The 55737-nt window shown below is 71.8% G+C and carries 48 protein-coding genes, 1 tRNA gene and 4 pseudogenes; 31 read left to right on the top strand and 22 right to left on the bottom strand.

Translation table 11 applies throughout. From position 1 onward, the window contains the following. The first annotated feature begins 2 nt into the window (after positions 1-2). The 4 genes from ACZ4YL_RS10015 to ACZ4YL_RS10000 all read left to right on the top strand — a co-directional run bounded on the left by ACZ4YL_RS10015 (position 3) and on the right by ACZ4YL_RS10000 (position 5505). A complete protein-coding gene (locus ACZ4YL_RS10015) occupies positions 3-971 on the top strand; it encodes a LysR substrate-binding domain-containing protein (RefSeq protein WP_468115186.1) in 969 nt (322 codons plus the stop codon). A 73-nt stretch (positions 972-1044) separates the two neighbouring features. After that, positions 1045-2130, top strand: a complete 1086-nt coding sequence (locus ACZ4YL_RS10010; protein WP_301364022.1) for an S-(hydroxymethyl)mycothiol dehydrogenase — start codon at positions 1045-1047, stop codon at positions 2128-2130. Positions 2131-2289: 159 nt separating this feature from the next. Next, positions 2290-3594, top strand: a complete 1305-nt coding sequence (locus tag ACZ4YL_RS10005; RefSeq protein ID WP_468115626.1) for an alpha/beta fold hydrolase — start codon at positions 2290-2292, stop codon at positions 3592-3594. Between the two features lie 120 nt (positions 3595-3714). After that, positions 3715-5505, top strand: coding sequence for a DNRLRE domain-containing protein (locus tag ACZ4YL_RS10000; protein ID WP_468115184.1), 1791 nt, complete (start codon positions 3715-3717; stop codon positions 5503-5505). Positions 5506-5590: 85 nt separating this feature from the next. Here the strand turns inward: ACZ4YL_RS10000 and ACZ4YL_RS09995 are convergent, their stop codons facing one another. After that, a complete protein-coding gene (locus ACZ4YL_RS09995; protein WP_468115183.1) occupies positions 5591-6355 on the bottom strand; it encodes an MBL fold metallo-hydrolase in 765 nt (254 codons plus the stop codon). Positions 6356-6373: 18 nt separating this feature from the next. On the opposite strand from ACZ4YL_RS09995, the gene ACZ4YL_RS09990 reads away from it, so the two are divergent. Then, positions 6374-7135, top strand: a complete 762-nt coding sequence (locus tag ACZ4YL_RS09990) for a PIG-L deacetylase family protein (RefSeq protein WP_468115181.1) — start codon at positions 6374-6376, stop codon at positions 7133-7135. A 72-nt stretch (positions 7136-7207) separates the two neighbouring features. Then, on the top strand, positions 7208-8041 hold the full coding sequence (locus ACZ4YL_RS09985; protein WP_468115179.1) for an enoyl-CoA hydratase/isomerase family protein: 834 nt from the start codon (positions 7208-7210) through the stop codon (positions 8039-8041). Here ACZ4YL_RS09985 and ACZ4YL_RS09980 read toward each other — a convergent pair. From ACZ4YL_RS09980 to ACZ4YL_RS09970, 3 genes are all read right to left on the bottom strand, one after another. Next, positions 8028-8828, bottom strand: coding sequence for a hypothetical protein (locus tag ACZ4YL_RS09980; protein ID WP_468115177.1), 801 nt, complete (start codon positions 8826-8828; stop codon positions 8028-8030). The two genes, ACZ4YL_RS09985 and ACZ4YL_RS09980, sit on opposite strands and share 14 nt — an antisense overlap. Positions 8829-8864: 36 nt before the next feature. Then, positions 8865-9770 carry an SDR family oxidoreductase gene (locus ACZ4YL_RS09975; protein ID WP_468115176.1) on the bottom strand — a complete coding sequence of 302 codons (906 nt, stop codon included), beginning with the start codon at positions 9768-9770 and terminating at the stop codon, positions 8865-8867. Positions 9771-9855: 85 nt separating this feature from the next. Then, the gene (locus tag ACZ4YL_RS09970; RefSeq protein ID WP_468115174.1) at positions 9856-11007 is read right to left on the bottom strand and encodes a hypothetical protein; all 1152 of its coding nucleotides are present in this window, start codon (positions 11005-11007) and stop codon (positions 9856-9858) included. Positions 11008-11219: 212 nt separating this feature from the next. Between ACZ4YL_RS09970 and ACZ4YL_RS09965 the strand changes: the two genes are divergently transcribed. From ACZ4YL_RS09965 to ACZ4YL_RS09940, 6 genes are all read left to right on the top strand, one after another. Next, complete coding sequence (locus ACZ4YL_RS09965; RefSeq protein WP_468115172.1) at positions 11220-12197, top strand: NADPH:quinone oxidoreductase family protein; 978 nt, start codon at positions 11220-11222, stop codon at positions 12195-12197. Continuing rightward, positions 12194-13381: an acyl-CoA dehydrogenase family protein gene (locus ACZ4YL_RS09960; RefSeq protein ID WP_468115170.1), complete on the top strand. Its 1188-nt coding sequence runs from the start codon at positions 12194-12196 to the stop codon at positions 13379-13381. Before ACZ4YL_RS09965 ends, ACZ4YL_RS09960 begins: the two co-directional genes overlap by 4 nt. Further along, a complete protein-coding gene (locus tag ACZ4YL_RS09955) occupies positions 13378-14493 on the top strand; it encodes an acyl-CoA dehydrogenase family protein (RefSeq protein WP_468115168.1) in 1116 nt (371 codons plus the stop codon). Before ACZ4YL_RS09960 ends, ACZ4YL_RS09955 begins: the two co-directional genes overlap by 4 nt. Positions 14494-14644: 151 nt before the next feature. Beyond that, positions 14645-15184, top strand: a complete 540-nt coding sequence (locus ACZ4YL_RS09950; RefSeq protein WP_468115167.1) for a GNAT family N-acetyltransferase — start codon at positions 14645-14647, stop codon at positions 15182-15184. Positions 15185-15243: 59 nt separating this feature from the next. Further along, a complete protein-coding gene (locus ACZ4YL_RS09945) occupies positions 15244-15612 on the top strand; it encodes a tyrosinase family oxidase copper chaperone (RefSeq protein ID WP_328786936.1) in 369 nt (122 codons plus the stop codon). A gap of 30 nt (positions 15613-15642) precedes the next feature. Beyond that, positions 15643-16506: a tyrosinase family protein gene (locus tag ACZ4YL_RS09940; RefSeq protein ID WP_468115166.1), complete on the top strand. Its 864-nt coding sequence runs from the start codon at positions 15643-15645 to the stop codon at positions 16504-16506. A gap of 121 nt (positions 16507-16627) precedes the next feature. Here the strand turns inward: ACZ4YL_RS09940 and ACZ4YL_RS09935 are convergent, their stop codons facing one another. Continuing rightward, positions 16628-16912 (bottom strand): chaplin, encoded by a 285-nt coding sequence (locus ACZ4YL_RS09935; RefSeq protein ID WP_266480100.1) that lies wholly within the window; start codon positions 16910-16912, stop codon positions 16628-16630. A 97-nt stretch (positions 16913-17009) separates the two neighbouring features. Continuing rightward, the gene (locus tag ACZ4YL_RS09930) at positions 17010-17333 is read right to left on the bottom strand and encodes a hypothetical protein (protein WP_468115164.1); all 324 of its coding nucleotides are present in this window, start codon (positions 17331-17333) and stop codon (positions 17010-17012) included. A gap of 107 nt (positions 17334-17440) precedes the next feature. On the opposite strand from ACZ4YL_RS09930, the gene ACZ4YL_RS09925 reads away from it, so the two are divergent. After that, positions 17441-18913 carry a carboxylesterase/lipase family protein gene (locus ACZ4YL_RS09925; protein WP_468115163.1) on the top strand — a complete coding sequence of 491 codons (1473 nt, stop codon included), beginning with the start codon at positions 17441-17443 and terminating at the stop codon, positions 18911-18913. On the opposite strand, the gene ACZ4YL_RS09920 is transcribed toward ACZ4YL_RS09925, so the two are convergent. Next, positions 18891-20189 carry an alpha/beta hydrolase gene (locus ACZ4YL_RS09920; RefSeq protein ID WP_468115161.1) on the bottom strand — a complete coding sequence of 433 codons (1299 nt, stop codon included), beginning with the start codon at positions 20187-20189 and terminating at the stop codon, positions 18891-18893. The genes ACZ4YL_RS09925 and ACZ4YL_RS09920 overlap by 23 nt on opposite strands. A gap of 267 nt (positions 20190-20456) precedes the next feature. Between ACZ4YL_RS09920 and ACZ4YL_RS09915 the strand changes: the two genes are divergently transcribed. Continuing rightward, a complete protein-coding gene (locus ACZ4YL_RS09915) occupies positions 20457-21485 on the top strand; it encodes a TolB family protein (protein ID WP_468115160.1) in 1029 nt (342 codons plus the stop codon). A gap of 72 nt (positions 21486-21557) precedes the next feature. Here ACZ4YL_RS09915 and ACZ4YL_RS09910 read toward each other — a convergent pair whose 3' ends face one another. Beyond that, entirely contained in the window at positions 21558-22244 is a 687-nt protein-coding gene (locus ACZ4YL_RS09910; protein ID WP_161292060.1) for a GNAT family N-acetyltransferase, read from the bottom strand. Positions 22245-22384: 140 nt separating this feature from the next. Between ACZ4YL_RS09910 and ACZ4YL_RS09905 the strand changes: the two genes are divergently transcribed. The 4 genes from ACZ4YL_RS09905 (at position 22385) to ACZ4YL_RS09890 (ending at position 26027) form a co-directional block, all read left to right on the top strand. Next, positions 22385-23185, top strand: a complete 801-nt coding sequence (locus tag ACZ4YL_RS09905; protein ID WP_468115158.1) for an alpha/beta fold hydrolase — start codon at positions 22385-22387, stop codon at positions 23183-23185. Between the two features lie 68 nt (positions 23186-23253). Further along, the gene (locus ACZ4YL_RS09900; protein WP_468115156.1) at positions 23254-23664 is read left to right on the top strand and encodes a VOC family protein; all 411 of its coding nucleotides are present in this window, start codon (positions 23254-23256) and stop codon (positions 23662-23664) included. Between the two features lie 33 nt (positions 23665-23697). After that, positions 23698-24381, top strand: a complete 684-nt coding sequence (locus ACZ4YL_RS09895; protein WP_468115155.1) for a (2Fe-2S)-binding protein — start codon at positions 23698-23700, stop codon at positions 24379-24381. 251 nt (positions 24382-24632) lie between these two features. Then, positions 24633-26027 carry an alpha/beta hydrolase family protein gene (locus ACZ4YL_RS09890; RefSeq protein WP_468115154.1) on the top strand — a complete coding sequence of 465 codons (1395 nt, stop codon included), beginning with the start codon at positions 24633-24635 and terminating at the stop codon, positions 26025-26027. A gap of 20 nt (positions 26028-26047) precedes the next feature. Here ACZ4YL_RS09890 and ACZ4YL_RS09885 read toward each other — a convergent pair whose 3' ends face one another. Further along, on the bottom strand, positions 26048-27820 hold the full coding sequence (locus ACZ4YL_RS09885; RefSeq protein WP_468115153.1) for a S8 family peptidase: 1773 nt from the start codon (positions 27818-27820) through the stop codon (positions 26048-26050). 265 nt (positions 27821-28085) lie between these two features. Beyond that, a complete protein-coding gene (locus tag ACZ4YL_RS09880; RefSeq protein WP_468115152.1) occupies positions 28086-29522 on the bottom strand; it encodes a cation:dicarboxylate symporter family transporter in 1437 nt (478 codons plus the stop codon). Between the two features lie 105 nt (positions 29523-29627). Between ACZ4YL_RS09880 and ACZ4YL_RS09875 the strand changes: the two genes are divergently transcribed. After that, positions 29628-31244: a sensor histidine kinase gene (locus ACZ4YL_RS09875; protein WP_468115151.1), complete on the top strand. Its 1617-nt coding sequence runs from the start codon at positions 29628-29630 to the stop codon at positions 31242-31244. Continuing rightward, positions 31241-31948, top strand: coding sequence for a response regulator (locus tag ACZ4YL_RS09870; RefSeq protein WP_468115149.1), 708 nt, complete (start codon positions 31241-31243; stop codon positions 31946-31948). The genes ACZ4YL_RS09875 and ACZ4YL_RS09870 overlap by 4 nt, the downstream gene beginning before the upstream one ends. Here the strand turns inward: ACZ4YL_RS09870 and melC2 are convergent. The 3 genes from melC2 to ACZ4YL_RS09855 form a co-directional block, all read right to left on the bottom strand. Continuing rightward, entirely contained in the window at positions 31900-32751 is an 852-nt protein-coding gene (gene melC2 / locus ACZ4YL_RS09865; protein WP_468115147.1) for a tyrosinase MelC2, read from the bottom strand. The two genes, ACZ4YL_RS09870 and melC2, sit on opposite strands and share 49 nt — an antisense overlap. Next, a complete protein-coding gene (gene melC1, locus ACZ4YL_RS09860) occupies positions 32748-33134 on the bottom strand; it encodes an apotyrosinase chaperone MelC1 (RefSeq protein WP_468115145.1) in 387 nt (128 codons plus the stop codon). The genes melC2 and melC1 overlap by 4 nt, the downstream gene beginning before the upstream one ends. Before the next feature lie 321 nt (positions 33135-33455). Beyond that, positions 33456-34049: a ferredoxin gene (locus ACZ4YL_RS09855; RefSeq protein ID WP_468115143.1), complete on the bottom strand. Its 594-nt coding sequence runs from the start codon at positions 34047-34049 to the stop codon at positions 33456-33458. A gap of 6 nt (positions 34050-34055) precedes the next feature. Here ACZ4YL_RS09855 and ACZ4YL_RS09850 point away from each other — a divergent pair, with 6 nt between their 5' ends. From ACZ4YL_RS09850 to ACZ4YL_RS09840, 3 genes are all read left to right on the top strand, one after another. Beyond that, positions 34056-34319: a hypothetical protein gene (locus tag ACZ4YL_RS09850; RefSeq protein WP_468115141.1), complete on the top strand. Its 264-nt coding sequence runs from the start codon at positions 34056-34058 to the stop codon at positions 34317-34319. Between the two features lie 82 nt (positions 34320-34401). After that, entirely contained in the window at positions 34402-35793 is a 1392-nt protein-coding gene (locus ACZ4YL_RS09845) for a glutamate decarboxylase (RefSeq protein ID WP_468115139.1), read from the top strand. Positions 35794-35873: 80 nt separating this feature from the next. Then, positions 35874-36728: an RNA polymerase sigma-70 factor gene (locus ACZ4YL_RS09840; RefSeq protein WP_468115137.1), complete on the top strand. Its 855-nt coding sequence runs from the start codon at positions 35874-35876 to the stop codon at positions 36726-36728. Positions 36729-36766: 38 nt separating this feature from the next. Here the strand turns inward: ACZ4YL_RS09840 and ACZ4YL_RS09835 are convergent, their stop codons facing one another. Both ACZ4YL_RS09835 and ACZ4YL_RS09830 read right to left on the bottom strand, forming a co-directional pair. Continuing rightward, positions 36767-38392 (bottom strand): sigma-70 family RNA polymerase sigma factor, encoded by a 1626-nt coding sequence (locus ACZ4YL_RS09835; RefSeq protein ID WP_468115135.1) that lies wholly within the window; start codon positions 38390-38392, stop codon positions 36767-36769. Between the two features lie 126 nt (positions 38393-38518). Then, positions 38519-39298, bottom strand: coding sequence for an IclR family transcriptional regulator (locus tag ACZ4YL_RS09830; RefSeq protein ID WP_468115133.1), 780 nt, complete (start codon positions 39296-39298; stop codon positions 38519-38521). 107 nt (positions 39299-39405) lie between these two features. Here ACZ4YL_RS09830 and ACZ4YL_RS09825 point away from each other — a divergent pair, with 107 nt between their 5' ends. Together ACZ4YL_RS09825 and ACZ4YL_RS09820 are read left to right on the top strand one after the other, a co-directional pair. Beyond that, positions 39406-40095: a bifunctional 4-hydroxy-2-oxoglutarate aldolase/2-dehydro-3-deoxy-phosphogluconate aldolase gene (locus ACZ4YL_RS09825; RefSeq protein WP_468115132.1), complete on the top strand. Its 690-nt coding sequence runs from the start codon at positions 39406-39408 to the stop codon at positions 40093-40095. A 2-nt stretch (positions 40096-40097) separates the two neighbouring features. Then, the gene (locus ACZ4YL_RS09820) at positions 40098-41102 is read left to right on the top strand and encodes a PfkB family carbohydrate kinase (RefSeq protein ID WP_468115130.1); all 1005 of its coding nucleotides are present in this window, start codon (positions 40098-40100) and stop codon (positions 41100-41102) included. Here ACZ4YL_RS09820 and ACZ4YL_RS09815 read toward each other — a convergent pair. The 3 genes and pseudogenes from ACZ4YL_RS09815 to ACZ4YL_RS09805 form a co-directional block, all read right to left on the bottom strand. Then, the gene (locus tag ACZ4YL_RS09815; protein WP_468115128.1) at positions 41029-42261 is read right to left on the bottom strand and encodes a serpin family protein; all 1233 of its coding nucleotides are present in this window, start codon (positions 42259-42261) and stop codon (positions 41029-41031) included. The genes ACZ4YL_RS09820 and ACZ4YL_RS09815 overlap by 74 nt on opposite strands. A gap of 81 nt (positions 42262-42342) precedes the next feature. Then, positions 42343-43035 (bottom strand): annotated as a pseudogene (locus tag ACZ4YL_RS09810) (glycoside hydrolase family 18 protein); the annotation flags it as partial. Positions 43036-43132: 97 nt separating this feature from the next. Then, a complete protein-coding gene (locus ACZ4YL_RS09805; RefSeq protein WP_468115126.1) occupies positions 43133-43639 on the bottom strand; it encodes a DUF4352 domain-containing protein in 507 nt (168 codons plus the stop codon). A gap of 153 nt (positions 43640-43792) precedes the next feature. Here ACZ4YL_RS09805 and ACZ4YL_RS09800 point away from each other — a divergent pair, with 153 nt between their 5' ends. Together ACZ4YL_RS09800 and ACZ4YL_RS09795 are read left to right on the top strand one after the other, a co-directional pair. Then, on the top strand, positions 43793-44530 hold the full coding sequence (locus ACZ4YL_RS09800; protein WP_468115125.1) for a VOC family protein: 738 nt from the start codon (positions 43793-43795) through the stop codon (positions 44528-44530). 347 nt (positions 44531-44877) lie between these two features. Continuing rightward, a tRNA-Trp gene (locus ACZ4YL_RS09795) sits at positions 44878-44951 on the top strand. An 85-nt stretch (positions 44952-45036) separates the two neighbouring features. On the opposite strand, the gene ACZ4YL_RS09790 is transcribed toward ACZ4YL_RS09795, so the two are convergent. Then, on the bottom strand, positions 45037-45288 hold the full coding sequence (locus tag ACZ4YL_RS09790; RefSeq protein WP_468115123.1) for a hypothetical protein: 252 nt from the start codon (positions 45286-45288) through the stop codon (positions 45037-45039). 141 nt (positions 45289-45429) lie between these two features. Between ACZ4YL_RS09790 and ACZ4YL_RS09785 the strand changes: the two genes are divergently transcribed. Next, positions 45430-48471 carry a Tn3 family transposase gene (locus ACZ4YL_RS09785; RefSeq protein ID WP_468115121.1) on the top strand — a complete coding sequence of 1014 codons (3042 nt, stop codon included), beginning with the start codon at positions 45430-45432 and terminating at the stop codon, positions 48469-48471. 89 nt (positions 48472-48560) lie between these two features. Here the strand turns inward: ACZ4YL_RS09785 and ACZ4YL_RS09780 are convergent. Continuing rightward, positions 48561-48816, bottom strand: a pseudogene (locus ACZ4YL_RS09780) (cation transporter dimerization domain-containing protein); the annotation flags it as partial. 439 nt (positions 48817-49255) lie between these two features. Beyond that, on the bottom strand, positions 49256-51844 hold the full coding sequence (locus ACZ4YL_RS09775) for a right-handed parallel beta-helix repeat-containing protein (RefSeq protein ID WP_468115119.1): 2589 nt from the start codon (positions 51842-51844) through the stop codon (positions 49256-49258). Between the two features lie 711 nt (positions 51845-52555). Between ACZ4YL_RS09775 and ACZ4YL_RS09770 the strand changes: the two are divergent. The 3 genes and pseudogenes from ACZ4YL_RS09770 to ACZ4YL_RS09760 form a co-directional block, all read left to right on the top strand. After that, positions 52556-52808: pseudogene (locus ACZ4YL_RS09770) on the top strand (ADP-ribosylglycohydrolase family protein); the annotation flags it as partial. A gap of 30 nt (positions 52809-52838) precedes the next feature. Continuing rightward, positions 52839-53688 (top strand): annotated as a pseudogene (locus tag ACZ4YL_RS09765) (recombinase family protein). 37 nt (positions 53689-53725) lie between these two features. Next, positions 53726-55240 carry a PE-PGRS family protein gene (locus ACZ4YL_RS09760; protein WP_468115117.1) on the top strand — a complete coding sequence of 505 codons (1515 nt, stop codon included), beginning with the start codon at positions 53726-53728 and terminating at the stop codon, positions 55238-55240. On the opposite strand, the gene ACZ4YL_RS09755 is transcribed toward ACZ4YL_RS09760, so the two are convergent. After that, the gene (locus tag ACZ4YL_RS09755; RefSeq protein WP_468115115.1) at positions 55227-55562 is read right to left on the bottom strand and encodes a hypothetical protein; all 336 of its coding nucleotides are present in this window, start codon (positions 55560-55562) and stop codon (positions 55227-55229) included. The genes ACZ4YL_RS09760 and ACZ4YL_RS09755 overlap by 14 nt on opposite strands. Positions 55563-55737 lie beyond the last annotated feature (175 nt).

Here is a 55737-nt window from a genome sequence, read left to right as displayed (position 1 = left end):
CGATGCTCGACGTACGACGCCTGCGCCTGCTGCGCGAACTCGCCCGGCGCGGCACCATCGCCGCCGTCGCCGAGGCCCTCAGCTTCAGCCCTTCGGCGGTCTCCCAGCAGCTGAGCGTCCTCGAACGGGAGGCCGGCCTGCCCCTGCTGGAGCGCACCGGCCGCGGGGTCCGCCTCACCCCGGCCGGCCAGACCCTGGTCGGACACGCCGAGGCGGTCCTCGAACGGCTGGAACAGGCCGACGCCGACCTCGCCGGAGCGCGCGGGGGTCTGGCCGGGGCCCTGCGGATCGGCGCCTTCCCCACCGCCACCCGGGCCATCGTCCCGGCCGCGCTGATCGCCCTCGCCCGGCGCCATCCGGGGCTGGAGCCGATGGTCTCGGAGACGGACCCGGCCGCGGTGGCACACGCCCTGCGGGCCGGGGACCTGGACGTGGCGCTGGTGCACGAGTACGACTTCGTACCCGCCGAGCCCGAGCCGGGACTGGCCACCGAGCCGCTCTACGGCGAGGCGATGTATCTGGCCGCGCCCGCCGCCGGGGCTCCCGCCCCCTCCGGAGGCCCGGCCCCCTCCGGAGGCCCGGCCCCCTCCGGTGAATCCGACCAGGGCGCGGTCCTGCGCACGCACGCCCGGGCGCCCTGGATCACCGCCACCCCCGGCACCCTCTGCCATGCCATGACGGTCCGGGCCTGCCAGGCCGCCGGTTTCACCCCGCGGGTCCGCCACCAGGTCGACGAGTTCGCCACCGTGCTCGCCCTCGTCGCGGCGGGCCAGGGGGTGGCCGTCGTACCGCAGCTCGGGGTCACGGGACCGGCCGATCCGGCCGTACGCCTCACCCGCCTGCTCATGGAGCGCCGTACCAACCTCGCCTTCCGCAGCGGAGCCGGCGCGCACCCGGCCGTGGCGGTCTTCGGCGCGGCACTTCGGGCCGCCGTACCACCGGATCTGGCCGGGTCGCGCGCCGGAACGTGACACAACTCCCTTACCGCGTGCCGTCCGTGTACGTTCGTTGATCCAGACGGATTCGATCAGAGCGGGGTACGACGTGACACATCGCGTACGAGGGGTCATCGCCCGGAGCAAGGGCGCACCGGTGGAGACGACGACGATCCTCGTGCCCGACCCGGGACCCGGCGAGGCCCTCGTCCGGGTGCAGGCCTGCGGGGTCTGCCACACCGACCTGCACTACCGTGAGGGCGGCATCAACGACGAATTCCCCTTCCTGCTCGGCCACGAGGCCGCCGGAGTCGTCGAATCGGTCGGCCCTGACGTCACCTCCGTGGCTCCCGGGGACTTCGTGATCCTGAACTGGCGTGCGGTGTGCGGCACCTGTCGCGCCTGCAGGCGCGGACGCCCCTGGTACTGCTTCGCCACGCACAACGCCACCCAGCCCATGACCCTGGAGGACGGCACCCCGCTCTCCCCGGCCCTCGGTATCGGCGCCTTCGCCGAGAAGACCCTGGTCGCGGCGGGCCAGTGCACCAAGGTGGACCCGGCGGCCGCCCCGGCCGCCGCCGGACTCCTCGGCTGCGGCGTGATGGCCGGTCTCGGCGCCGCCCTGAACACCGGCAACGTCGGGCGGGGCGACTCCGTCGCCGTCATCGGCTGCGGTGGAGTGGGCAACGCGGCCGTGGCCGGGGCCCGCCTCGCCGGCGCCTCGCGGATCATCGCGGTGGACCTGGACGACCGGAAGCTGGAGTGGGCCCGGGGCCTGGGCGCGACCCACACCGTTAACGGGCGTACGGAGGACGTGGTCAAGGCCGTCCAGGCCCTGACCGGAGGCAACGGCGCGGACGTGGTCATCGACGCCGTGGGCCGCCCCGAGACCTACCAGCAGGCCTTCTACGCGCGCGACCTGGCCGGGACGGTGGTCCTGGTGGGCGTACCGACCCCGGAGATGAAGCTCGAACTCCCGCTCCTCGACGTCTTCGGCCGCGGCGGCGCCCTGAAGTCCTCCTGGTACGGGGACTGCCTGCCCGAGCGCGACTTCCCGCTGCTCATCGATCTCTACCTGCAAGGCCGGCTCGACCTGGACGCCTTCGTCTCCGAGACCATCCCGCTCGACGGCGTCGAGGACGCCTTCGCCCGGATGGAACGCGGCGAGGTCCTCCGCTCGGTCGTCGAGTTCTGACACCCCGTCCGGCCCGGCCTGCCCGTCACGCCAGGCCGGTCCGGCCGGTCCGGTCAGGCCCTGCCTAGACTCGGACCGCCACAACCCCCGCGCCCCCGCCGCCACCCGGCCGGGGCGCGGTCCTTCATCTCCTCGTACCCCTGGGGGCCGTCCGTGACCATCGCACACAGCTACCGCCAGCCCGGCACGGTCCTCACCGACCACCGGTTCTCCGTCCCCCTGGACCACGCGCGCCCGGACGGGGAGCGGATCGAGCTGTACGCCCGGGAGGTCGTGGCCGCCGGCAAGGACCCCGAGGCGCTGCCGTGGCTGCTCTACCTGGAGGGCGGTCCCGGCTTCGGCGCCCGCCGCTTCATCGGCCGCCAGGCCTGGCTGGAGCGCGCGCTGACCGAGTACCGGGTGCTGCTCCTCGACCAGCGCGGAACCGGCCGCTCCACCCCGGTGAACCGGCAGACCCTGCCCCTGCGCGGCACCCCCGCGCAGCAGGCGGAGTACCTCGCCCACTTCCGCGCCGACTCCATCGTGCGCGACGCCGAGGCCATCCGCCCCGGCCTGACCGGCGGCGCGCCCTGGACCGTGCTCGGCCAGAGCTTCGGCGGCTTCTGCGCCACCCACTACCTCTCCACCGCGCCCGAAGGCCTCACCGCCGCCCTTATCACCGGCGGCCTCCCGTCGCTGACCGCCACCGCCGACGAGGTGTACGAGGCCGCGTACCCCCGCATCGAGCGCAAGAACCTGGCCCACTACGCCCGGTACCCGATGGACGTCGAGCGCGCCCGCCGGATCGCCGCCCACCTCGCGGAGCACCCGGCCGAACTCCCCGGCGGCCACAGCCTCACCGTCGAGGGCTTCCAGTCGCTCGGCATCCTCCTCGGCGGGGGCGACGGCAGCCACCAGCTCCACTACCTGCTGGAGGACGCCTTCGTGCCGACCCCCGCGGGACCCGCCCTCTCCGACGCCTTCCTGGAGGGCGTCCGGGCCCAGCTCTCCTTCGCGGGGCACCCCCTCTATGCGCTGGTCCACGAGGCGATCTACGCCCAGGACCCCGCCACGCCCACCGGCTGGGCCGCCGAACGGGTGCGCGCCGGCCACCCCCGATTCGACGCCGGCAAGACGCTCGCGGGCGACGAGCCGCTGCTCTTCACCGGCGAGACCATCCACCCCTGGCACTTCACCACCGACCCGTCCCTCGCGCCGCTGCGCGAGACCGCCGAACTCCTGGCCGCCCGTACCGGCTGGCAGCCGCTCTACGACCCCGCACGCCTGGCCGCCAACGAGGTGCCGGTGGCCGCCGCCGTCTACCACGACGACATGTACGTGGACACCGCGCACTCGCTGGAGACGGCCCGGTCCGTCCGGAGCCTGCGGACCTGGGTGACGGACGAGTTCGAGCACGACGGCGTCCGCGCCGGCGGCACCCGCGTCCTGGACCGGCTGCTGGCCCTGGTCCGCGACGCGGCGTAACCGGTGTCCGCGCAGGTCAGGGATGTGATGGGGGCATCGATAAATCGTTCCGGCAGAAGTTGATCACACGGTTAGGGTGGGGCCTCGTACCCGGGGAACCGACCGATGTGTGGAGCGTGCATGCTGAGAAAGATGTCGAGCGCCGTCTCGCTGGCCCTGGCCGGCGGACTGGCCGTGACCGGTGTGGTGTCGGGAACGGCGACGACCGCCGTCGCTGCGCCCGCCGTCAGCGCCGCGGGGGCGGGGGAGACCCCCGCCGGCGCGCAGGCCTGGACGCGCGTGTCCAAGAAGAACCCCAACCGTTCCTACTGGAACACCGCCGACGACCTGCGCGTCGGCAACGAGGGCGGTGCCGAGGGCCTGTCCCGCGCCTACCTCCGCCTGGACACCACCGCGCTGGGGGGCGCCACGGTCTCCAAGGCGACCTTCCGGATCACCAACACGGGGGCCGCGTCCTGCACGGGCCGTCCGGTGGAGCTGTGGAGCGTCGGCGCCGTCTCGGCGAAGACCACGTGGAAGGACCAGCCCGTCAAGGGCGTCCGGCTGGCGACGGTGACGGACGCCAGGGGCCGTGAGGGCTGCGCGGCGGGCGACCTCGAATTCGACGCCACCGCCTTGGTGAAGGAGGCGGCGGCCAGGTCCCAGGCCTCCGTCACCGTCGGTCTGTTCGCCGCGGACGAGTCCGACGCCTCGGCCTGGAAGCGCTTCGCCCCGGCGAGCGCGAAGCTGGAGACCACCGTCGGCCGCCCCGTGCCGCCGGTGATCAGCTCCCCCGAGTTCCCCGACGCCTCGAACGGCGCCCCCGCCGGAACCGGCAAGGCCCGCACCCCGGGCACCTTCACCTTCGGCACCGGCGGCGCCGCCAACCTGGAGAAGACCGTCTACTGGTCGGACTTCGAGCCGCGGGAGGTCACCGTGGCGCCGGGCGCCAGCGCCGTGATCACGCCCACCGGATCCGGTCCCCACATGATCTACGCGTACAGCGTCGACAAGGCCGGTCGGCGTTCGGACCAGGCCGTCTACCACTTCTGGGCCCTCGGGAACGACGGGGTAGCCGACGCAGCCGGCGACCTGAACGGCGACGGTCTGCGCGACCTGTGGACCCTGGACCCCGCCGGCAGGCTCCGCTTCTCGGCCGGCCGGGCCGACGGCACCTTCGCGCCGGCCGTCGACGCCGGGGCGTCCTTCGCCCCCGGAACCAGGATCGTCACCAGCGGGGACTGGAGCGACGACGGCTACAACGACCTGCTGGTCCTCGAGCCCCACGCCGGGCTCCACAGGAACCTGCTCCGGCGTGTGCCGGGCAACGGCCTCGGGGGCATTCGTCCGAGCGGCAACATCGTTCTGGACGTCTCCTGCCCGGTCGCGGACCCGGACGCGGGGTGTGTCAACGACGACCCGGCGTGGACCGGAGACGACCACTGGTCCCATGCCGAGGACATCGCCGGCGCGGGTGACTTCAACGGCGACGGCGAGCCCGACCTGCTGGTGAAGCAGGGTACGAAGCTCTGGGCGTACGCGGGCAGCTTCATGGGCCACCTGGACATGAACGGCGGCCCGGTCCTCGTCGGCAACGGCGGCTGGGACACCGTCTCGGTCATCGTCCCGGGTGACACCGACGGAGACGGCGCGGCGGACCTGTGGGTGCGCGACGACGCCTCGGGCGACCTGTTCGCCGTGAAGGGGGCCAAGAACGCCGCCGGGCACCTCGACCCCGCGAGCTGGGGCACGGCGCAGCGCGTCAAGATCGGCTCGGGCCTCGGCCGGACTGCGTACCCGACCCTGGTCTCGGCGGGCGACTTCGACCGTGACGGTCGGGCCGACCTGGCCGCCGTCGGCGCCGACGGCAAGGCCGTCTGGTTCCGGGCGACGGCGACCGGGATCGACGCGACTCCGCGGCCGGTCGGCTGATCCCACCTCGACCCGCCGGGCCGGCGCCCCGTTCAGGGGCGCCGGCCCGCTGTCGTCTCCGGCGGCGGCTCCACGAACGCGCGGGTCAGGTGCGCGGTGGCCAGCAGGGCGCCGCGCCGCCGGGCCCGCGCCAGCAGGTCCTCCCGGGAGGCCCGGGCCGTCTCCCGGTCGCGCTCGTGGGAGTACGGCACCGCCGGGTCGCCCAGCTGCACCGCGTGCACCAGTACGTCCCCGGTGACCACCACGTCCCGGGCCCCGGCGCCCTGGTCCACCAGCACCGACTGGTGCCCCGCGGTGTGCCCGGGCGTCGGCAGCAGAGTGATGCCGGGGCCATCCGATGGGTCCCGTCCACCTCGTGCAGCTGCCCGCTCGCCCGCAGCGGAGCCACCGTCCAGTCCCACACCGGGTCCGCCCGGTCCAGCCCGGCCACCTCCGCGCGCTGCACCACGTACCGGGCCGCCGGGAAGAACGGCTCCCCGTCGGACCCCGACGACCAGCCCGCGTGGTCCTCGTGAAGGTGGGTCAGGACCACCGCCTCCACGTCGGCCGGAGCGATGCCGGCCGACGCGAGGGCGTCCGGCAGCCGCCCCGGCACCGGCGCCCAGGCGGCGGCGGGGGACCCCGCCGGCCCGACCCCGGCGTCCACCAGCACCCAGCTGCCGCCGGGCCGGGCGATCGCGAAGCACCGGAAGTCGAGGGCCCAGGTCCCGTCCGGCCCGATCGCGCCCGGATCCAGCCGGCCGGCCCGCTCCCATGCGGCCTCGCTCGCCCCCGGGAAGGCGGTACGGGCCGGCTCGAAGAAGATCCCCGTGGCGTCGAGCAGCGCCACCACCTGCCCGTGTCGGTCCATTCGCCTATTGTGCGAGACATGACCGAACAGCCTGATAAGCAGCCCGCCTTGCAGCCCATGCCCACCGACTGGACGCGCGCCCTCGCGGTGGTCGCGCACCCCGACGACCTCGAGTACGGGTGCGCCGCGGCCATCGCGCACTGGACGGACGCGGGCCGGGAGTTCGTCTACCTGCTCGCCACGCGCGGCGAGGCGGGCATCGACAGCATCGCCCCCGCCGACTGCGGTCCCCTGCGCGAGGCGGAGCAGCGGGCGAGCGCCGCGGTCGTCGGCGTGTCCGAGGTGGAGTTCCTGGACTACCGCGACGGCGTCGTCGAGTACGGCCTCGGCCTGCGCCGGGACATCGCCGCCGCCATCAGGCGGCACCGGCCCGAGCTGATCGTCACCCTCAACCACCGTGACACGTGGGGCGGTGCGCAGGGCGGCGGCTACTGGAACACCCCCGACCACAAGGCCGTCGGCCGGGCCGTGCTGGACGCGGCCGGTGACGCCGGGAACCGCTGGATCTTCCCCGAGCTGATCGAGCAGGGCCTGGAGCCGTGGAACGGCGTGCGCTGGGTCGCGGTGGCCGGATCCGCCACCCCGACGCACGCGGTCGACGCCGGCCCCGGGCTGGAGCGTTCGATCGCATCCCTCCTGGAGCACAAGGCGTACATCGAGGTGCTCACGGACCAGGACCCCGAGGAGTACGTCCGCACCTTCCTCACCGGGAACGCCCAGCAGGCCGCGGCCCGGTTCGGCGGGCGTCCGGCCGTGGCGTTCGAGGTCTTCCCCCGCTGACCCGCCGCCTCTAGTCTGACGATCCGTCAGTTCGGCGGGTCGTCAGCCATCGGGCCGGGGGTGCGGGACACGGTGATCGACACCATCTCCACGGAGATCGCGGAGGGTGAGGAGCGGATCAGGCTGGAGGTCGCGGACGGCCTCGCCGTCCTCACCCTGTGCCGCCCGGACAAGCTCAACGGCTGGAGCTGGGAGTCCACCCGACAGCTCGGCCTGCTCGCGGACCGGATCCGCTTCGATGCGTCCGTACGGGCAGTGCTGCTGCGGGCCGAGGGCCGGGCCTTCTGCGCGGGCATCGACGTGACCGCCCCGGGCGGCGCCGTCACGGGCGACACCCCGGCCGAGCGGACCCGCAACTACTACGAGGGCATCCGCTGGGTGCACGAGCGGTTCGCGGTCCTCGCCCGCCTCCCCCAGCCGGTGGTGGCCGCCGTCCAGGGCTACTGCCTCGGCTTCGGCTTCGAGCTGGCGCTGATGGCCGATGTCCGGGTGGCGGCCGAGGACGCCGTCTTCGCGCTCCCGGAAGCCGGGCTGGGTGTGGCGGTGGACGCGGGCGGCGACCTGCGCATCGCCCGCGAGGCGGGTGCGGGCTGGGCCAAATACCTGGCCCTGACGGGCCGGCGCGTCGACGCCGCGACGGCGCAGCGGCTCAACCTCGTCCAGCTGGTCGTCCCGGGCGAGGACCTGGAGGCCGCCGCCCGCGCCGTGGCGCAGGAGATCGCCGCCAACGCGCCGCTCGCCGTCCAGGGCATCAAGCGCGCGATCGACGGCTACGCCGATGCCGCCCTCCCCGCAGCCCTCGACCGGGTGGCGATGACCGCCGCCCTCACCCTCACCTCGGAGGACTGCCGGGAGGGTTACACCGCCAAGGCGGCCCGCAGGCCCCCGCGCTTCAGCGGAGGCTGAGCACCGGCCGGGTCGAGAACTCCTCGTACATGCCCTCGCCGTCCGGGCCGTACGTGAACTCGGCCGCGTACGGGTTGCGGTTGGCGGTGGCCAGCGGCAGCCAGCCGAGCAGATCCCCGTACCCGCCGCAGACGGCCTCCCCGCCGTCACCGCCGTGCACCGCGGCCGGGTCGTCGCTCAGCTCCGTGCCGTAGCTGTCGTAGGCGATGTGCAGCCCGAAGGCGTTCGGCTCGTGGCGCAGGCGGCCGCTCCCGTACGACGGCTCGTCCAGGGGGCATTCGTTCCCCCACCGGAACAGGGTGCCCGCCCCGGCGCCGCACGCGTGCTCCCACTCGTCGGCGCCGGGTATCCGCAGCCCGCGCGCCGCGAGCGCGGCCGGCATGTCGGCCGCCGGCTCGGTCAGGGCCTCGTCCTCCACGGCCATAAACACGGTGGCCAGCGTCGCGGTGCGCGGCGGGCTGAGCACGTCGGCGAGATAGGCCTTGAGGTCCTCGTGCCCGTAGCCGTACCCCTCGTCCACGCCGGCCGCGAAGTCGGCGGCCTGTGCGGGCGTCGGCTCCCAGGCGTCCAGGTCGAACCCCAGCCGCACCGTGCCGCCCGGTACGAGAGCGAACTCCCGCCCCTCGCGCTCGATGCGCACGCGGTGCAGCGGTCCGCCCAGGTGCCCGACGACATCGAGCAGCACCACCCGGCCGCCCACCTGGGCGGCGGCCTCGTGGGCGAGGCGTCCGGCGGCGGCCGGGTCGAGCGAGCGCCAGCGGTCAAGGGTCAGATCGGCGAGAGACATGCTCCGATCCTCGCACCACCCACCGACAACCGGCGTTCAGGGGGAGGGGGTGAAGGGGCCGCGGCCCAGCTGGGTGCGGACCGGGACCACCTCGGGGCTGACCACCGACCGGCGCTGCCAGTTCGCGCCGTCCACCACCAGGGTGTGCCCCGTGATGAACCGGGCGTAGGGCGAGGCCAGGAAGGTGGCGGCCCAGCCCAGTTCGCGCGGCGCGCCGACCCGCAGGGCGGGCTGCCGGGCGTCCTTCGCGCCGGGTGCGGCGCGCTCCAGGCCGCCCCGGATGTCCTCGGTCATGTCGGCGTGCGGGAACAGCCCGGGGACGAGCCCGTTGATCTGGATGCCGTACGGGCCCCACTCGACGGCGAGCGTCTCCACCAGGCTCTTCACCCCGGCCTTGGCCGCGGCGCTGTGGGCGAAGCCCGGACCGCCCGTCCAGGCGTACGAGGCACCGATGTTCACGATCGAGCCGCCGGTCCCCGCGCCGAGGTGGCGGCGGCCGAACTCGCGGGTCATCAGCCAGGTGCCCGTCAGCGTGATGTCGACGACCGCCCGCCAGGCGTTCGGGGAGAGGTCCTCCGCGGGGGAGGGGAAGTTCGCGGCCGCGTTGTTGACCAGCACGTCCGGCAGACCGAAGGCCGCCTGGGCGGCGTCGAAGACCTCGGCGACCCGCTCGGGATCCCTGATGTCGCAGACGGCGGCCGTCACCCGGCCCGCGCCGGGGACGGCCGCCAACTCCTCCCGCGCCGCCTTGAGCTGCTCGGCGCGCCGGCTCGCGATCACCAGATCGGCGCCGAGCCGGGCGAACTCGGCGGCGATGGCCTTGCCCAGCCCGGTGCCGCCGCCGGTCACGAGGACCACCTGCCCCGCGTAGGTCCCGGGAGGCAGGGCGGCGGCGCCGAGCGCCGGTGGCGCGGGCAGCCCGCGCCGGATCTCGTCCGTCATGGGGCATCGATAGCGCGCGGGCGCCGAGATCACCATCCCCCGGACAGGATCGGCTCGGGAGCGGGCCCCGGGTCCGGCCCTTCGGTCAGCCCTTCGGGGCGTACGCCTGCTTGCTCGCGCAGGTCCAGATCACGGCCCTGCTCTCCCGCGTCTCCCGGTCGATGACCATGCCGCCGACGCGGTCGTCGTCGGTGGCCGCGAAGGCCCGGCTCAGCGGCACGCCCGGCGTCCCGGCGGGGAAGGGCAGCACCAGCGGCTCCCCCTTGCCGGGCCAGTAGACGGCCTGGAAGAAGCTGGGCCAGCTCTCCTCGAAGTTGGTGGCCGTGCCGACGGCCACGTTCGTGGTCGGGCTGCTGCCGTTGAACTCCAGGTCGTGGTAGCCCTTGGCCCGGCCCGGGTCGGTGGGCAGGGCGTCGTACGGCTTCTTCCAGACGGCCGGGGTCAGCTTCGGGTCGTTGCGGTAGTAGTAGTCCTCCAGGCCCACCACCCGGCCGCGGTCGTCGATGTCCCGGCCGACCGTCGCGTACGAGTAGTGGTAGCCGTTCCACACCTGGAGGCTGTAGGGCGGGTAGCCGCCCCCGGCCGGCCAGACCACCGGGAAGGTCTTGGTGACCATGATGTCGTTCTCGGCGTCGAAGTAGGAGCCGGAGACCGTGCCGACGATGTCCCCGCGCTTGTTGATGCCGTTCAGCGAGACGACCTTGCTGCCGGCGATCGCGTCGGCCGGGACCGGCAGTTCGCGCACGACCTTCCCGTTCACCCGCTCCTTGGCGACGCCCCCGTCGGCGTAGACGACCCGCCCCGACTCGTTGACGTCGACGTCGACCGCGCCCCCCTCCGCGACGGGCGCGGTGAGCGGCTCGGAGGCCGGGGAGCCCAGCTGGTGGGTGAAGGCGACCCGGGCACGGTCCGAGTCACGGGTGGCCGTGCCCACCATCAGGCCCTTGGCGCTGACCGCCTTGACGCTGCCCCGGTCGAAGCCGGCGGGGAGCGGGACGGCGTGGACCGTGTGCTCGGCGCCGGTCCAGTAGACGGGCAGGCCGGCACTGTCGCCGACCACGAGCCCGCCGGTGCCGAAGCCCACCGCCGTGGAGCCCGTCGACCCCGCCGGCGCGGGGAGGATCTCGATCCCCGGGGTGCAGGAGGCCGCCGTGCCCGCCGCCGCGGCCGGGCCGGCCGCGGTGATCAGGCCGGCCAGAACGATCGCGGCTCCGGCCGCGGACATGCTTCTTCTCATGTGGTTGTCCCCCCTGGACAGGTGCTGTTCCCCGTTGAGTCATGACACGTGCACGCCACATGTTGCCTGATCTTGGTGCGGATGTGGCCTGAATGACGCGTGTTGATCCGTGCCGGAGGGTTCTCCACCCTGACCGGTGGTTCCCAGAGAGGCAAGCGACTGCTTAGTATGCCCGCGGAGCGTGGTTCCTCGACGGCGGCTGGAGGCCCCGGATGCAGGCATGGCGAGTACATACCCCCGGCGAACCCCGAGAGGCCCTTCGCCTCGAAGAGATTCCCGAACCGGTACCCGGCGAGGGCGAGGTGCGGCTGCGGGTCCTCGCGGCCAACCTCAACTTCCCCGACGCGCTGCTCGTCCGCGGCCAGTACCAGATCCGCCCGCCGCTGCCCTTCACCCCCGGTGTCGAGATCTGCGGCCTCACCGACGACGGCCGCCGCGTCATCGCCACCCCGAGCCTGCCCCACGGCGGCTTCGCCGAGTACGTGGTCGCGTCCGGGCGGGCCCTGCTCCCGGCCCCCGAGAGCCTCGACGACGCCGAGGCCGCGGCCCTGCACATCGGCTACCAGACCGGCTGGTTCGGCCTGCACCGTCGAGCGCGCCTCCAGCCGGGCGAGACCCTGCTCGTGCACGCCGCCGCCGGCGGGGTCGGCAGCGCCGCCGTCCAGCTCGGCAAGGCCGCCGGGGCCACCGTCATCGGGGTCGTCGGAGGCAAGGCCAAGGCGCGCACCGCCGAGGAACTCGGCTGCGACCTGGTGATCGACCGGACGACCGAGGACGTCGTCACCCGGGTGAAGGAGTTCACCGGCGGGCGCGGGGCCGACGTGGTCTACGACCCCGTCGGCGGTGACTCGTACACCGCCTCCGCCAAGTGCGTGGCCTTCGAGGGCAGGATCGTCGTCGTCGGCTTCGCGAGCGGCACCATCCCCGCGCCCGCCCTCAACCACGCCCTCGTCAAGAACTACGCCGTACTCGGTCTGCACTGGGGCCTGTACGCCACCAAGGACCCCGCCGCCATCGCCGCCTGCCACACCGAACTCACCCGGCTCGCCGCCGAAGGCGCCATCAGACCACTGATCAGCGAGCGCATCCCGCTGGCCGCCGTCGCCGACGCCGTACAGCGCCTCGCCGACGGCACCACCACCGGCCGGCTGGTCGTCGTACCGGCCCTGGACGGAGGAGACCCGCGATGACCACCACTGAGGAACTGGTGGCGCGCGTACGGGACCTGCTCCGCGCCCACCCGCCCGCCGGCACCGACCGCGCCGCATTCCTGCGCGCCCGCTTCGACGCCGGACTCGCCTGGGTCCACTACCCCGAGGGCCTCGGCGGCCTCGGCGCGGCCCGCTCCCTCCAGGCCGTCGTCGACGCCGAACTGGAAGCCGCCGGCGCACCCGACAACGACCCGCGCCGGATCGGCATCGGCCTCGGCATGGCCGCGCCCACGATCCTCGCGTACGGCACCGAGGAGCAGAAGCAGCGCTTCCTGCGACCCCTGTGGGCCGGCGAGGAGGTCTGGTGCCAGCTCTTCAGCGAGCCCGGCGCCGGATCGGACCTCGCCGCGCTCGGCACCCGCGCGGTCCGCGAGACGGGCTCCGGCGACTGGATCGTGGACGGCCAGAAGGTGTGGACCTCCAGTGCCCACACCGCCCGGTGGGCCATCCTGATCGCCCGCACCGACCCCGGGCTCCCCAAGCACCAGGGCATCACCTACTTCCTCTGCGACATGCACGCCCCGGGCGTCGAGGTCCGGCCGCTGCGCCAGATCACCGGCGAGGCCGAGTTCAACGAGGTCTTCCTCACCGGCGTCCGCATCCCCGACTCCCACCGCCTCGGCGCCGTCGGCGAGGGCTGGGCGGTCGCCCGCACCACCCTGATGAACGAGCGGGTCTCCATCGGCGGCATGCGCATCCCGCGCGAGGGCGGCATGATCGCCCCCGTCGCCGCCGCCTGGCGCGAACGCCCCGAGCTGCGCACCCACGCCCTCCACCAGCGGCTCCTGGAACTGTGGGTCGAGGCCGAGGTCGCCCGCCTCACCGGGGAACGGCTGCGCCAGCAGCTCGTCGCCGGACAGCCCGGCCCCGAAGGATCGGGCATGAAGCTCACCTTCGCCCGGCTCAACCAGGAGATCAGTGCGCTGGAGGTCGAACTCCTCGCGGAGGAGGGCCTGCTGTACGACGACTGGACCATGCGCCGGCCCGAAGGCGTCGACTTCACCGGCCGCGAGGCCGGCTACCGCTATCTGCGCGCCAAGGGCAACAGCATCGAGGGCGGCACCAGCGAAATCCTCCTCAACATCGTCGCCGAACGCGTCCTCGGCCTGCCCCCCGAGCCGCGCGACGACAAGGACCTCGCCTGGAAGGACCTCAACCGATGACCACCACGGCGGCACCGGCCGACCTGCTCTACTCCGGGACCGAGGAGGAGCTCCGCTCCGCCGTACGCGCGCTCCTCACCGACCGCTGCGACGCGAAGAGCGTCCTCGACCGGGCCGAGACGGGCCGGCCGCACGACCCGGCGCTCTGGCACACCCTCGCCGTCGAGATCGGCGCGGCCGGTCTCCTCGTGCCCGAGAAGCTCGGCGGACAGGGCGCGAGCCACCGCGAGGCGGCCGTGGTCCTGGAGGAGCTGGGCCGGGCCGTGGCGCCCGTCCCGTACCTGACGAGCGCCGTGCTCGCCACGGAGATCCTGCTCGCCTGCGACACCGCGGAAGCCGCCCCGCTGCTGCGGGAGCTGGCCTCGGGCGGGACGGTGTGCGTCGCGGCCGTGCCGCTGACCCTCGCCCCGGGCGCGCCCCTGCCGGCCCCCGTCCGGGATCTCGGCGACGGGAGCCTGACCGGCACGGTCACCTCCGTGGCGGACGCGGTGGCCGCCGACGTCCTGCTGGTCCTGGCCGACACCGGGCTCTACGCCGTCCCGGCCGCCTCGGCCCGGCTGACCCCGCAGGTCCCGCTGGACCTGACCCGCCCGCTCGCCACCGTCACCCTGGAGGCCGCGGCCGGCACCCGTCTCGCCGATGCCGGAACGGCCCGGGCGGCCGTCGCCGGAGCCCTGCTCTCCGGCGCCGGACTGCTCGCCTCCGAGCAGCTCGGTCTCGCCGAGTGGTGCCTGACGGAGACGGTCGGCCACGTCCGGGGCCGGCACCAGTTCAACCGGCCCGTCGGCTCCTTCCAGGCCCTCAAGCACCGCCTCGCCCGGCTCTGGCTCGACGTGGCGTCCGCGCGCGCGGCGGCGAGGGCCGCGGCCGATGCCCTGGCCACCGCGGCCCCCGACGCCCCGCTGACGGTCGCCGTGGCCCAGGCCTACTGCTCGGGCGTGGCCGTCCGTGCCGCCGAGGAGTGCGTACAGCTGCACGGCGGCATCGGCATGACCTGGGAACACCCGGCCCACCTCTACCTCAAGCGGGCCAAGGCCGACTCCCTGGCCCTCGGCACGGCGGGTCACCACCGCGGCCTGGTCGCGGACTTCGCGGAACTCCCCGCGCCGTAGCCCCGGTCCCGGCCGGCCCCGCCCCCACCCCGGGCCGGCCGGGGACATGGCCGAACGGCCCCGGTCTTCGCGCTCCGGCCGGCCGCGGTCTTCGCCGGCCGGCACCTGCCCCGCCTCCGGCGGGCCGCGCGGTGATCCTTATCCTCGCCCCATGACGGCCACCATCACCGCGCTCTCCGCCACCGGACTCCGCGCCCACCGCGAAGAACTCGCCGCCCTGCTGCTCGCCGTGGTCGACGGTGGATCGTCCCTCGGCTTCCTCGCCGGCCTCGACCACCAGGGCGCCGCCGCCTGGTGGGACTCCCTGCTGCCCGCCGTCGACGACGGCTCCCTCGCGCTGTGGGTCTCCCGCACCGGCGGCAACGGCCGGATCGACGGCACCATCAGCTGGTTCCGGGAGACCAAGGCGAACGGCCGCCACCGCGCCGAGCTGCGCAAACTCATGGTCCACCCGGCCGCCCGGGGCCGGGGCACCGCCCGCGCCCTGCTCGCAGAGGCCGAGTCGGCCGCCGCCCGGGCCGGGGTGGTGCTGCTGTTCCTGGACACCGAGACCGGCAGCGGAGCCGAGCGCGTCTACCGCTCCGCGGGCTGGACGGAGGCGGGCACCATCCCCGACTACGCCACCGACCCGGCGGGCCGGCTCCACCCCACGACGCTCTTCTACAAGCAGCTCCGCGGCGCCCACGGGTGACCTCGCCCGCCGCGCGGCGTTAGACCCGTAGCCGCCGGCCACCGAGCGAGGGAGACCGTATGTCCGCAGCATCGCCCGCCGCACCACTGACCCGCCGCGCGGTCCTGCGTACGGCCTTCACCGCGGCCGTGCTCGCCGGCACGGCCGCGGCCCTGGCCCCCGTACTGCGCGCCCGCCGTCCCCGGCAGACCCTCACCCCGGCGCCGCTCGCGGAGGAGGAGACCTACCGCGGCCGGCACATCGCCGTCGACGTCGCCGGGGTCCGGATCGACGGCCGCCCGCTGCACGTCATGCGCCGGGCCGACGGCAGCTACCTGAGCGGGATCAACCACTTCCAGTCCTATTCCACGCCACTGGAACTGGCCCGGGCCGCCGTCGACGAACTGGGCACCGCCCAGCTCGCCTTCGCGGCCCCGCACCACGGCTGACTGACGCACGGGAACGGGAGGAGCCCCGCATTGCACACCCGGCAGAACCAGAAGAACCTCACCAGCGCCCAGAAGAAGCGGTTCACCGCGGCGGTGCTGGAGCTCAAGCGCGACGGCGCCTACGACGCCCTCGTGCGCACCCATGACAAGTACTTCGTGCCCGACCGCGACCGCAAGCTGCGCGTCGGGCACATGTCCCCGTCGTTCTTCCCGTGGCACCGGCGCTATCTGCTGGAGTTCGAGCGGCAGTTGCAGGAGATCGACCCGGGCGTGAGCGTCCCGTACTGGGACTGGACCACCGACACCAGCCCGGTCTCCTCCCTCTGGGCCGGCGACTTCCTCGGCGGCACCGGCCGGGCGAGCGACCGCAAGGTGATGACCGGGCCGTTCGCCTACGACACGGGCAACTGGACCGTGACCGTGGGCATCACCGAATCCGCCTTCCTGACCCGCAACCTCGGCCGGCCGCAGAATCCGATCACCCTGCCCACCGCGGCCGAACTCCAGTGGGCGGTCGACGACCCGACGTACGACGTCTCCCCCTGGGACTCCACGGCCACCGCGGGCGGCTTCCGCAACAAGCTGGAGGGCTGGTCGGCCCCCAAGAGCGAGCGCTGGCGCAACCACAACAAGGTCCACCAGTGGATCGGTGGCCACATGACCGGCGGTACGGCGCCCAACGACCCGGCGTTCTGGCTGCACCACGCCTTCGTCGACCTGATCTGGGACCGCTGGCAGCAGCAGCACCCCGGTTCCGGCTATCTGCCCGCCGCCCCGCTCGCCGTCGGCGACCTCCAGCGCGGCCGGGTGATCGCCCTCGACGAGCCGATGCCGCCGTGGAACGTCACCCCGCGCGAGATGTCCGGCCACCAGGGCCTGTACCGCTACGAATGACGCGCGCGGTCCGTGCGTACCCGCCGTGGGCGCGGATCCGGGACGCGGGGAAACAGGAGGAAGGGCCCCCGCCGGGTGGCGGGGGCCCTTCCGTCGATCAGCCGATCACGCGATCAGGCGATCAGTGGCCGTAGTCGCCACCCTCGGTGTGGTGGTCGCCGTGGCCGGAGGCGTTGACGCAGGTGTTGCCGAAGGCCGGGTTCAGCAGGGCGATCACGTTCACGGTGTTGCCGCAGACGTTGACCGGGACGTGCACCGGAACCTGGAGCAGGTTGCCCGACAGGACACCGGGGGAGCCGACCGCCGCACCGTGCGCTCCGGCATCGGCGACAGCCAGACCCGCACCGGCGACCACGGCGCTACCGGTGACAGCGGTGATGGCCAGTGCCTTCGCGATACGCGACATCAAGATCTCCTCTTGAGATATGTGGGGCGCCACAGAACCTGTGGCATTTGACATGGCATACAACGCGGGGGAGGCCAAGGGGTCACGGCCTGTGCGCCTACCTGGTGACGGAAAACCGGACGGAGGCGAAATACGGCCGCACCTGGCCGACCTCTCCGGGCCGCAGGACCCGCAGGGCCCGGCCGGAGCACCCGGGGCCCTCGTAGAGGGTCGCCGAGCTCCGGGTCCCGTTGGTGACCGCCCGGGCGCCGCCGCCCTCCGCCTCGACGCACCCCCTCGGCGCGGCGAGGCCGTGGACCCGGTCGTCCTGGCCGACGTACTGGAAGTCCGGGCCGGCGGCCAGGGCCGGGCCGGACACGAGCGTGGCCCCCGCGAGCAGCAGGGCGACGGGCACGGCATGGTGGATACGCAGGAATCGCATGCCCGTCCAACCGGGCTGGGCCCGGACCCGGTCACGCCTTGTCACCCGTTGGACGGCTGTGCGACGGTGCGACGATGCGACCGGCACCGTCATCGCAGGAGGACGAGATGAGTGCAGAAGACGCAGCCGACGGCCGCCGCCCGCGGGTCAGGACGGCGGCCGGCGTCGTCGAGGGCCGGTCCGGGCCCGGGGGGACCGCCGTCTTCCTGGGCATCCCGTACGCGGCCCCGCCCGTCGGAGCCCTGCGCTTCGCGGCGCCCGCGCCGCCGGCCGCCTGGGACGGCCTACGCGAAGCCGCCGCCCACGGACCGACCGCGCCCAAGGTGCCCTACGCGGACCCCTTCGCCGCCCTGCTCCCCGACCCGGTGATCCCCGGGGACGACTGCCTGAACGTGAACGTGTGGACCCCCGACCCGGCGCCCGGAGCCCGGCTGCCCGTCATGGTCTGGATCCACGGCGGGGCCCATACCCGCGGCTCCTCGGCCGTACCCGTGTACGACGGCTCCGCCTTCGCCCGCGACGGGGTCGTGCTCGTCTCCTTCAACTTCCGCCTCGGCGTCCTCGGTTACGGACTCTTCCCCGACGCCCCCGCCAACCGCGGCCTGCTGGACCAGATCGCCGCCCTGGAATGGGTCCGCGACAACATCGGGGCCTTCGGAGGGGACCCCGACCGGGTCACTGTCTTCGGCGAATCCGCCGGGGCCATCAGCATCGGCGCCCTCCTGGCCGTCCCGCACGCCGCCGGGCTCTTCACCCGGGCCGTCCTGCAGAGCGGAGCCCCCGAGGTCCTGGCGCGTCCCAGGGTCCGCGCCATGGTCCGGCGGATGGCCTCGCTGCTCAAGGTGGACGCCACCGCCTCCGCCTTCACGGCCACCGCGCTGCCCGACCTGCTCGCGGCCCAGACGGCCGTCCTGCGCCGATCGGGCCCGCTCGTCGGCGGACCCGCCTTCGGCCTGGTCACCGACCCGGACACGGTCCCGGCCGACCCCCTCGACACCCTCTGCGCCCAGGCCGCCTCCGCCGAGGTGCCGCTGCTCCTCGGCTGGACCCGTGACGAGTACCGGCTGTGGCTCGCCCCCACCGGCGGGATGCGGCTGCTGGACCGGCTCGGCCCGCTCGCCGTGGCGCTGGCCCGCGCCCGCTCCGGCAAGGACCGGGCGGCCGTACGGTCGCTGCGCGCCGCGCTGCCCGCTGCGGGCCCTGCCGAACTCGCCGGACAGCTGCTCACCGACCGGTTGCTGCGCGACCCGCTGCGCAGGCTCGCCGGGGCGCGGCGGGCGGCGCCGAGCTTCCTGTACGAGTTCGCCTGGCCTTCCGGCGTTCCGGGCCTCGGCTCCTGCCACGCCCTGGAGCTGGGCTTCGTGTTCGACACGCTCGCGGTGCCGGAGGCCGCCTGGCTGGCCGGGCCGCACACCCCGCAGGCGCTGGCGGACGAGATGCACGCGGCCTGGGTGCGGTTCGCGGTGACGGGCGATCCGGGCTGGTCGGCCTGGAACGGCGACGGCCCGCCGAAGGTGTTCGGCGGGCCGGAGCTCGATGGTGCGGGGGAGCCGGTGGTTACTCGACGGGCCCTTCCATGACCTTGCTGATGAACTGGACCGGCCCCTCGCCCATGTTCGGCACATAGGTCTTGGCGTTGTGCTGGCCGCCCTTGATGACCTTCAACTCGGCGTGGACGGGGCCCTTGTTGCCGTAGGTGGCGACGAACTTCTGCACGTCGGGCAGCGTCTTCTTGTTGCTCTCGTTGTCGCCGACCTGGAAGGCGAGGTAGACGTCCGGACCCTTGGTGTCGATGAGCTGCTTCGCCAGCAGCTCCGGGTTGTTCTCGGCCTTCTCCTTGTCGTGGCCCTTCCACAGGGAGGAGTCCGGGACGATGTCCGGGCCGGAGGCGATCACGGCCTTGAACTTGTCCGGGTGCTTCAGCACGGCCTTCAGACCCGCGAAACCGCCGGTGGAGGAGCCCATGAAGGCCCAGCCGTCACGGGACTTGACGGTGCGGAAGTTCGCCTTCATCAGGTCCGGGACGTCCTCGGTCAGCCAGGTGCCCATCTTGGGCTGGCCGGGGATGTCGGAGCCGTCCCAGTAGACGCCCTTGTCGTCGGGCCCCGGGTTGAGGACCGGCATGGCCAGGATGAAGGGCTTGCTCTTGCCCTCCGCGTACCACTTGCTGATGCTGCTCTGGAGGCCGAGGTCGGTGCCCATCCAGTAGTTGCTCGGGTAACCGGCGCCGCCCGGCAGGGCGATCATGACCGGGAAGCCGCTCTTGGCGAACTTCGGGTCGTTGTACTCCTTGGGGGCCCAGACCCAGACCTTGCCCTTGAAGCCGGACTTCTTGCCGTCCAGCGTGGTGACGGCCACGTGCGTGCCGTCGGGGAGGGTCATCGTGTTCTTGAACTCGGAGGCCGGCCCGGTCGGCATGAGCATCTTGGAGTTCGGCGGCGGAGCGTCGTTCTTCTTGGCGCCCCCGGCGGGCGCCTGCCCGAAGGACACCGAGGAGCCCTTGTCGGTGAACGGGGGTATCTCGTAGTGGTTCAGCACGAGCGCGGCTATACCGGCGAGCGCGAGCACCGAGGCGCCCGCGATCAGCCAGCGGCGCCCCCGCGACCTGCGCCGCGGCGGCTCGGGCTCCTGGTACTGGCCCTGCTGCCCGTACTCCGGCTGCTGCCCGTACCCGTCCTGCGTTGCGTACTGCGGCTGCTGTCCGTACCGGTCCTGCTGCCCGTACTGCTGCTGGGGGCGGCCGGGCGGCGGCTGCTGTCCGTACGGCCGGCCGTACTGGTCGCCTTGGGGCGGCTGCGGTATCTGTCCTTCCGGCCGGTACGGCTGGTACTGCTGCCCGTCGGGTGCGTACGACATCTGCGGTGGCTCTCCGGCTGCTGCTGCCCCCAGAGGGGCGGGATGGTCTGACTGCTGGGTCCTTCCGTTCGAAGGATGAACGAAAGCATGTCAGGGTTCCGCATTTTTCCTACTCTTGGGGTGCCCTGGGGGAGGCCATTGCCTGGTGCCCGTACGCCCGGTGGAGTTCACGGACCCGCCCCCGTCCATGCCTGGCTCTTGTACGGGCCGCTGGGTATGGTGCCCCCGCGCCGCCCCCGGAACCCCACCCCGCCCCGGAGTCATCCCATGACGCTCCAGCGCCGGATCCTGATCCTCGCCACCGCCGTGGCCCTGCTCGCGGCCGTGGGCGTACTCGCCGTCGTGCGGGCCTCCTCCCGCGCCGACGAGAAGGACCACGCCCGGGCGGGCGGCCCGCAGGTCGCTCCGGGCGCGGTCTCGCTGGCGCCGGGCGACGGCGGCAGGCGGATCGTGTTCCGCAACATGGCCTGGGGGCCGCACCGGGACGAGCTCGCCACGGTCGCGGCCGGCGCGCCGGAGGGGGCCCGTACCGCGTCCGGGGTGAGCTGCCTGCGCTTCCACGCGGCCCAGGGCACCGGGATCTGCCTGCAGGCGGACCGCGGCGGCGTCCAGGAGGGCTATCGGGCCGTCGTCCTCGACGCCCGCCTGAAGGAGGTCTCCGCACACCCGCTGGGCGGCCTCCCCACCCGGGCCCGGGTCTCGCCGGGCGGGCACCTCGCCGCCTGGACCGTCTTCGTCGGCGGGGACTCGTACGCGGGTACGAATTTCTCGACGCGGACCTCGGTGCTCGACCTGCGCACCGGCACGCTCGACGCCTCGCTGGAGGACTTCACGATCCTGAAGGACGGCAAGCCGTACCGCAGCGCCGACGTCAACTTCTGGGGGGTCACCTTCGCCGCCGACGAGCGGACCTTCTACGCGACCCTCGCCACCGGCGGCCGGACCCACCTGGTCCGCGGGGACCTGGGCGAGCGCACCGTGACCACTCTGCGCGAGAACGTGGAGTGCCCGTCGCTGTCACCGGACGGGACCCGGGTGGTCTTCAAGAAGCGCGTGCCGGGCCTGCCGGCCGAGGCGCCGTGGCGGCTGTACGCCCTGGACCTGGCCTCCGGAGCCGAGATCCCGCTCGCCGAGGAACGCAGCGTGGACGACCAGGTGGTGTGGACCGACGACCGGACCGTCGTCTACGCCTTGCCGGGGGACTTCGGCGCCGACCTGTACGCCGTACCGGCCGACGGGAGCGGCGCTCCCGCCCGGCTCATGGACTCGGCCCTCGCCCCGGCCTTCCTCGGGTGAGGAGGCAGCGCGAGAGCCGGGCCGAGAGCCGGGGCAGGACCGTTTTTCCGCTTTTCCGTCCGGCCGGGGCGGTTACGCGGGGATCAGGGTCTTGCGGCGCCGCTTGCGCTGCGCGCCCGCCGACAGCCTCAGCTCGATGATCGACCGCACGGCCGGCCACTCCTCGTCGAGGATCGAGTAGAAGGCCGTACTGCGGACGGCACCGTCCAGCCCCCGCGAATGGGCCCGGCGGACCCCCTCACAGGTGAAGCCCAGCCGTTCCATCGCGGCTCTCGAACGGCCGTTGCGCGCGTCTGCGCGCAGCGAGATGCGCCGTACCCCCCAGGTCTCGAAGGCATGGCGGAGCATGAGCAGCTTCGCCTCGGTGTTGATGCCGGTTCCCTGGGCGCCCGGGGACAGCCAGGTATTGCCGATCTCGGCGGCATCGGGGATCGCCGTCGCCGGATCGCCGAACGGGACTCCGGGCACGGCGGGCCAGATCAGAGGCCCCTGCCAGTAGTCGAGTTCCAGGAACCGGGTCGAACCGACGACCCGCCCGTCGGTGGCTCTGACCACCGCGAACGGGAGCGATCGACCCGCTGCCTGATCGGCGAGGGCACGTTCGATGTACTCGTGTGACGCCTGCACCCCGTGGGGCACGGGAGTGAAGGCGTAAGTCGTACGATCCTCGGCCCCGGCCACGGCCAGAGCCTCGGTGTGGTGGGGGGCGAGGGGCTCGAGCCGCACGGTGCGGCCCGCGAGGTGTACGGGTACGGGCACGGAGCCTTCGGTCCTTCTGGGCGGTGGGGTGGTTGCACAGTCTGCGTCCATGACGTCGCCCCCCGTGCAAAACACGAGTGAAAGGCAACCGGCTGTCAGGTGAACGCGAGTGGCTCAATGTAGCCCCTTAAAGTCCTCTCATGAACCCCCAATTTGGCAATGGCGTGCCACTGATTTTCGATGACTTTGGTCCCCGCGGCGGAGCGCCCGTAATCCTGATCCACGGACATCCCTTCAACCGCACGATGTGGTCCCCCCAGACGGCTGCGCTGACCGCCGCCGGATACCGTGTGATCACCCCTGACCTGCGGGGATACGGGGAAAGCCCGGTCGTGGCGGGCAAGGCACTGCTGGCGGATCTCGCAGACGATCTGGCCGAGCTGCTCGCCCGCCTGGACATCGAACAAGTGGTCGTCGGCGGTGTGTCCATGGGCGGCCAGATCGCGATGGAGGTACGACTGCGCCACCCGGGTCTGGTACGGGCCCTGGTCCTGTCCGACACCTCGCCCGTTCCGGAGACCCCGGACGGTGCGAAGTTCCGCCGGGAGACCGCCGAACGGCTCATCGCCGAGGGCATGCGGCCGTACGCCGAAGAGGTCATCGACAAGATGCTGGCGGCATACAACGTGACCGCCATGCCCGGGACCGCCGCCCGGGTGAGCGCCATGATGTGCGCGACCGACCCCGAGGGCGCCGCGGCGGCGCTGCGCGGCCGGGCCGAGCGTCCCGACTACCGGCCCGTGCTGGCCGCGGCCGCCGAGCCCTGCCTGGTCCTCGTCGGCGCGGACGACGTCTACACCCCGGTCGCGGAAGCAGAGGCCCTGCACGCGCTGCTGCCGCACTCGGTACTCGCCGTCATCGAGGGGGCCGGCCACCTGCCGGGGCTGGAGCAGCCGGAGGCCTTCAACCGGGCGCTGCTGGACTTCCTCGCCGGGCTCTGAGCGGGGCAGCGGCGGCCACCGTACAGTCGGGACGAGCCGGGACGATGTCTGCGTCGAGGAGGGTGTTCATGCTGCGAGGGATTGCGACGATCAACTTCTGGGCCGACGACCTGGAGGCCGCGAAGGCCTGGTACACCGAGCTCCTCGGGATCGCCCCGTACTTCGAGCGGCCCGGTTACGCCGAGTTCCGCATCGGCGACTACCAGCACGAGCTGGGCATCGTCGACCGCCGCCACGCCCCGCCGGGCGCGGCAAAGGACCCGGGCGGCGCGGTGGCCTACTGGGCCGTCGACGATCTTCCCGCGGTCCACGCGCGGCTCCTGGACCTGGGGGCGACGGAGTACCAGCCGGTGACCGCGCACGGCGACGGCGGCTTCGTCACCGCGGCCGTCACCGACCCCTTCGGCAATGTGCTCGGCATCATGCGCAACCCGCACTACCTGGAGGTCCTCGAAGGGGCGACCCCGGACCCGGCCTGACCCCGGTCCCGCGCCGCTGAGATCATTCCGGGTATGGACGACGTACTGCGGCGACTGGCCGCCGTAGGACCCTTCTTCACGGTCCCCAGCGGGAAGGAACCGCCCGGCCCCGGCTTCCGGCCGCTCACCGCGCTGTACGGGGAGCAGCTCGGGCCGTACGTGGCCGAGGTGGGCCGGCGGATCGGCACCGGACCGGGCCGGGTGGCCGCCTCGACCGCACAGTTCGGGATCGTCTCCCGGCTCTGGTCGCTGGGGCTCGGGTGCGCGGCACTGGCGGGCCGAGTGCCGGACCTGGCCGCCGACCGGGTGTGGTGGCGGCTGCCGGACACGGGATCGCTCCAGCTGTGGCTGCCCGAGCCCGCCCCCGGCCTGCCGGCCGAGGCGCTCGGGGCGAACGTCCTGGCGAACCTGGCCGTGCTCGACGAGGGCCTGCGCGAGCGCTTCGGGGTCTCGCCGAAGGTCCTGCGCGGGAACGCGGCGTCCGGACTCGTCGGGGCGCTGCGCGTGCTGATCGACCGGGTGCCGGGAGGCACGGCCGTGGAGCTGGCGGGCGCCCTGCTGGCCGACGGCGGAGCGCTGGCGGGCACCGGCACCTTCATCCATGAGGAGGGGCTCGGGGTCGCGTTCGTACGGCGCAGCTGCTGTCTCTACTACCAGGTGCCCGGAGGCGGGCTCTGCGGCGACTGCGTGCTGCGGGCCGGGCGGCGGACGGGCTGACACCCGTGGGGGGTGTCTTGCCGGTCAGGCCGGGCTCGCGGTGTCCGGCACGCACGCTCGCCGCGTTCTCGTCGGTCGCCGACGCTCCGCGTCGACTCCCTCCTCGGCCTTGCGATCGCACGCACCGGACACCGCTCCCTGATCCGGCCCGACCGACAAGACACCCCCCTCGTGGAGGCGCGACGCCGTTCGGAGCAAGGGAGGGCGCGCCGCGCCCCGACCCGCCAAGGGCCCGGCGTACGGTCCGCTGCATGACCGCTCGTACACCGCACCAGCCCTCCGCACTCACCCGCCGCGCGGCCCTGACCGGGCTCGCCGCGGGGGCCGGGGCGCTCGCCGTCGGGGGCGGGGCCTGCACCGCGGCCGCCGCGCCCAAGCCGTCCGCCAGGGCCGTGGATCCCACCCCGGGAGCGATGAAGCTCTTCGACGATCCCGGCTTCAACTTCGCGGGCCTGCTCGCACTCGGCGCGGCCGGCATGCGTGCCTCCGAGGTGGGCGAGGTGCTGACCGCGGTCAACGCCATCAACGCGGCCGGTCTGTCCGAGCAGACGTTCAGCGACACCTTCCGCGCCTGGGGGGACCGGCTCGCCGCGCCCCCGGCCGCGGCCCGCCACGGCCACGACGCTCCCTCGCAGACCCGCCGCTTCCGGTCCCTGCGCGCCGCCCAGTACTACGCGCAGGCGCTGTTCTACGTGCTCGGCACCGATCACCCCGGTGATGAGGAGGCGGTCTACCAGGCCGGGCGGGGGGCCTGGGACACCTTCGCCAGGCTCTGCTCACCGGCCGCCGTCCGCGCGAAGGTCCCGTACGGCAAGACCCACCTGCCGGTCTGGTTCTTCCGCCCGGACGGTCCCGCCGAACCGCGCCCCACCGTGATCCTCACCAACGGCAGCGACGGCCAGAACCTCGACATGTGGACCTACGGCGTGGCCGCCGCCCTCGGCCGGGGCTGGAACGCCCTCGTCTACGACGGACCCGGCCAGGGGCAACTCCTGTTCGTTGAGGAGATCCCCTTCACCACCCGCTGGGAGAAGGTGGTCGGCCCGCTCGTCGACTGGCTGGATCGCCGTAAGGACGTGGACAGCGGCCGGATCGCGCTCACCGGCCTGAGCATGGGCGGCAACCTGGTCGCCCGCGCCGCCGCCTTCGAGCACCGGCTCGCCGCCGTCGCCTGCCAGCCGGGCTGCGTCAACCCCTGGCTGGGATTCGACGCGGAGCTGCGCGCCATCGTCACGCCCGACAAGGAGGAGACGAACCGGGTCTGGAACGAGGAGGTCGTCCCGGAGCTGACGCCGGAGCTCGCCTTCACCGTCAAGAAGCGCTTCGAGATCTTCGACCGGCAGGCACTGCGCCAGGCCCGCGAGGGCGTCGTGCTCACGGACCTCTGGACCCCGGCGCAGGTGGCCATGGGCCTCGACATCACCAAGGTGGTCGGGAGGATCAAGGCCCCGACGCTCGTCCTGGACTACGACTTCGAGCTGTTCTACCCGGGCCAGCCGCAGCAGATGTACGACCTCCTGCGCACGCGCCGTGAGTACGTGAAACTGACGGAGGCCACCGGGGCGCAGTTGCACTGCTCCCCGATGGCCCCGCAGCAGCACTGCGACGTCGTCTTCGACTGGCTCGCCGACGTGCTCCAGCGCTAGCGGAACGTCTGGAGGACCTCCTAGAAGGTCAGGTTCCAGGAGTCGACCTTGCCGGTGTCGCCGCCGGCGTTGTCGTTGACCCGCAGCTTCCAGGTGCCGTTCGCGACCTCGGAGGAGGCGTTCACGGTGTAGACCTGGTTGATGTTGTCGGTGCTGCCGCCGGAGCGGTTGTGCACGGTGTAGACGGTGCCGTCCGGCGCGACCAGGTCGACCTTCAGGTCACCGATGTAGGTGTGCACGATGTTCACGCCCACCTTGAGGGTGGCCGGGGCGTTGCCGGTGACACCGCCGACGGTGATCGGGCTCTCCACCGTGGTGTTGTCGCCGATGGCGAAGTCACCGGTGTTCTCGAAGTACTTGCCGGGCGGCGGGGTGCTGCCGACGGCCTTCAGCGCGTCGACCTGGCCCTCGCCGAAGAAGCCGTTCTTCGCCGTGGTGCCCTTGCAGCGGCTGTCCGACGGGCAGGCGACGTCGTTGGCCTGGGTGGCCAGCTTGTCGCGCAGCTGCGCCGGGGTGATGCCCGGGTTGGTGCTGGCCAGCAGGGCCGCCACACCGGCGACGTGCGGGGACGCCATCGACGTGCCGCTCATGGTGCCGTACTTGCCGCCCGGCTGGGTGCTGTAGATGCCGGTGGTGTCGCCGCCGGGGGCCGTCACGTCGACGACGTTCAGACCGTAGTTGGAGTACGAGGCCTTCGCGGTGGTGCCCATCGCCGAGACCGTGACCACGCCCGGGAGCTCGGTCGGGATGTCCAGGCAGGCGTTGGTGATGGTGCGGGTGACCGGCGTCGAGTCGTTCGGGCTCTCGGTGTCGGTCGTCTTGTTGGCCAGGTCGATGTTGGAGTTGCCGGCCGCCGCGACCTGCAGCGAGCCCTTGCCCTCCGCGTACTCCTGGGCGCGCTTGACGCCCTCGATGATCGCGGCCTGGTCGGCGTTGTCCGGGCAGTTGAACTGCCACGGGTCCGTGTAGTAGCTGTTGTTGGTGACCTTGAAGCCGTGGTCACCGGCCCACATGAAGCCGCAGACGGTGTTCTCGGCGAAGAAGAGCGAGGAGCCCGGCTCGGCGATGCGCACCGAGGAGATCTTCACGCCCGGGGCCACGCCGATGACGCCCTTGCCGTTCTTGGCGGCCGCGACCGTACCGGCCACGTGCGTGCCGTGGGTGCCGACGTCCCGCCAGGCGCCCGTACGGGTGTCCGGCTTTCCGTAGGCGCAGGACGCGGAGTCCGCCGCGTTGAAGTTCGGGGCCAGGTCCTGGTGCTGGTCGTCCACACCGGTGTCCAGGATGCCGACCTTGACGGAGGACGAACCGGTGGTGACGGCCCAGGCCTGGTCGGCCTTGATCTGGGTCATGTCGGCGCGGACCGGCTCGCCCGAAGGCGTCGTGGCCTGCGCCGGGTTGGCGGGCAGCGCCGGGTTGTAGGCGTCCGCCGGCACGTCCGAGGTGCGGGTGGCGCCGACCTGCTGGACACCGCTGACACCGCGCATGGTGGTGGCGAAGGTGCCGGACGCGGAGTGGGCGACGATCACGCCGATCGCGTCGTAGTACTGGAACACCGTGCCGCCGTTGGCGGCGACGGCGCCCCGCACCGCCGTGGTGTCACCGGGAGCGGTGATCACGAGGTAGGCACGGGTACCGGCAACCCAGGTCGCACTCTGGGAAGTCGGGGCCGCAGCCTGGGGGGCCGCCGCGGGGGCGGGGGCCGAGGATCCGGAAGGAGAGACGGGGGCGGTGCCGGCGAGCGCGGCGGGGGCCCCGAAAGCGAGTGCCGCGCCGAGCGTGGCGGCCAGCACGAGGGTACGTCGAGGTCGGCTGGATATGTGGGGTATCAATGCGTCCTCCGAAGACCCGGTGGTCAGGCCGGGTCGAACGAAACAAGTGGTGGACGCAAGATGTCATGCACACAGCCTGTTACGGAAGTACCTTTTACAGCCTGGAGGTTCGTTTATCGGTGGCCGAATCCCGACTATGGGTGCAAGTACGGAGAATGCGGCGGGCCGGCCGGGCTGGGCACCGTGGGGGCGAGCCCTGCCCGGCCGGCCCGCAGGGGCGTACCGGCTAGACCGGCACCCCGTCCTTGGGGCTGCCCGAGGGCTGCGGCACGGAATTCGGGGTTCCGTCGGACTCCGCGGATGCTGCGGCCTCGGCGGACTGCGCGGGCTCGGCGGACTGCGCGGGCTCGCCCTGCTGGTGCTGCGTGCCGTGCCCGTCGTCCACCAGCGTGCTCTCGTCGAACGGCAGCCGTCCCGCCAGCACTTCGGTGGCGCGCGCGTGGTCGAACTCCTTCGTCCACGTCCCGATGAGCACCGTCGCGACCGCGTTGCCCGCGAAGTTCGTCAGGGCCCGAGCCTCGCTCATGAATCGGTCGATGCCCACGATCAGGCCGACGCCGTCCACCAGTTCCGGCCGGTGCGACTGCAGTCCGCCGGCGAGGGTGGCCAGGCCCGCGCCGGTCACCCCGGCCGCGCCCTTCGAGGCGATGACCATGAACAGCAGGAGCGAGATCTGCTCGCCCAGCGCCAGCGGCTTGCCCATCGCCTCGGCGATGAAGAGCGAGGACATCGTCAGATAGATGGCCGTCCCGTCCAGGTTGAACGAGTAGCCGGTCGGCACGGTGATTCCGGTGACCGGCCGGGAGACCCCCAGGTGCTCCATCTTCGCGATCAGCCGCGGCAGCGCCGACTCCGACGAGGAGGTCGAGAGGATCAGCAGGAACTCCCGGCCCAGATAGCGCAGCAGGGCGAAGATGCTGACCCCGGTGCACACCCGCAGCAGCGTGCCGAGGACCACGAACACGAAGAGCAGGCAGGTCGTGTAGAAGCCGATCATGATGACGGCGAGGGACTTCAGCGCGTCGATGCCGGTGGCCCCGACCACCGCCGCGATCGCCCCGAAGGCGCCCACCGGAGCCGCCCACATGATCATCGCGAGTACCCGGAACACCAGCTTCTGGATGTGCCCGATGCCCCGCAGCACCGGCTCGCCCGCCGCGCCCATGGCCTGCAGCGCGAACCCGCAGAGCAGTGCCACCAGCAGCGTCTGGAGCACCTCGCCCCCGGTGAAGGCGGACACCAGCGTGGTCGGAATGATCCCGAGCAGGAACTCCGGCGTGCTCTCGGCCCCGCCCGCCTTGGCCTGCGCCTCGCCCGCACTGCGCGCCGCCTCGGTCAGGTGCAGCCCGCTGCCGGGCTCCAGCAGGTTGCCGACCAGCAGACCGATGGCCAGCGCCACCGTGGACATGACCATGAAGTAGCCGAGGGCGAGCCCGCCCACGGCACCCACCTTGGCGGCTTTGCGCACGGATCCGATGCCCAGCACGATCGTGCAGAAGATCACGGGCGAGATCATCATCTTGATGAGGTTGACGAAGCCGGTGCCCAGCGGTTTGAGCTCCACGGCCACGCCGGGGGCGGCGAAGCCGACGGCGATGCCGAGCAGCACCGCGCCGATCACCGCGATGTAGAGATAGTGCGTTCTGTCGCGCCTGGCGGCCACGATGCCTCCCGGTGGTGATTACGTTCGGGGAGACCATCGCCCAGGCCTGTGACCCCGGTCACCCTTGCGTTCATTGAGTTCACGACCCGGTGCACACTGAGCGCCATGTTCCGCTTCCCCCGCCCCCCGCGCAGCCTCGCCGGCCAGCTCTTCGCCATGCAGGTGCTGCTGGTCGCCGTGGTCGTCGCGGGCTGCGCCGTTTTCGCGTACGCCACGGCCCGGGGCCAGGCCGAGGAGGCCGCCCGGCGCCAGGCCGGGGCCGTGGCCCACGCGGTGGCCGACTCGCCGTCCGTACGTGAGGCCGTACGGGGAGCGGCGCGCGGGATCGACCCGTCCGCCGAGCTCCAGCCCTACGCCCAGCGGGTCCGCGCGGACTCCGGAGTGGCCTTCGTGACGATCATGTCCCCCGAGGGGCGGCGCTGGACCCACCCCGACCCGCGCCGGATCGGCGAGCCCTTCATGGGCAACACCGCCCCCGCGCTGCGCGGCGAGACCTTCAGCGAGACGTACACCGGCACCCTCGGCCCCTCCATCCGCGTGGTCACCCCGCTCCAGGACGAGGGCCGGATCATCGGCCTGGTCAGCGCGGGGATCACCGTCCGCGCCATCAGCGACCGGCTCGCGACGCAGCTCTCCGCCCTCGCCTGGGTCGCGGGCGGCGCGCTCGCCCTCGGCGGGGTGGGCACGTACGTCGTCAACGCGAGGCTGCGCCGTCACACTCATGGCATGAACGCGGCAGAGCTCAGCCGGATGTACGACTACCACCAGGCGGCCCTGCACGGGGTCCGCGAGGGGCTGCTGATGCTCGACGGGCAGCGGCGGATCACCTTGATCAACGACGCCGGCCGCGAACTGCTGGGTCTGCCGGGCGAGGTCACCGGCAGCCAGGTGGCCGACCTCGGTCTGCCGGCCCCGCTCACCGGGGCCCTGCTCGCGGACCGGCCCCGGGTGGACGAGGTGCACCTGACCGCGGACCGGGTGCTGGTGGTCAACAGCTCGCCGGTCGCGGGCGGAGGCCGCCGGGGCACGGTGGTCACCTTGCGCGACCACACGGAACTGCAGGCGCTGACCGGCGAGCTGGACCATGAGCGGGGCTTCACCCAGGCACTGCGCTCCCAGGCCCACGAGGCGGCCAACCGGCTGCACACCGTGGTCTCGCTCATCGAACTCGGCCGTGCGGACGAGGCGGTCGACTTCGCCACCGCCGAGCTGGAACTCGCCCAGGCCCTCACCGACGAGGTGGTCACCGCGGTGGGGGAGCCGGTGCTGGTGGCGCTGCTGCTGGGCAAGGCCGCCCAGGCGCACGAGCGGGGCGTCGAGCTGGTCGTCACCGCCGACAGCCGCAGTCTCGCCGAAGGGGGCGGGCTGCCGCCGGCCCGGGACCTGGTCACCGTGCTCGGCAATCTCATCGACAACGCGGTCGACGCGCTCACCGCCGTACAGGGGGCCCGGATCGCGGTGACGCTGCGGCCCGAGCCGGACGAGCTGCTGCTGCGGGTCGCGGACAACGGACCCGGGCTGCCCGAAGGGGTGGACGTGTTCCGCCGGGGCTGGTCCGGCAAGGGCGAGGGCCGCGGCCTGGGCCTCGCCCTGGTCCGGCAGGTGGCGGAGCGCTACGGCGGCACGGTGGTCGCTGCGCAGGGCCCGGGCGGAGGCGCGGAGTTCACGGTCCGCCTGCCGGTCGCGTCCGCACCCGCCGCGGGCCCGGGGGGCCCGCGATGAGCGGGGGCGAGGTGCGCGTGCTGATCGTCGAGGACGACCCGGTGGCCGCCGACGCACACGCGCTCTACATCGGCCGGGTGCCCGGCTTCACCGCCGTCGGCGCCGTCCACTCGCTCGCCGAGGCCACCCGGTTCCTGGAACGGACCCGCGTCGACCTGCTGCTGCTGGACCTCGGCCTGCCCGACGGGCACGGCCTGCGCTTCGCGCGCGGGCTGCGCGCCGCCGGACATCCCGTCGACGTGATCGTGGTGACCTCCGCGCGGGACCTGGCCGTGGTCCGCGAGAGCGTCTCGCTCGGCGTGGTCCAGTACGTACTGAAGCCGTTCGCGTTCCCCACCCTGCGCGAACGGCTCCTGCGCTACGCCGAGTTCCGCCAGACGGCGGGGGAGGCGGTCGGCCAGGACGACGTCGACCGGGCGATGGCCGCCCTGCGCGCACCCCGCCCGGCCGAGCTCCCCAAGGGGCTGAGCGCGCCGACCCTGGACCGGGTCGCCGCCCTGCTGCGGTCGGCGCCCGAGGGGCTGACCGCAGCAGGGGCGGCCGAGGCGGCCGGGATCTCCCGGATCACCGCCCGCCGCTACCTGGAGCACCTGGTGGACACCGGCCGCGCGGACCGCACCCCCCGGTACGGCCAGGTCGGCCGCCCCGAACTGCACTACCGCTGGCTGGCGGCGGCGACGGCCGGTTCGGTGTCGAAGGTGTAGAACTTCCGGTGATCCAGCATGTCCGCCGGGGTCACGTCGTTCCAGGGCCGCATGGTGTCGTTCAGGTCGACGACGTTCTGCGTGCCCGCGCCCGGCAGGTACGTGGACTGGGGGTGCTTGGCCTGCCAGTCGGCCCACAGCTTGTCGATGAAGGCATGGTGCATCCAGAACACCGGGTCGTTGGGGGAGACCCCGGTGGACATCTGCCCGCCGACCCACACGTGCACCCGGTTGTGCAGGTTGGCGCCGCGCCAGCCCTCCAGGTTGTTGCGGAAGCCGTTGGAGGAGCTGTTCCAGGGTGCCATGTCGTAGACCGGCATGGCGAGTACGGAGTCCACCTCGGCCTTGGTCGGCAGCTGGGCGACGGCCGCGCCGAGATCGCGGCGCAGGTAGGCGCGCCCGTCCACCCGGACGTTTATGTTCCACTTGCCCGTCGCGTACGCGAACGGACCGTCCATGACCTGCCCGTCGCGGGCCCGCCCGGTGCCGCCGAGGAAGTCGGCGGCGAAGAGGGAGGCGCGGGAGGTCCGGTCCGCGGTCCAGTCCCAGTATGGGAGCGCCACGCTCGCGTCCACTTTCTGCAGCGCCTCCTCGAACTCCAGGAGGAAGCGCCGGTGCCACGGCAGGAAGGAGGGGGAGCGGTGGCCGACGCGGTCGCCCGAGTCGGTGTCGCTCATGATGAAGCCGTTGTGGGTGGTGACGAAGCGGTCGTAGCTGCCGGTGCGCTTGAGCTCCAGCAGCGCGGAGGTGAAGGCGCGCTTCTCCGCCGGGGTCAGCGTGGCCTGGTTCTTGCGGACGGTCATGCCGCACCTCCGAAGGGGACGAGGGCGGCGCCCTGGAGATCGCGCACCGCGGCGCGGGCGAGGAGCTTCGGGTCGGCGAAGGTCTCGTAGTGGTTGATGACGCTGATCCAGGTGCCATCGGCGTTGCGCATGATGTGCAGTTCCCTGCCGTCTATTCGGACGGTGGGCTGGCCGGGCGAGTGGTGGCCGCCGTGGTGGCCGCCTTCGCCGGCGGTGATCTGGATACGACGGCCCTTGTAGACCTCGTCGACCGAGCCCGGGGTGGTGGGCTCGGTGGGGGTCGCGGCGGCGTTCGTGGCGCCCGCGGCAGCGGCGGTCAGGCCAAGGGCGGTGAGGGCGCCCGCTGTTGCCCCCAAGGCCTGACGGCGAGTGATCTTCTTCATGGCCGTAGAGGTATCAGGGCTCGGGAGGGGCTTGGCCTGTATCCGGACATTCGCGGATAAGTTTCCGGTAGAACAAGTTGGATGATCTTCCCGTTCGACGCGGCTTCGGGGGCTCGAACGGGAAGATCTGCAGAATGAGCCCTACTCGACAGTAATTTCTTCTGGGTGAGGGGGTCGCTATGTGCGACATCACACTGCAGAGTCGGCCGGAAGCAGAGCGTCAGACTCGGCCCTGGTGCGGTGCGAGGCGGCGCGAAGTGACTCCGGAGTGACTCCGGGGTGGATTCGGCCGTGACGTCCGGAAGATTCTCGGCCGCGCGGTCACAGCTCGGGCAGGCGCTCGGTGGGGTTCGGGGAGCGGCGTTCTTCGAGCCGGTGGAGGTAGAGCCGCAAGTCGGCTTCGAGTCCGCCGTCGAGATAGGTGAGGAGGTCGCTCAGCCCTGTGGCCGCCTCCTGGCGATACGGATCGGAGTGGCCCGACCAGGCGGCCCTGAGATCGGTGGCCCATTCGCGCAGCCGAGCTCGCTCGTGCCACCAGGCGCGGACGGAGTCGGGGGTCCAGCGCCGGTCCCCGTCCCAGCCGTAGCCGTTGAGCGGGTCGGTCCAGGCGGCGTGGAGCAGGCGGTCGACCTCGACGGGGTTCCTGGGCTGGCGGTAGACGAACTCCTGGCCGGTCACATCGTCGTAGAGGACGTGGTCGGGTGCTGCCATGCGTCCGGTCCAGCAGGTGTCGGTGTCCGCGGCGTAGAACGGTCCGGGCACGTTGCGCCAGTTCCGCTCCGCCCAACGGCCCGTCAGATAGGTCTCGGGGTGTGGCAGCGCCAGGGCCAGGTTGGGCACCGCTTCGGGCACCGGGGTGTCGGCGGCGGTCCGGGCCGCCGGGAGCGGATCCCGGTATCCGGAGTGATCATTCATGAGAGCGTGCGTGCCGCCCTGCTCGACCTGGGGTTCCAGGAGGAGCGGTTCGGGCCGAAGGGGGAGTGGCTCGGCGGGACCCTTGGTGTGCGGCCCATGGGGTCGCGCTTCGAGACGGACCACTACGTCACGCACGAGGGGGCGTTGGTCGGTGTCCGCGTCCATGACGACGCCTGCGTCACCGCCTTCGTGCAGAAGGCCAACTACCTGGTGAAGACCAACGGTCCGTACCCCGAGGGTGGCTGCTTCGAGCCGCCCGCCGGCCACTGACCGACCGTCGGCCGCTTCGGATCACGGGGGGCGCCAGGTCGCACTGACCGATAATGCCCGTCTTTGTGCCTATAGTCCCAATATGGCTCTTCATGAGACGAAGGACGCACGCGCCCAGGACGCCGACACGGACGTGTTCGCGTCCACGCTGAGCGGCCAGATCCTCCCCAAGTACAAGATTCCTGAGGACCACTCACCCACCGAGGTCGTCTACGAGCTGCTCCGCAACGAGCTGCTCCTGGACGGCAACGCGGCCCAGAACCTCGCCACCTTCTGCACCACCTGGTCGGACGAGGGCGTACACCGCCTGATGAACGTCTGCCTCGACAAGAACATGATCGACAAGGACGAGTATCCGCAGACCGCCGAGATCGAGTCCCGCTGCGTCAACATCCTGGCCGATCTGTGGAACGCCCCCGCGGGCGCCCCGGCGGCCGGCTGCTCCACCACCGGCTCCAGCGAGGCCGCCATGCTCGGCGGACTCGCCCTCAAATGGCGCTGGCGCGAGCGCCGCCGCGCCGCGGGGCTGCCGACCGACCGCCCCAACCTGGTGTGCGGCCCGGTGCAGATCTGCTGGGAGAAGTTCGCCCGCTACTTCGACGTCGAACTGCGTCAGGTCCCGATCGAGGCCGACGCCACCGGCCTCCAGGCTCATCAGCTCGCCGAGTACGTCGACGAGAACACCATCGGCGTCGTCGCCATCCTCGGCGTCACCTACACCTGCGACTACGAGCCCGTCGCCGAGATCGCCGCCGAGCTCGACCGGATCCAGGCCGAGCACGGCTGGGACATCCCCATCCACGTGGACGGCGCGAGCGGCGGGTTCGTGGCGCCCTTCCTCCACCCCGACGTGGTGTGGGACTTCCGGCTGGAGCGCGTCGCCTCGGTCAACACCTCCGGCCACAAGTACGGACTCGCGCCGCTGGGAGTCGGCTGGATCATCTGGCGCACCGCGGACCTGCTCCCCGCCGACCTCGTCTTCAAGGTGGACTACCTCGGCGGCGACATGCCGACCTTCGCCCTCAACTTCTCCCGCCCCGGCGGCGAGATCATCGCGCAGTACTACCTGTTCCTGCGCCTGGGCCGGGCCGGCTACCGGCGGGTCCAGGAGGCCTGCGCCGACACCGCCCAGTACCTCGCCCGGCAGATCGCCGACATGGGCCCCTTCACCCTCCTCTACGACGGCCAGGGCGCCCTGCCCGCCGTCTCCTACGAACTCACCGACCCGGACTCCACCCCGTTCAGCCTCTACGACCTCTCCGACCGGCTGCGCATGCGCGGCTGGCAGGTGCCCTCGTACCCGCTGCCCGCCGACCGCGACGACACGGTCATCCAACGCGTCCTCGTCCGGCACGGCGTGACCCGCGACCAGATGGCCCTGCTCGTCACCGACATGCGCGTGGCCGTGGAGCACCTGACGGCCACGCCCCCGCCCGTACCGGCCGCCGCGCCGCGGTCCGGCTTCCACCACTGACCCGACCGGGGGCTGTCGGCATCGATGTCGACAGCCGCCCCCCTTGATCTTCCGGATCGGCGGATGACACCGTGGTGATCATGAGCGAGGATTTCGAGGAACACCGGCGCCTGCTGTTCGGCACGGCCTACCGCATGCTGGGCAGCGTCGCCGACGCCGAGGACATCGTGCAGGACGCCTGGCTCGCCTGGCACCGCACCGACCGCGCGGCCGTCGAGAACCCCCGCGCCTACCTCGTGCGCACCGTCACCAATCTCAGCCTCAACCGGCTCAGGTCGGCCCAGGTCGTCCGCGAGGCGTACGTCGGGCCCTGGCTGCCCGAGCCCCTCCTCACCTCGCCCGACATTGCCGAGGAGGCCGAACTGGCCGACACCGTGTCCATGGCGGTCCTGGTCGTACTGGAGACCCTGACCCCGACCGAGCGCGCGGTCTTCATGCTCCGCGAGGTGTTCGGGTACTCCCACACCGAGATCGCGGAGGTCGTCGGCAAGTCCGAGGCGAGCGTCCGCCAGTCCGCGCACCGCGCCCGCGAACACGTCCGGGCCCGCCGTCCCCGCTTCACCGCCAAGGCGGCCGAGCAGCGCGAGATCGTCGAGAAGTTCCGGCAGGCCTGCCTCGGCGGGGACCTCGGCGAGGTGCTCACGGTCCTCGCCCCCGACATCGTCTCCTGGGCCGACGGCGGCGGCATCGTCACCGCCGCCCGCCGCCCGCTGCACGGCGCCGACCACGTCGCCCGCTGGTGGCTCGGCGTCCTGGCCAAGTCCGAGGCCCGCGACGGGGCGATGCGCCTCGCGGAGATCAACGGCGAGCCCGGCCTGCTGCTCGTCCACCAGGGCGCAACCGTCGGCGCCATGACCTTCGAGGCCGCCGACGGCCGGATCACCGCACTGCGCATCACCGTCAACCCGGAGAAGCTGCGGGGCCTGCAGCCCTGACGGGACCCCGACGGCAGGGCCGGGCGACCGCTCCGCCCCTAGCGCGCGCCGAAGTTCTGGGTCCACCAGGGGCCGCCCGAGCCCTGGTGGATGCCCACGCCGATGTCCTTGAAGGAGCAGTTGAGGATGTTCGCCTTGTGGCCCGGGCTCTTCATCCAGGAGTCCATGACCGACTGGGCCGTCTGCTGGCCCCGCGCGATGTTCTCCCCGTACGTCGACCAGCGGTACCCGGTCGCGGTCGTCCGGTCGCCCGGGTCCTTGCCGTCGGGGCTGGTGTGATCGAAGAAGTCCCGGGCCGCCATGTCGTCGGAGTGCCCCTGAGCCGCCGCACGCAGCTGCGGGTCCTCCCTGAGGGGGCCGCATCCGGCCGCCGCCCGCTCGCTGTTGACCAGGGCCACGACCTGACCGGCCACGCCCGACGGCGGGGCGGGCGCAGGCTTGGCCGCCGAGGCCTTCGGGCTCGGGGACTTGCTCTTGGACTGCGTCGGGCTCGGGCTCGCCGACGGACTCGGCGACGCGGAGGCCGACGGGGAAGGCGAGGCGGAGGGGGAGGGCGACTCCGAGGGCGGAGCGGCGGATTCGGTCGCCGAGAGCGCGGCCAGCGGGGTCGCGGCCGCGGCGGCGCCCTCCTTCGTGTCACCGGAACCGGGCAGCCCCCCGAGGTACACGAGCCCGCCGCCCGCGACGCAAGCGGCGAGCACCGCACCGCCGACCACCCGGCGGCGGCTCTGCCGGCGCTTGCGCAGCGCGCCGCGGCCACCGCCGCCCACGTCGGCCACCGGGGTGAGCTGGGTCGCCGCGTCGTCGAAGCCGCCGCCGAAGCCCCCGTCGACACCTTCGGCGAAGGCGACGCTCACGGGGGCGAAGCCGGCCGCCCCCGCCGTCTTCATCCCCGCCAGCAGGGCCGCCGAGACCGGTACCAGGGCCAGACCGGCCAGCAGTCCCTCCGCCGGAACCAGCCCGCTCCACAGACCGGAGCAACGTATGCATTCACGGGCGTGCCGGGCTATTCGCTTGCGCCACAGCGCCGAGGGCTCCCCGTCCCAGCCGGCCATCACGGTCCGCAGCTCCTCGCACGCCGGATGGGTGTCCAGCGCGCGCTCCACCACGCGGGCCGACTCCAGCTGCGCCTTCATCCGCTGCACCCGGACCGCCGTGTGCTGCGGGGACAGTTCCAGCGCACTCGCCACCTCGGCCCGGGTCAGCTCCCCGGCGCACTCCAGCCACCACAGGGACAGCAGCGCCCGGTCCTCCGGCTCCAGCCAGCGGGTGGCCCGGGCCGTCTCGCGCCGCTGTCCGGCGAGCTGGAGGCGGGTGACGGTCAGGTCGACGAAGTCGGCACCCGGGTCGGCGACATCGCTCGCGGCCTCCAGCGTGCTCTCGCCGAAACCACTCTGCCGGGCCTGCCAGTGCGCCCGCACGCGGTTCATCGCGATCGCCACCAGCCAGGACCGGAAGCTCTCGTCCACGCGCAGGCCGCCCAGCCCGTCGAGCGCCCGCAGCATCGTGTCCTGCACCACGTCGTCCACGTCGCAGGACCCGTTGAGGGCCCGCCCGACGATGTTGTAGACGAGCGGGAGATGGGTGCTGACGAGCTCGTCCTGCGCGCGCAGGTCGCCCGCGCGGGCCGCTGCCACAAGCGCTGCGGTGTGCTGAGTAGTCATGTGATGTTCCCTGTCCGTACCGGCGGTCGATGATGCCCGATACATGGGAGACCGTCGACGGGGGCGTCGATAACAGTTATCCGGAAGAATTTTCCCGAAGAGTTCTCCGGGGCCTTCCACCGGGGGTCACAGCAGCGGAGCCAGGGCCTCGGCGGCCGCTCGAACGGTCGGCGCATACGCCTCGATCTCCTCGCGGGAGACCAGGAAGGTGACGGTGGTGACGCTGACCCCGCCGACGGGCCGGCCCGCCGGACCGGGGATCGCCGCGCCGATGCAGCGGATGGCGGGCTCGTTCTCCTCGTCGTCGAGGGCGAAGCCCTGGGCGCGGACTGCCGCCAGTTGGGCGTCCAGGGCCCGTACGGTGGTGAGTGTGCGCGGCGTCCGCCGGGGCAGCCCGGTCGTGCCGATCAGTTCCCGTACCTCCTCGGCGGGCAACAGAGCCAGGATGCTCTTGCCGATCGCGGTCGTGTGCAGCGGCATGCGCATGCCGACGCGGGAGGCCGTCCGGAAGGGCTGGTCCTCGTTCTCCAGCTTGCGGATGCAGGTGATGGTCCGCCCGCTGTGCAGGGCCAGATGGACCGTCTGGCCGGTGGCCCGCCGGAGTTCGCCGAGGATGTGCCCGATGCCGGCCGGTTCTCCGGCGCCGACCAGGGCGGAGAGCCCGCGCAGCCGCGGCCCCACCCCGTACCGGCTGTCGGCCTCCTGGCGTACGAAGCCCTGGTCGATCAGCGAGGCCAGGATGCGGAAGGTGCTCGACTTGGGCACCGCGGCCGCCACCGTCACATCGGCGAGGCGGTGCGGGCCGCCGGGCGCGGCCACCGCCTCCAGGACGCGCAGGGACTTCTCCACGGCGGAACCGGCCGCGGAGGTCCGCCCCGCGCGCCCGCCCGCTGCCGCTTCATCCATTGACACGAGCGCTCCCGGCATGGGTAGGGTCTAGACCACATGGTTCCGTCATACGGTACGCCGTTCCACTACGTGGAACAAACGTGTGGAGCGAAGGGGAGGGTCCGTTGCCCGATCACCCGTCAAGCCCCCCGTCCGGTCGGCCGGCCGGCCACCCGTCGGGGCACCTCTACGCGGTGCTGGCGGCCCAGCGCGTGCTGCCCGTCCTGCGCAACACCGGCGCCGACGAGGCCGTCCGCCACACCACCGCCCTGCTCGCCGCCGGCTGCCGCGCGGTCGAGCTCACCACCTCCACCCCCGGCTGGGCCGCCGCCGTCACCCGCACCACCCAGCTGAGCGACGTCCACGGCCGCCCGGCCCTCATCGGCGTCGGCACGGTCACCACCACCGCACAAGCGGAGACGGCCCTCGACGCGGGTGCCGCCTTCCTGATCTCCCCCTACCCGGCCCCCGAGGTCCGCGCGGTGGCCGTACGCCGCGAAGCCGTCTTCATCGAGGGCGGGTTCACCCCCGGCGAGATCGCCGCCGCCGTCCGGGCCGCCGGAGCCGCCAAGGTCTTCCCGGCACACGTCGGCGGCCCCGGGTTCGTCCGCTCCCTCCGGGCCGTCCTGCCCGGAGCGGTGATCGTCCCGACCGGCGGCATCCGGCCCGCCGAGGTCCCGGACTGGCTCGCCGCTGGCGCGACCGCCGTCGGGATCGGCGGCGGCCTGCCGTCCGACCCGGGCGAACTGGCCGCCGTGTTCGCCGGGACCGCCACGCCGTGCTGCGCACCCTGCGACCCCGCCGCAGGGCACTGACCGTGGCCGGACGAGCCGACACGCGCTACGACGTCCTCGTACTCGGCGAGGTCCTGGTCGAGATCCACGCGGGCACCGCCCTGCACGAGGCCGCCGACGGCACCCCGGCCCGTATCTCCTACTCCGGGGACGCCCTCAACGCCGCAGCCGCCGCAGCCGCGGCCGGCGCCCGTACCGCACTGCTCGCCGTGGTCGGCGACGACGAACTCAGCGTCCCGCTGCTGAACCGGGCCGCCGAACTCGGCGTGGACGTCTCCCACGTCCGCCGCGCCCCGCACCCCAACGGTGCCTACCTGCTCTCCGCCGACGCCGACGGCGACCGCGCGTTCGTCTACTGGCGCACCCACAGCGCGGGTTCCACCCTCGCGCCCCGCCACATCGCGTCCTGGCGCGGGCTGCTCACCCGCTGCGGAGCGCTCGTCACCAGCGGCATCACCGGCGCCCTGTCGCCGAGCAGCCGCGACGCCGTACTGGCCGCCGCCCGCCTCGTGCACGGGGCGGGCGGGCACCTGACCTACGACCCGAACTTCCGCTCCCGGCTGACCGGCCGGGCCGAGGCACGCGAGCTGCTGGCCCGGATCGCGCCGCTGACCGGGCTGCTCAAGACCTCCTGCCCGGCCGACGCGCTGGCCCTCGTGGACACCGCAGACCCGCGCACCGCCGCAGCCCGCTGCCGCGCACTGGGCGCCCGTACGGTCGCGGTCACCGCGGGCGCCGACCGGCTGCTGCTGGACGACGGCACGCGGGCGGCGTACCACCCCGTGCCCGCCAATCCGGAGCCCGTGGACGCGACCGGGGCGGGGGACTGTTTCACCGGCACGGCCACCGCCCGGCTCGTCCTCGGGGACACCCTCGCGGACGCGGTGGCGTACGGCACGGCCGCCGCCTCCCTCTCGGTCTCCGGCCGCGGCGGCACCGGGCGCGTCCCCGCCTTCAGCGAGACGGCGGCGCTGGCCGCCTCGCGCCGACGTACCTGCCCGCCTCGACCGCCGTCTCCGGATCGGTGACCCAGCCCGCCGCCAGAACCAGCCGCGAGGCCCGGTGGACGGCCAGGAACCCGAACGGCCGGTCGAACCGGACATCCGCCCGGCGGACCCGGTGCCGCACGCGGGGCGGCGCGGCTCCGCCCGGCCGTGCCGCGACGGCGGTGACGGCCGCTGCCTCGAACCCCGTCGCGTGGAACCGGGCCATCGCGGACTGCCGGGCCGAACCGATCGCCAGCGGCTCGGAACTGATACCGGGGAAGTGCGCGAAGTCGTCGTCGCTCGCGGTGTCCAGCCCGAACGTCCGGGCGTGGTCGAGCAGGTCGTGTTCGGCGAGCAGGGAGAAGGCCACGGTACGGACGTGCAGCAGGTCCACCGGGAAGGGCGAGTCCTCGGTGCGGGTGGTCAGCCCGGGGCCAGGGGTTCCGTCGGGGAGCTCGCTGCAGGGGAGGGACGGGACGGCGCCGGTGACGGCGGCGACACCGGTCTCCAGCACCGAGGGGGACGGTGTCCCAGGCTCCCCGAGCAGCAGGTGCACGTCCACGTCCTCGGTGCCGGCCACCTCCAGGACGGTGACGGCCCCGGCGCTCCCGTGGGCCACCCGTACCTCGTCCGGCGAACGGGTGGTCCGGGACAGCCGTCGCAGGATCCGCCTCGCCCAAGGGCCTTCGGCCACCGCGACGGGTGCTTCCCGGAAGGGCTCGGCCCACCGCACCCGGAGCGCGAGCGCGGAGGCCAGGACCAGGCGGGTGTCCTCGGTCCACGACACCGGCACGTGCTCGATCAGCCCGCCCGTCCGCTCCGCCGCCCACGCGTCCAGCACCTTCGCGTCGGCGGCCGGCACACCGGTCAGCGTGCCCCGGGCGCCCGGCGGCAGCTTCGCCGACCAGACTTCCTCCAGGGGGACTCCGGCCCCGGCCCACAGACCCGTCGCCGCCCGCAGACCCCGTACGCCGCCCAGTGCGGCCAGCAGTTCCCGTGCCGCCCCGGCCGCGGCCCCGGCGGGTATGCCCAGCGCCTCCGCCAGTTCGGCGCGGGCGGGACCGCCCGCGCCGTCGGCGAGCAGGGCGAGCAGCGGCCAGACCCCGGCCGCGGCGAAGACCGTGCCCCGGTCCTGTGCGCGGGCCTGCGCGGCCCAGCGCGTCGTGAGGCGGTTGGCCGCCCGTACCGTCTCGTTCTCCATGCGGTGGAGCGTAGATGGAGAGGCGCCGCCGGGCCGGACGGTATTCCGCGGCCCGGCGGCGCCGGTCTCGGGCGGCGCCGGTCAGCGGCCGCGCAGGCCCCGGTCGACGGCCCTCATCAGCTCGCCGTCCGCGGTGTCCGCGTCGAGCGACCAGAACATCGCACCGCCGAGGCCGTGTTCGCGGATGTACCCGGTCTTGGCGCGCAGCACCTGCGGGTCGTCGTACGTCCACAGGGTGGTGCCGTCGAAGAGCCAGGCGTGGCCGCCGCGCCGGTCCCGGTGGATCGTGTAGGTGCCGGAGTCGGCCAGCTTCTTCAGCGCCTTGTAGTCCTCGTACCCGGCGGACCAGGTGGCCGGTGCCGGGCCCGTGGCCGGCTGCCCCATGCCGTCCCCGCCACCGGTGACGCCGGTCCAGCCCTGTCCGTAGAACGGCATGCCCATCACCAGCTTGTCCGCGGGCGCGCCGCGCCGGAGCCAGGCGTCCACGGTGCCGTCGACGCTGAAGTCGCCCCGGGCGCGGAGCGCGGACTGCTGGGCGGTCCTCGGCTCGCCGGAGACGTGGAAGTCGTAGCCCTGGAGGGTCACGAAGTCGAGGTCGCGCATGATCCGGCGGACGTCGAAGCCCGCGTCGATCTTGGCGGGGGCGGTGGGGACGAAGGCGGTCAGCTCGTACGAGGTCTTCTCCTTCCGGCTCCGCGCGTACGCGTCGAGCTGCGTGCGGAACTCCTTGACGAGCGCGGTGAAGTTCTGCTTGTCCTCGGCCCGGTACTTCGTGCGGATGCGGGGAGCGGGGCGTGTGCGCGGGCGCTGTGCATGCCGGAAACTATTGGTCTGGACCAGAGCGGTCAAGGGTGCGGCCGAAACTCGCCCGCTACGGGAGCGGCAGGCTCCACTGGCCGACGTCGTCGGCGAGGCCGGTGTCGAGGGCGAACTGGACCGCGGCCGGCTCGGCGTCCGCCGGGATCCGGAAGGTGATGAAACCCTCTGCCGTGCCGCCGGGATCGAGCGTGACGGTCTCGGCGAAGACCGGCCCGGCGGTGGTGGGGACGTCGTCGCCGGTGAACCGCTGCCCTGCGGTGTCCAGCAGATGCGCGGCCGGAGCGGGGGAGTCCTGGTAGACGGCGGTCCCGGTGTTCTCCAGGCGGAACCGCGTCGCGACGAGCCGGTCGGTCCCGGTGGGCTCGGGACCTGCGGGGCTCGCCGGGTCCACCACCTGCGTCAACGTGACGTCGAGCCGCCGGCCCGGCCCGTTCCCGGTGAGGGAGATCGTCTCGCCCGAGCCGTCCGGGGCCGCGCCCAGCAGGGCGGGCGCGAGGAGCGCGAGCGCCAGGAGCGAGCCCCGCACCCGCACCCGCACCCGTCGTCGGCCTCGGGGCATGACGGAACCTCCCGCTCCACGGTCCCCACCACCCACGATCCTCCGCACCCCGTGGTCCCGCCACCCCACGCCGGCCGGGTCGCGTCGCCCCAAGAGGTCATCTCATGCGGCGATTCCGCGGTAGCAGGCGAGGAAGCTTTTAGGATCTCCGGCATGGCAACAAGACTCGTACAGATCAATATGAAGGCCCAGGACGACTCCGTGCTCGGCCGGTTCTGGGCGGAGGCACTCGGGTGGGGTGTCGACAGTGAGGCACCGGGCGTGACAAACCTCGAACCCGTGGGCTTCACCTACCCCGACCCTGTGGCCGTCTGCATCGACATCATCACCCGCCCGGAACCCAAAACGGTGAAGAACCGGGTACACCTTGATCTGGCCACCACCTCGACCGCCCATCAGGCGGAGTTGGTCGCGCGCCTGCAGGATCTGGGCGCGACGCTCGCCGACGTGGGTCAGGGCAACGTCCCCTGGACGGTCATGGCCGATCCGGAGGGCAACGAGTTCTGCGTCCTGGAACCCCGTCCGATCTACCAGGACACCGGGCCGATCGCCGCGGTGGTGGTCGACTGCACCGACCCACGAGCGATGGCCCGGTTCTGGGGGGAGGCGATGGACTGGACGCTCCACGAGGTCACCGACGAGCACGCGGCCATGCGTTCCGCCAAGGGCGTCGGCCCCTATCTGGAGTTCGTCCGCACCCCCGACACCAAGAGCGTGTGGAACCGCGTCCACCTCGACATCTGTCCCTACCCCGGTGACGACATGGGAGCAGAGGAAGCCCGGCTGCGCGCCCTGGGCGCCACCGACCCCGGTATCGACCGGTCCGCGATCTCCTGGACGGTTCTGGCCGACCCGGAGAGCAACGAGTTCTGCCTCCTCACCCCTCGCTGACCTTGAGCAACACCTCCGGTCGGCTTCGGGCCGACGGCGCAGACCCCCGGCCGTCCGCGCATGCCGCCACCGACGGAGACGGGTGTCCCCGGTGATTCAGCGCGCGTCATCGCGCGCCAGGAAGGCCACGAGCGCGCCGTAGCCGTCGGCGGTGCCCGTACGGCCCGGCGCCTAAGGCGACGCTGTGCGCCGGCCTTCGGGCCACCATGGACAACCAGCCCCGCCCCTGGACGGTGATCGGCTGGTTGTCCACCGTCAGAACGTACTCCGGTGAGGGACTCGCACCCGGTCGGCCCAGGAATTGATTGGATCTCCGGGCCCGTTCGTGTCATGGTTGGTCCCACCGAAGGGGTGTAGCTCAGCTGGTCAGAGCGCCGGTCTCCAAAACCGAAGGCCGCAGGTTCGAATCCTGCCGCCCCTGCGACACCGACAGCACGCTGTCGAGGACGCCCGGCCGGGAGTACATCTTCCGGCCGGGCGTTGCTGTTTCCCCGGACCGGCCGCGGTCAGACGGCGGCCGGGGCGAAGCTCGGCATCATCGGGATCGTGCCGGCCGGCCAGCCCTCGGCGCTCGTGGTGAAGTACGGCGCGGGCGAGGTCTCCCACCAGGAACGGACCGCTGTGGTGCTCTCCTGACGGCCCGTCCGCCGGTCGGCGAGGACCGTCTCCCGTTCACCGGTCAGGCATACGGCGACCCGCCCCCGCTTGCAGCCGTCCGGGGTACGGGCCCATGTCGAGGTACACCCGGACACGGGCACGCCGGACATCGTCTAGGGGTTCCGGTAAGAACGCTGTCACCAGCCGCAAATGGCGGTGATCTTGCGGGGCGTCACCCGTGTGGGTGAGTCCGGGGCCGTACGGCTGCGGTGGGTGAAGCTCTGCGAGGACGATCGGCGATCGTGGCCCGTACGCCATTGGACCTGGATGAACTCGTCGAGCACTGGGCGCTGCTGAAGGACGAGCAGGCGCTCGTGTCCGGCAAGCGCGGAGCGGCGCGACTGGGCTTCGCCGTGCTGCTGAAGTTCCATACGCAGGACGGCCGGTTTCCCCGGAACCGGACAGAGCTGCCCGGTGAGGCCGTGGAGTTCGTCGCCCGTCAGGTGCAGGTTCCCGCCTCGGAGCTGGAGTCCTACGACTGGACGGGCCGCACGGTCGGGTACCACCGCGCGCAGATCCGGGAGCACCTCGGCTTCCGTGAGTGCAGCGTCGCGGACGCGGAGAAGCTGACGACGTATCTGGCCGAGCACGTCGCGCACAAGGAACGCAGGCCCGAGCAGGTCCGGGTGGAACTGTTGGCCCGCTGTCGCGAGGAGAGCATCGAGCCGCCGACGCCGGGCCGGTGCGATCGGATCGTGGCGGCTGCCCTGCGGGCGGCCGAGGAGTCTCTGACGGCCCTGATCTTCTCCCGGCTGACCGTGGAGAGTATCGAGCGGATCGTGGCTCTTGTGGCCGGCGCCGACCAGGACGATGCCGGGCCCGCAGGTGGCGGTACGGAGGGTGAGGACGCGCCACCGGTACGGGCGAAGGTCAAGGAGGCTCCGGGCAACGTGATCCTGGAGACGATACTCACCGAGATCGACAAGCTGCTGACGGTGCGGGCGATCGGGCTGCCGCCGGATCTGTTCATCGACGTCGCGCCGAAGGTGGTGGCCGGCTGGCGGGCGCGAGCCGCGGTGGAGTCGCCTTCCCACCTGCGGACGCACCCGGTGCCGCTGCGGGTGACCTTGCTGGCCGCGCTGCTGCACGAGCGGGAGCGGGAAATCACCGACACGCTGGTGGAGATGCTGATCTCCACGGTGCACCGGATCGGGGCGCGGGCGGAGAAGAAGGTCACCGAGCAGCTCATCAACGCGTTCAAGAAGGTGTCGGGCAAGGAGAACATCCTCTTCAAGCTCGCCGAGGCGTCGCTGGGGGCCCCGGAGGGGACGGTCCGCCAGGTCGTGTTCCCGGCGGTGTCCGGGGGCGAGGCGACGCTGCGGGAGCTGGTGCACGAGTTCAGGACCCGGGGGCCGGTCTACCGGCGCACGGTGCAGACGACGTTGAAGGCGTCGTACACCAACCACTACCGGCGCGGACTGGTCAAGCTGCTGGAGGTGCTGGAGTTCCGTTCCTCCAACCACGCCCACCGCCCCGTGATCGAGGCATTGGCGCTGGTGGCCCGGTACGCGAGCGCGGGGAACACGACGTACTACCCGCTGGGCGAGACGGTGCCGGTCCACAAGGCGATGGGCGGGGACTGGGCGGAGGTCGTGCACCGTACCGACAAGCGGGGCCGGCGCCGGGTGGTGCGCATGGTCTACGAGGTCGTGGCCTTCCAGGCCCTGCGCGATCAGCTCAAGTGCAAGGAGTTCTGGGTGGTCGGCGCCGACAAGTGGCGCAACCCGGATGAGGACCTGTCGCAGGGCTTCGAGGCCCGGCGGGTGGAGAACTACCGGGAGCTGCGCAAGCCGCTGGATCCGGCGGTGTTCGTCAACGAACTGCGCGAGCAGATGACGGCCGAGCTGACCCTGCTCAACGACGGGATGCCGAAGCTGTCCTGGCTGGACATCGCCGAGCGGAAGTCCGGGGCGATCCGGCTCACGGCGGCCGAGGCCCAGCCCGAGCCGCGCAACCTGCGCAGGATCAAGGGCGAGGTACAGCGCCGGTGGGGCGTCGTGCCCCTGATCGACATGCTCAAGGAAGCGGTGCTGCGGACCGGCTGCCTGGACGCGGTCACCTCCGTCTCCGGCGGTGGCAGCCTCTCGCCGGAGGTGCTGGCGGAGCGCATGCTGCTGGTCATCTACGCGTACGGCACGAACACCGGGATCAAGGCCGTGGCGTCCGGCGGCCACGGCCACACCGAGGACGAGCTGCGGTACGTGCGGCGCCGGTATCTGTCCGCCGAGGCCGCCCGCGCCATCGCCATCCAGATCGCGAACGCCACCTTCACCGCCCGCAGCACCGAGTTGTGGGGACAGGGCTCGACCGCGGTCGCCTCCGACTCCACGCACGTGCGCGCGTACGACCAGAACCTGTTCACCGAGTGGCACTCGCGCTACGGCGGCCGCGGGGTGCTCATCTACTGGCACGTGGAGAAGAAGTCCCTGGCCATCCACTGCCAGCTGATCAACTGCACCGCCTCCGAGGTCGCCGCGATGATCGAGGGCGCCATGCGGCACGGCACCACCATGGACGTGGAAGCGAACTACACGGACTCGCACGGCCAGTCGGAAATCGGGTTCGGCATCACGAGGCTGCTGAACTTCGACCTGCTGCCGCGTATCAAGCGGATCAACAAGGTCAAGCTGTACCGGCCGGCGGCCGGTGAACCGGACGCCTACCCGCAGCTGAGCCCGGCGCTGACCCGGCCGATCCGCTGGGAACTCATCGCCCAGCAGTACGACCAGATGATCAAGTACGCGACCGCGATCCGGACCCGGACCGCGTCCACCGAGGCGATCCTGCGCCGCTTCACCCGCAACGCCTCCCACCCCACGTACGCGGCGATGCTGGAGGTCGGCCGTGCGCAGAAGACCATCTTCGTGGCCCGCTACCTCAGGTTGCGAGACCTCCAGCGGGAGATCGAGGAAGGTCTGAACGTCATGGAGTCCTCCAACGGCGCCAACTCCGTGATCGCCTACGGCAAGGGCGGAGAGATCGCCTCGAACCGGCGCGACGAGCAGGAAATGTTCGTCCTCTGCCTGCGGATTCTCCAGTCCGCTCTGGTCTACGTGAACACCCTCATGCTCCAGGACATCCTTGACGAACCGGGGTGGGCCGCACTTCTCACACCCGCCGACCGACGTGGCCTGACCCCGCTGTTCTGGTCCCACATCCGCCCGTACGGGGAGGTGAACCTCGACATGGACACCCGCCTGAACCTCACTGCGGGCTCGACGGTTCCCCGCCCTCGCACCGCTGCGGCCGTCGAGCAGCCGGTGCTGAGCCGCACGGCTCCGTGAGTGCCCGATTCCTGAACCTGGAGGGTTGTCGGGGTTCAGACCTCGGTGTGGTGGGCGAGCGCGGCGTCTGGTTTGCCGTGGCCCTCGGTCTAAACGGGGTGGACGGTGCTGGCAGTCAGCCGGGGAACGGCGTGGATGAGGCGTGTTCGGCGGCGACCGCGAGTTCGTGGGCCTGGACCACGGTGAGCTGCGGGGCGACGACGAAGTCGGCTTCGGCGCCCAGTGTGTGGCCGATCCACGCGCATGCGGACCTGTCCGACGTCTCGGGCGGGCGTCGACATCGCGCAGGGCGTGCTCGGCCGTGATGACCAGATCGGGGTCGACGGAGCCCATCAGGTGCCGGTAGCCTCACGGGCTTTTCGAACGGCGCGGGAGCCTGGGGCGTTGCAGCCACCTTCTCCCCAAACGCCTCGGCCGGACCAAACGCTCGACCGACACCCCGTCCGCCCCCTGATGCGGAGGGTCTTCTCGTGTCGTGCTTGTGCGGCCTGCCCACAGCCGCCCGCCATACGATTAGCGACGCCGCGAGAGGCCGAACTGACCCTGCCGGCCTGCTCATCCGTGGAAAAGCCACGCGTTCCCTGCACGGTGTCATACCGTCACGACGCGCTGTGTGCTCCCAGAGTTGGCGTGGCTTTGGCGACACGAGAGTCATCCTTGGAACACTCGCCGCCTTCGAAGCGCCACCGGCCCGCTGTGTCGTCAACGTTCATCACGCTCAGCTGACCCACTGACGGATTCGACGAGATGCGGCATCACCGATATCAGTTCCGTCCGCCTCCGCCTATTCCAACAGGTGCGCCTTTCTCATCTTGTCAAGAAGTGCGTTGAAATCAGCCTTCAGCTGGTCAATGTTCTCCGCATTCGAGTTCGTCTGTTTTTCCGCGCGCTGCGGAAGCGGTTCAAGGAACTTTTGTTTTGCGGTATCATCCAGATCATCCAAGTCCTTGAGCGTCTGCCAAATTAGGTGCTTGTCGTGAGTCAGGCTTCCAGCACTCTGGGGTTGGTTGTTCCAGGGATCCTGCTGACCGGAGACATTGTCCTTCGGGTCCAACGGGCCACCGGTGGTGTAGGCGGTCAGCCGATACAGGAATCCATTGGGGTGCGTCGGCCTGACGGTTTGCCCTATGGGGTAGTGCTTCCCGCGAACCCAGGCAAGAGCCAGCCGTCCCTGTCCGCACGCAGCCTTCACCGTCCACCCGATCGGGCCATCGCGCCCTGTATCTCTAACGCCATTGAGGATCAGATCACCCGGGAGGTAGAAGTTGCAGCTACCCACCTTGGTATTGAAGGGAGTTCCGCCAGTAACTACACAGATTCGCCGCTCACCGTAGATGTAGTTTCCAATCCAGGCTTCCGGAAGCATCAGCGCGCCGGGAACCGGACCGTTTTCGTATGCGGTTTGATAGTACGTATGGAACTGCCCATTACTGAGAAGGGACGTTTGAATCCTGCCCCTGAGAGGGTTACGAGGCTCGAGAGGGTTGTCAGGATCCGGAGCTGGATTGACTTCGGTACGGAAGAGGGAATCCCCCGCGCCTTCCAACTTGCCGTCCACCGTCATAGACTGAAAATCTTGAATGATCCGAGAATTTCCATTATTTCCGAGGGTGTTGGACGTTACGACCGTGGGCTCCAGTTCACCCAAGCACCGCCACTTCACACCGCCCTCTGGTGTGCCGTCTTGTGTCAGGCTCCCTTTCGTTGTGTTCCAATTAGGTTCACCACTGTCGCCAGGAAGAACCACCCCGCGTGTACGCCCGGCATTTTGCGCTAGATATTTGTATCCTTGCGCTATAGACCCTTGCCCGCCAGTCCTCAGCTCGCCCTCGTCGATGTCGATCCCACCGGAGACGATCCGATACAATTGCACTTCGGAAAAGTTATTGAGCACTTTCAGGGCAGAGGGTCCAGATCCTCCCCTGACGGCGCCATAACCCCAGTACGTTGAGTCCGGGGTGATATCCATGTCCCCTCCGACTACAGCGATATGCCCTCCCTTGAATACCGCTGGTGCATTCCCCTCGGCGTAGCAGCCGACGAACACAGAGTACGCCGGAGAACTACCGCGCTCGCAGCTGATGTTTCGGTGCTTGTTTGCGTCCGTGTGACACGAAACGAAGGTGCAGCCCAAAAACGAATTGTCATGAATTCCATCACGCCCATTATCTGTGGCGGAAACATTCATGACCAGCATGGCATTGGCATTTTCGTTACCCTTGCTGCCGATGTCGAGCCCATGCTGGCCATTGCCATAGATAAGGCAATCACGTATCTGTGTGAGGTTGGCATTAACTTCCGGCGTGAAGCCAGCCTTCGGGTAGCTTGCGTATATCGTTATCCCGTTACGCCTGTAGCCGGCGATCCGCACCTTTTCGATCCACGTGCCGCCCGCCAGAACTCGTACGCCATCCATCTCCGGGGTCTGATGGAGGTCGGTGGTATCCCTCCCTTGTAGGGGTTTCGACTCGAGGGTGAACTGGCGAAGCACAGCATAGTCAGCACGACCGCGGTCGGGCGATCCGGCCCCGGTCGAATAGCCCGTCAGGGCAATTGCGCAATAAACGGTCTCTCCGGCGCCTGTTGCTCCGACTTGACCGATGCTGCCTCCGATACCTGGAAGGATCGGAGGGACGTGTGCAGGGGGGTCAAGGGGATTAGTCCTGGTGGAAAGGTTGAAGTCGCCGCTTTCAACATCCGCTTTTATTCGGGAAGTTCCTCTGAAGCCGAAGCCGGCTCCCTCCAGAATGCAACCGTTCGAGACGACAAGGGGCTTCGTAATCCGGTAGTCGCCCGGTGGAAGGTAGACGACTTTGCCGTCGGACAACGGGGCATCCGTCATCCTTTCGAGTCGCATTGCGCAGTCCAGGGCATCTTGGAGCGCGTCCGTGTCGTCGGCCTTTCCATCTCCTGCCGCTCCGAAGTCGAGCACGTTCAGCCGCGTGTCGCGGCGGGGCCGGATTGTCACCATGCCCGAAGCGTCACAGTCACCGATCCAGTTCGGAGCGCTGATGCAGACTTCTTTCGGATCGCCGCTCACTGCGTTAGCGCGCACGAGTTTTCCCGCATTGTTGACGCCAACCACGCAAGGCTTTCCGGGGCCTAGGCCGCCGAAAGCGGCGCCGCCTATTTGGAAAACAACACCGCCTATTTGAACGTCGACGTCCTTTGTGGCCAACGCCTTCCGCAGAGCAATCCCGAAGAGCGGAAGGGTATGCAATGTCTCGTCGTCGGGGTTGTCGCTCTGCTGGACAGCAGGGGTGACGGCAGGGGTGACGGCATGGGTGGCCGGTGCTCCGGTGATGCGGACCACTTGGCCAGCTGTAATGTCCTGTGCGGCTTTCATGGTGACGGTGACGGTGGCGACGTCCATCGGAACTTCTCTTCCGTTGAGACTTCGTTGGCAAACGCAGGTCCAGGGAACACGTCAGTTCCGGGGCGGCCTCAGCGGAGGCCGGGCGGTGGTCCGCGCTAATCGGCACCGGGGTATTACTGAACCCTCTATGGGCGCCTCCTCCAACGATAGACGCGCCGGGTCGTGTCGGCGATCAGAAACGCCCCTGAAGATCGCGCACTACCTCCGGGGCGGCTTGGTCCGGCACCGCAAAGGGCGACGCCAAACGCGCCCGTGGCGACGCCCTCGTTTCCATGAGCTCAGGCCCCTCTGCCACGTCCCGGCTCGGCGCGTCCGGCCAGTTCGACTCGAAGACGGTGCAGGCTCTCGCCGCAGGGTTTCGACAGAGTTGCTCGATGTTCGGTTCGTGACCACGTGAGTCCGAGCAGGCTGAGCGGTCGGCGGCATCGCGGGCATTGTGCCGAAGGGCGGAAGCGATGCTGGTCTTGCCGCTCAGGCGGCGGGCACCGATGACTAGGTCGCGCCAGGTCGCCATCCCGGCGCGGGAGTTTAGATCCGGGCCGCCTGCTTCAAGTGGTGATTCTTGAAGTCATGTTCGAAAGGGCCGGCCGCGGATGGAGCCGCTGGCCCGCCATAGCCGCCCGATGTCCTGCCGAGCGGCATACCACGCTGAAAAGTTGCATGTGTGTGCTGCCACCCGGCAGTTCAGGCTGCCCACGGCATGAGGTGGCCGTCTGGCCCTGCCTGCGCTCCGCCGTCTGGGCCCTGCGTTCTACTGCCGGCTTCGAAGGTGCGATACGCGCGGCGAGCGACCTCGGCGGTGACACGGACACCGTCGCCGCGGGGCAAAGACCTCACGGGGGCGTACTACGGGCTGGATGCAATCCCCGCCCACTGGACCCAGCCGTTCCACGTTCCCCACGACGGACGTGTGCTATATCTGACAGATTTGCTCCACCTTGCACACCCCCTCGAAGGATGAACCGGGTCTTGCTCATCAACCGACCGATTGATGAGCAAGATCGACAAGTGGCGGCGCGCGACCGGATCGACGCCGGATCATGTCCATAAAACGGTGTCAGAAAGTCGATGTGTTCGAGAACTTGAGCAGCAGCCATTTCTGTGCGATCTGGCAGGTGCAGCCACCCCAGGACGACGACACCGCAGATCTCCTTGCCCCGTTCCGGCCGTACGGACCGGCGGCCTCGTGGGATACGCACGCGTGTCCGCCAAGGGGCAGTTGCTCGACCGGCAGATCCACGCACTCACCGAGGCAGGGTGCATTCGGATCTTCTCCGACAAGAAGTCCGGCAAAGAACGCCGAATGCGAGGAACTATGGAAGGCGCTCGACTGCCTGCGCGAGGGCGACACCCTCGTCGTCCCGTCACTGGACCGGCTCGGCCGCTCCATCCAGGACCTCATCGCGATCGTCTCCGGCCTACGGAAGCGCGGCATCGGATTCACCTCGCTGCACGAGGCGCTCGACACGACCACGCCCGGCGGCCGCCTGGTCTTCCACGTCTTCGTGGCCCTGGCGGAGTTCATCCGCAAACTCATCGTCCAGGGCACCAACGAGGGCCTGGACGCCGCCCGCGCCCGAGGCGCTCGCCTCGGCCGCCCGCCGGCGATGACCGACGAACAGGTACGTCACGACCGCGACCTGCTCGCCCGTCCGGAGAACACCGTCACTTCCATCGTGAAGCTCCTCCGTGAAGCTCCTCAGGGTCTCCCGCAACACCATCTACAACTACGTACCCGAACTGAAGGGCGGCCGTCTCGCGCTCGCCGAGTCGGCCAACACGGCAGAACTGCCCCGACCCTCCAGGCCATAGGACTGATCACCGCCGTTTGCGGCTGGTGACGGCTTTCTTACCGGCACCCCGGCTACCGTCCTTCGGATGGGGACAGACGTACGACGCTGCGACGACCGGTGGCCGGATCGGGACTGGGGGCCGGCAGCCGGGCCGAGTCTTCGGCAGGCCTGGTTCCAGGGGCTGAGCTTCAACGCGGCCGCACCGGACCACATTCGGATCCGACTGCTGGACCTGGGCACGGCCCCGTACGTCCTGGCACGGCGCGACCTGTCGCCCGCCGTCGTCGACGCCGCGGTCGACCACCCGGACCGGCGGGTCCGCGGCAGGCTCGCCGAGGCACCCGCATCCCTCGGGCTCACCGCCGCCCAGTGGTCACGGCTGGTGCTCGGCGAAGCCGGCGGTGCCCGGCGCGAGCTGATGCTCCAGGCCGCGGCCATGGCCGGGCGGGGGCTGACGCGGGAGGCGTACGGGACGCTGGCCGCGGACCCCTTCGGTCCGGTCCGGGAGGAGCTGGCCCGGATGCCCGCACTGCCCCTCCCGCTGCGCCTCGCCCTGCTGGCGGATCCGCTCCCGCGGGTGCGGGCCGCCGCGTGCGAGGCCGGCTGGCGGGACCTCGGCGAAGGGACCCGGGCCCGGCTGGCCGCGGATCCCGCCCCCGCCGTGCGGACCGCGGTCACCCTCGCCCGGCACGAGGAGGTGCCGCTCACCGCGGAGTTCTACGACGCCGAGCCCGGGGCGGGCCGCCTCGTCGAGGGCCACCGGCTGGAACGGGACCTCGTCCTGCGGCTCTGCGCCGACGCGGACCCCTGGCTGCGCCGGAACTTGGCCCGGAACCCCTACCTCGACCCCGACCTGGTCGGCGTACTCGCCGCCGACCCCGAGGACGACGTACGCCTCGCCGTGTCCACGCGTCCCGAGCTGACGGAGGAGCGGCGGGCCGACGTACCGGTGGACATCGACCCGCGGACGGTGCGGCGGCCGGTCGCGTGGGTGGTGGCACTGCACGAGGACGAGGAGGCCATGCGCCGCCTCGCGGCATCCCCGCACCTCCTGCTGCGCAGCAGCGTCGCGACGGCCCGGCGGCTGCCGCCGGACGTGGTGGAACGGCTGGCCCGGGACGAGGACCGGGTCGTACGGCTCTTCCTCGCCGAGCGGTGCGACGACGCTCCGGCGGACATGCTGCTGGAGGTGTGGCAGTGGTGGAACGGGAGCTACTCCACTCCCGACCGGCCCTACGGGCACCCGAACTTCCCACGGCGCGACCTGCTCCGCCACGCCGACGACCCGCACCCGCGGCTGCGGCAACTGGCCCTCGACGACCCGGGCTCGACGCCCGGTCTGGTGGAACGGTTCAGCGGGGACGAGGACGCCGAGGTGCGGTTGCGCGCCGCCACCGACCCCCGGCTGTCGCCGGGCTCGGTGGTACGGATGCTCGACGACCCGGACAGCGGTGTACGCGCCATGGCGGCGCGGCATCCACGGCTGCCCGTACCCGTCCTCGTCGCGCTGCTCGGCGACGAGGGGACGGCGGAGGCCGCCGCCCGGAACCCGGTGCTGCCGGTGGCCGTCATGGAGCGGATGACCGTCACAGGGTCATGAGGTGGGCCGCCAGGAGGAGGGGCGCGGGGCAGGTCAGGGCGCCCAGCAGGGTGAGACGGGCCTCGCGCGACAGCCGCCGGACGCCGGGGGCGAAGTACACCAGGGCGCCCGCCAGGGCGGCCCCGACGACCGCGCCCGCCGCCTGGAGCAGCAGGGGAGTCACGTCCTCGCCGGCCGCCATGCCCCAGACGCCGATCATCAGGACGAAGAAGCCGACGACGACGAGGGACATGCCGGTGAGGGCCCACAGCAGGACGGACGCCACGACGAGGGCGTTGTTCGGCGGGACGGGTCGGGCGGGCGTGACGGACGTCGAGGGCATGGCCGGCTCCTGTTGCTGACTCGGGGTGATGATCCGAGTCTGCGGGGCCGACGGCGGCGGGGGGGGGGGGGGAGGGACCCCCCCCCCCCCCACGTACGCCCGGCCCAGGACCCCCCGGAGCCCGGCCCCTTGGGGCCGTACGGGGGCGGGGGGGTCTCCACCCCCTTGCCGATCG

The organism is Streptomyces sp. NPDC030021 (assembly GCF_055574035.1).
The sequence above is the reverse complement of the archived record's forward strand: the minus strand, read 5'-3'. Positions and strand labels throughout refer to the sequence as shown.

Bases quoted from the DNA above. Each gene is read 5' to 3' on its own strand.
- ACZ4YL_RS09895 (WP_468115155.1), top strand. From the start codon at position 23,698: ATGGACGACGTACTGCGGCGACTGGCCGCCGTAGGACCCTTCTTCACG.
- ACZ4YL_RS09855 (WP_468115143.1), bottom strand. From the start codon at position 34,049: ATGAATGATCACTCCGGATACCGGGATCCGCTCCCGGCGGCCCGGACC.
- ACZ4YL_RS09875 (WP_468115151.1), top strand. From the start codon at position 29,628: ATGTTCCGCTTCCCCCGCCCCCCGCGCAGCCTCGCCGGCCAGCTCTTC.
- ACZ4YL_RS09975 (WP_468115176.1), bottom strand. From the start codon at position 9,770: ATGACGGACGAGATCCGGCGCGGGCTGCCCGCGCCACCGGCGCTCGGC.
- ACZ4YL_RS09805 (WP_468115126.1), bottom strand. From the start codon at position 43,639: ATGCCCCGAGGCCGACGACGGGTGCGGGTGCGGGTGCGGGGCTCGCTC.
- ACZ4YL_RS09800 (WP_468115125.1), top strand. From the start codon at position 43,793: ATGGCAACAAGACTCGTACAGATCAATATGAAGGCCCAGGACGACTCC.
- ACZ4YL_RS09775 (WP_468115119.1), bottom strand. From the start codon at position 51,844: ATGGACGTCGCCACCGTCACCGTCACCATGAAAGCCGCACAGGACATT.
- ACZ4YL_RS09955 (WP_468115168.1), top strand. From the start codon at position 13,378: ATGACCACCACGGCGGCACCGGCCGACCTGCTCTACTCCGGGACCGAG.
- ACZ4YL_RS09920 (WP_468115161.1), bottom strand. From the start codon at position 20,189: ATGTCGTACGCACCCGACGGGCAGCAGTACCAGCCGTACCGGCCGGAA.
- ACZ4YL_RS09970 (WP_468115174.1), bottom strand. From the start codon at position 11,007: ATGAGAAGAAGCATGTCCGCGGCCGGAGCCGCGATCGTTCTGGCCGGC.
- ACZ4YL_RS09890 (WP_468115154.1), top strand. From the start codon at position 24,633: ATGACCGCTCGTACACCGCACCAGCCCTCCGCACTCACCCGCCGCGCG.
- ACZ4YL_RS09870 (WP_468115149.1), top strand. From the start codon at position 31,241: ATGAGCGGGGGCGAGGTGCGCGTGCTGATCGTCGAGGACGACCCGGTG.
- ACZ4YL_RS09990 (WP_468115181.1), top strand. From the start codon at position 6,374: ATGACCGAACAGCCTGATAAGCAGCCCGCCTTGCAGCCCATGCCCACC.
- ACZ4YL_RS09760 (WP_468115117.1), top strand. From the start codon at position 53,726: ATGGGGACAGACGTACGACGCTGCGACGACCGGTGGCCGGATCGGGAC.
- ACZ4YL_RS09935 (WP_266480100.1), bottom strand. From the start codon at position 16,912: ATGTCGCGTATCGCGAAGGCACTGGCCATCACCGCTGTCACCGGTAGC.
- melC1 (WP_468115145.1), bottom strand. From the start codon at position 33,134: ATGAAGAAGATCACTCGCCGTCAGGCCTTGGGGGCAACAGCGGGCGCC.
- ACZ4YL_RS09815 (WP_468115128.1), bottom strand. From the start codon at position 42,261: ATGGAGAACGAGACGGTACGGGCGGCCAACCGCCTCACGACGCGCTGG.
- ACZ4YL_RS09840 (WP_468115137.1), top strand. From the start codon at position 35,874: ATGAGCGAGGATTTCGAGGAACACCGGCGCCTGCTGTTCGGCACGGCC.
- ACZ4YL_RS09930 (WP_468115164.1), bottom strand. From the start codon at position 17,333: ATGCGATTCCTGCGTATCCACCATGCCGTGCCCGTCGCCCTGCTGCTC.
- ACZ4YL_RS09995 (WP_468115183.1), bottom strand. From the start codon at position 6,355: ATGGACCGACACGGGCAGGTGGTGGCGCTGCTCGACGCCACGGGGATC.
- ACZ4YL_RS09845 (WP_468115139.1), top strand. From the start codon at position 34,402: ATGGCTCTTCATGAGACGAAGGACGCACGCGCCCAGGACGCCGACACG.
- ACZ4YL_RS09960 (WP_468115170.1), top strand. From the start codon at position 12,194: ATGACCACCACTGAGGAACTGGTGGCGCGCGTACGGGACCTGCTCCGC.
- ACZ4YL_RS09945 (WP_328786936.1), top strand. From the start codon at position 15,244: ATGTCCGCAGCATCGCCCGCCGCACCACTGACCCGCCGCGCGGTCCTG.
- ACZ4YL_RS09980 (WP_468115177.1), bottom strand. From the start codon at position 8,828: ATGTCTCTCGCCGATCTGACCCTTGACCGCTGGCGCTCGCTCGACCCG.
- melC2 (WP_468115147.1), bottom strand. From the start codon at position 32,751: ATGACCGTCCGCAAGAACCAGGCCACGCTGACCCCGGCGGAGAAGCGC.
- ACZ4YL_RS09965 (WP_468115172.1), top strand. From the start codon at position 11,220: ATGCAGGCATGGCGAGTACATACCCCCGGCGAACCCCGAGAGGCCCTT.
- ACZ4YL_RS10015 (WP_468115186.1), top strand. From the start codon at position 3: ATGCTCGACGTACGACGCCTGCGCCTGCTGCGCGAACTCGCCCGGCGC.
- ACZ4YL_RS09925 (WP_468115163.1), top strand. From the start codon at position 17,441: ATGAGTGCAGAAGACGCAGCCGACGGCCGCCGCCCGCGGGTCAGGACG.
- ACZ4YL_RS09830 (WP_468115133.1), bottom strand. From the start codon at position 39,298: ATGGATGAAGCGGCAGCGGGCGGGCGCGCGGGGCGGACCTCCGCGGCC.
- ACZ4YL_RS09905 (WP_468115158.1), top strand. From the start codon at position 22,385: ATGAACCCCCAATTTGGCAATGGCGTGCCACTGATTTTCGATGACTTT.
- ACZ4YL_RS09835 (WP_468115135.1), bottom strand. From the start codon at position 38,392: ATGACTACTCAGCACACCGCAGCGCTTGTGGCAGCGGCCCGCGCGGGC.
- ACZ4YL_RS10000 (WP_468115184.1), top strand. From the start codon at position 3,715: ATGCTGAGAAAGATGTCGAGCGCCGTCTCGCTGGCCCTGGCCGGCGGA.
- ACZ4YL_RS09755 (WP_468115115.1), bottom strand. From the start codon at position 55,562: ATGCCCTCGACGTCCGTCACGCCCGCCCGACCCGTCCCGCCGAACAAC.
- ACZ4YL_RS09950 (WP_468115167.1), top strand. From the start codon at position 14,645: ATGACGGCCACCATCACCGCGCTCTCCGCCACCGGACTCCGCGCCCAC.
- ACZ4YL_RS09915 (WP_468115160.1), top strand. From the start codon at position 20,457: ATGACGCTCCAGCGCCGGATCCTGATCCTCGCCACCGCCGTGGCCCTG.
- ACZ4YL_RS09900 (WP_468115156.1), top strand. From the start codon at position 23,254: ATGCTGCGAGGGATTGCGACGATCAACTTCTGGGCCGACGACCTGGAG.